The organism is Erwinia sp. S38, assembly GCF_016624545.1.
Classification (GTDB): Bacteria; Pseudomonadota; Gammaproteobacteria; order Enterobacterales; family Enterobacteriaceae; genus Erwinia; species Erwinia coffeiphila.
In genome coordinates, this window is sequence record NZ_JACVTS010000010.1 from 115,343 (window position 1) to 171,995 (window position 56,653).

Below are 56,653 nucleotides of genomic sequence, written 5' to 3' on the forward strand. Positions count from 1 at the left end.
CGCTGGGTGCTGAGCGGGCGGAAGATCGCTTTACCGACTGCAAGGCGATGATCGATGCGGTCAAAGTGCAGTACCAGACGCCGAAAGCCAGCTAGTGCGCTAATTCTCTGATTATTCATATTTTCTTGCAATTTAATTACACTTTGCCACGCGATATCTCGTACAACATCCGCAGTTTTTGTTGGTTAATTCGAGGATTTAGCGGTGAAGAAGCGTCAGCTTGGAAGTGTATGCCTGGTTTTATTACTGAGTACGGTTGCCCGTGCTGAAGATCTCCCCGCAGAGAACGCTCTGGCGTTCCCGCTTACCCCTCCGGCTATTGATGCCGCTTCCTGGGTACTGATGGATGCCACCACCGGGCAAATTCTCACGGCCGGTAATCCGGATGAACGCCGCAACCCGGCCAGCCTGACCAAGCTGATGACCGGTTACGTGGTGGATCGCGCCATCGATAAAAAGCGCATCAGCCGCGATGATATTGTTACCGTCGGTAAAGATGCCTGGGCTGCTGGCAACCCGGTATTTAAGGGCTCCTCGCTGATGTTCCTCAAACCTGGCGATAAAGTCACCGTGCGCGATCTCAGCCGGGGAGTGATTATCGACTCCGGCAATGATGCCTGTGTGGCACTCGCAGACTACGTGGCGGGCAGTCAGTCCAGTTTTGTCGATCTGATGAATCAGTACGTGGGCAAATTAGGCATGGCTAACAGTCATTTCGAAACCGTTCACGGGCTGGATGCCCCGGGCCAGTACACCACCGCTCGCGATCTGGCGATCCTTTCCCGGGCGATTATCAGCGGTGAGCCGGACTTCTATCAGATGTACAGTGAAAAATCGCTGACCTGGAACGGTATTACCCAGCAGAACCGTAACGGCCTGCTGTGGGACAAGACTCTGCACGTGGACGGCCTGAAAACCGGGCATACCGAAAGCGCAGGGTTTAACCTGATTGCCTCCAGCGTGGATGGTCAGCGCCGTCTGATCGCGGTGGTAATGGGCGGGAAAAGTCCGAAAGGGCGTGAGGAGCAGGCTCGCAAGCTGCTGACCTGGGGGCAGAGCAACTTTGATACCGTGCAGCTGTTCCATGCTGGAAAAGAGATCGGCCATGAAAAAGTGTGGTACGGCAGCCCGCGCAGCGTTCCTCTGGGCAGCGACAAAGATATTTACCTCTCCCTGCCGCGTGATGAAGTTCAGAAAATCAAAGCGCGCTATGTGGTTGAAAATAAAAATCTGGAAGCGCCGCTGAAGCTGCACGAGCAGGTTGGCACCATTCAGCTGGTGGACGGCGATAAGCTGCTGACCAGCTATCCGCTGGTAACTCTCCAGTCGGTAGAACAGGCCGGCATTTTTACCCGCATCAGCGATTACATTCAGCGTAAGCTGTAAAAAGTGGTGTCGCCGATCCGCCCGCTTACAGCGCTAAACGCAGCTGCGGCTCTTCATATCGCCATTTGCAATCTGTCCTGGTTTTAGCGGGCAGATAACTGTATTTATCAACGCAGTATGCAAGAATGGAAATGAATTGTTTCCATAAAATTGAGAATGGTGATGTTAAAAGATCTGCGTGATGTGGCATTGTTCAATGCAATAGCCAGTGGCGGAACATTATCGGCGGCCGGGCGTCAGCTTGGGATTTCGCTGGCCGTCGTCAGCAAACGGCTGACGCAAATGGAACAGCAGCTTGGCGTAAGGCTGTTTCACCGTACCACGCGGCATGTTTCGCTGACCGATGAAGGGCTGGTTTTTGCTGAACATGCCGCGCGATTACAGCAAGAGCTGGAGGCGATTGACAGCGCGCTGGCCAATCGCCTGGGTCGTGCCAGCGGGACCCTGCGGATCACCGCATCACACAGTATGGGGCAGCGCTGGCTTGCGCCGATCCTTAATGAATTTATGATTGAGCACCCCGGAGTTAAGCTCCAGCTGCATCTTAGCGACCGGGTTATCGATCTGGCAGCCAGCGGCTATGACCTGGCAATCCGCTATGGTGCGCTGGCGGATTCCCGGCTGGTGGCGCGGGAGCTGGTTGGCAATCGGCGGGTGCTGTGTGCCTCGCCGGGCTATGCGGCAAGGCATGGCCTGCCGCAAACGCTGGAAGAGTTGAGCGCCCACTGCTGCATCGTTACCGGAGATGCACCGATGACCGAGTGGCGTTTTGGCAGCGATGAAGAGCAGCGGAGCGTGCCGATAAATTCACGGCTGCAGGTCAATACCGGAGAAGCGGCACATGCACTGGCGCTGAATGACGCGGGGATTGCGATGAAATCAATCTGGGACGTCGCAGGGGACCTGCGTGATGGGCGTCTTCTGACGGTTCTGGGGGATTATCCGCTACCTGCGGCACCGCTGCATGCCATCTGGCTGAGCGGTCTTCACCAGCCGCCGCGAGTCAGGTTGTTTGTTGAGAAACTCAGACTGCAACTGGCGCAGCACTGGAATGATTTTTAACCCGAGACATGTGAGGTCCCGGGTCTGGGCTGGCGCGGCGGTCATGTTCCGCTGCGCCGGACATCGTAACACCACAACGCGAAAAGGAATGAAATGTGATGAGAGTAGAAATACAGGAGTTACCGGCCAGTCAAATGGCGGGATATCGACTTGAAGGTGCGTGGGAAATGACCGTTCCGCAGGGTTTTTCCCGACTGAGCGAGTGGGTAAACCGTAATCGACTGAAGGGCGAATGGCTGGCGGTTTACCACGGTAATCCACAGCAGATGTCGGCAGATCAGCTCAAAGTGGACACCGGTATCAGCGTGTCGACAGAGTTTATTTTACCGCTCGACAGTGAAGGTGTGCAGCTGCGACCGATTCCGGCCGCGCGTTATGCCGTAGCTCATGTACAGGTCAGTGATGGTGATTTTAGCAAACCGTGGAGTCAGTTTTTTAATGACTGGCTACCGGGCAGCGGTTATCAGCAGGCGGAAGGCCCCTGCTACGATCGTTATCTGAACGATGGATCAGAAACCGGTATCTGGGAATTCCTGATTTGCGTGCCGATTGAAAAGCGCCAGGCATGATGTGAATTTCTTATTGGGATTTTGTAATTAAATTGCACTCAAAAAAATCAGTGCGTTAAAGTTTTGCTACCGTGCGGTAATCACAGTGGTTAATGCTGTTTACCGCACGGAAATGGCCTGAAAAACTGTCTAAAATCAGCCATGTCCGTCTGTCCATCTTCCGCGCTTCAGGTATTATTAGCCGCTATTTCTGATCTTTTTCGGAGCCTGTTTTGCGACCCGACACGCCGCTTTCGGCCCTGCATTTTAGCGTTTATCGCAACTACCGTATTGTTCACGGCATTCGCATTGCCGTGGCCTTTGTGCTCACCTTTCTGCTGGTGCGTCTGCTGGATATTCCGGAAGGCAGCTGGCCGCTGATCACCCTGGTTGTCGTGATGGGGCCAATCTCATCCTGGGGCAACGTGTTTCCTCGCGCGGTGCAGCGTATAGGCGGCACGATATTTGGCTCCATCTCCGGATTGATAGCGTTGAAGCTGGAACTGTTCAGCCTGCCGGTGATGCTGGTGTGGTGCGCCGTCGTGATGTTTATCTGCGGCTTCCTTACGCTGGGTAAGCATCCTTATATGGCGCTGCTGATCGGCATTACTCTCGCCGTGATCTGCGGCGGTACGCCGGGAGATATCCATTCCGCGCTCTGGCGCGGCGGGGATGTCATTCTCGGCTCACTGCTGGCGTTACTGTTTACCAGTATCTGGCCGCAGAAAGCCTATACCCACTGGCGCATTCAGCTGTCTGATTCCCTGTTGGAAACGGCAAAAATCTATCATGCCGGCTTTTCGCCAAATCTCGTCGAACAGCCGCGCCTGACGCGCCCGCTACAAAGACTGTTGGGCAAGGTGGTGAAAATGCGCTCGCTGATCGATCCGGCCAGTAAGGAAACGCGCACGCCCCGCTCGGTATTCGAAGCCATTCAGACCCTTAACCGCAATATCGTTTGTACCCTGGAATTGCAGTTAAACGCCTGGTGGGCCTCGCGGCAAAGTCATCTTATTCTGCTTAATGCGCCAACCTTGCGGCGCACGCAGCAGATGACGGAAGATATGCTGCGCACGCTATCGAAAGCCATCGTTGACGGCAACACTGAGCAAATGGCGGCCAACAGTGCAGAACTGGCATCAATCAGTCGCGAACTGCGCCAGCTGATCGCCGAAGCCGGCGGTGATGAACAGGTGGAAACGCCCATTCACGGTTATGTCTGGCTGAGCCTTGAAATGGCGCGTCAGCTGGAGCGACTGTCCGAGCTTTTGCGCCTCGCGCTGCGAAAATAAAACGATTCAGCAACTACTTACTGCGGGATGCTCAGCGCCAGGGTAAGATAGTGTTATTCGGTTGAGCAGATTTAACATTGCCATCGGCAGCGGTGTGCCGCTAAGCTGATAGCCACGACAGTGATGCCTGTGCAACAGGCCCAAAAGAAAGGTGTCTTCATGGAAAATGCAAAGCAATCATTTCAGGACGTACTGGAGTTCGTGCGTATGTTCCGTCGCAAAAACAAACTGCAGCGTGAAATCGTCGATAACGAAAAGAAAATCCGCGACAACCAGAAACGCGTGCTGCTGCTTGATAACCTGTCCGAGTACATTAAGCCGGGCATGAGCGTGGAAGCCATCCAGGAAATCATCGCCAGCATGCGTAGTGATTATGAAGACCGCGTTGATGACTACATCATCAAGAATGCTGACCTGTCGAAAGAACGTCGCGACCTGTCGAAAAAACTGAAAGCGATGGGCGAGCCGAAGTAACGCCCGGCGAAAGGTGGAACCGTTTTGCGGCCTTCACCGAGACTGTTTCAGAGGCCACTATGCATATAGTGGCTTTTTTTTGCCTGGGGGAAGGGCTACGGCTCCGAACCCTGTGCCAGAACGCGCGCCAGGCGGCGAAGTTCTGCGGCGACTTTAGCACTCCCGTTTTTACCATGGAACACCGGCGCAGTGCTGTTGCGCACCACCAGCTCCGTAGTAAAGATTTCACCCGCCCTGGGGTTTTGTGGCTGCTCCACGCGACTGATTAACCAATCAACGCTGCGCGCTCCCAGCAGACGCATGTCCTGGCGAACCGTAGTCAGCGGTGGCTGATACCAGGCACTGTCGGCGGTATCGTCATAGCCCACCACTGAAATCTCTGTCGGAACCACGATGCCGCGTTGATGCAGCGCCTGCATGGCACCCAGCGCCATCTGATCGTTGGCGACCAGCAGTGCCGAGGGTAAATCCTGGTCGGCCAGCTGCATGACCGCCTGAAAGCCCGAGCTGGCGCTCCAGTCTCCAAACAGTTCGGCCTGCGCAACCAGCTGATGCTGTTGCAGTACCTGCCGCCAGGCATCTGCCCGCGCGCGCGCAGCAACCGATGACGATGGTCCGTTGAGCAAGACAATGCGGCGATGTCCCAGCGCCAGCAGGTGCTCTGCGCCCTGGCGCGCTCCGGCTCGTGCGCTAAAACCGCAGCTGGACACCGGCGCTTCTTCCGCCACGTCAAGGAACAGGCAGGGCAGGGAACCGGCCATCGTTTCAATCTGCTGCGCCGCATCGGTTTCCAGCGGCAGATTAATAAGCAACGCATCCACCCGCTGGGCCAGCAGATCGCTGACCGCCGCCTGCGCGCCGTCCGCACCCGCCATTGCCATGACCAGGTGCCATCCCAGCTGACTGGCACGCTGCTGCATCGCCGAGGCAATCTGCGCCGGAGCCAGCAGCGCCAGATCGCTGGTCGCCAGCCCGAGTGTGCGGGTGTTCTTTCCAGCCAGCTGCTGGGCAACGCGATTTGGCACATAGTTAAGTGCAACCATCGCAGCCTCAACCCGACTGCGGGTCGATTCGGCCACCTGGCTGGAGTGATTCAGCACCCGGGAAACGGTCTGATAGGAGACGCCGGCTGCCTGAGCAACATCATCCAGCGTCACGGAACGGGATTTCATGATTAGCTCCTTTAAAGATGGCGCAGTGTAACAGTAAACACCGTGGCTCTGTTGACCTCCGGTTTAATTAATTCTGGCTCTGCGCCATATAATCAGCCGTCAGAAGCTGACTATTTATCCCGCAGTCATTTACGTTATTACACTTTATTTAGACAACGGCGGCGTGCTGGAAGCCGGTTCTCGCTGCAAGGAAATAAGGATATCAAATGTCTGAACGCCCACTCTCACACGATATGGTGATTCGCTCGCTGGGGATGCGCCACTGGAACGAAACCGTCGATGATGCTCGCGCCGTTGATGCGCTGGAACAGGGGAAAGTGTTATTTCTCCCCTCGCTGGCTTTTCCTCTCAGTACGGAAGAACTGGCGCTGTTAACCCCGGACCTGGTCGATCCTAAACGCAAAAATATCAGTTTTAATGCGCAAAACGGCAAGCTGAACGGCGTTGCTCAGGCGGAGAAAAAAGCACAGGTGCACGCACTGCTGCAGCGTCACCATGATTATGCCTGCCAGCTGGTCAGCAGCCTGCTGCCGGAATACAAATCAGCGCTGCATTCGCCGGTTAACTCACTGCGCCTGCATCCGATCGCCGTCTGGCGCGACGCCACATCATGGCGAAAGGATGATACCCGCCTGCATGTCGATGCGTTCCCATCACGTCCCAATCACGGTGAGCGTATTCTGCGTATCTTCACCAATATTAATCCACACGGTGAAAGCCGCTGCTGGCGCGTAGGGGAACCTTTCCCCGTGCTGGCCAAACGCTTTATCCCACGCCTGAAGCGTTTTTCACCGTTCAGCAGCTGGTTGCAGAATCGCCTTGGTATCACCAAAAGTTATCGCAGCCATTATGATCATCTGATGCTGCAACTGCACGACACCATGAAAGGTGACGAGAACTACCAGCAGCAGGGACCGCAGGTCACGCTGGAACTGCCCGCGGGCAGCAGCTGGATTTGTTTTGCCGATCAAACGCCCCATGCGGCGATGAGCGGGCAGTTTATGCTGGAGCAAACCTTCCTGCTGCCGGTGGCGGCGATGAAAACCCCCGAGAATGCACCGCTTAACATTTTGCAGAAACTCACTCAGCGAACCCTGATCTAACCTTGATGGTGCAGGCGCAGGCCTGCACCGCCCCTTTAAGTACTTTGAAACATAAAAAGACTTTGCATAACGCGCGAGCTTTAACCATCATAAATTAAGTCCTCTCTCTCCCTGATAAAAAAGCTGGAATGACCTTGCAAAACCTCAGAGTTTCTCTGCAGCAGGCTATTCAACGTACCGCGTGGTATCCCAAAAGACGCGCCTGGCGAGTGTTGTTCTGGCGTGAAGTCACACCGCTGGCCGTCCCGATTTTTTTTGAGAACCTTTGCGTTCTGCTGATGGGGGTGCTCAGCACCTTCCTGGTGAGCTGGCTGGGTAGTGAAGCGATGGCCGGTGTTGGCCTTGCGGACAGCTTTAATATCGTGATTATCTCCTTTTTTGCCGCCATCGATCTCGGCACCACGGTGGTGGTGGCTTTCAGTCTCGGCAAGCTGAATCGGGAAAGAGCGGTAGCGGCCGCCCGCCAGTCGCTGGTTATCATGACGATTTTTGCGGTACTGCTGGCGATCGCCATCGAGTTTATCGGGCCGCAGATTATCGACCTTATTGCCGGTAAAGCGGAGCCGGAAGTTAAAGCGCTGGCGCTCTCCTATCTGCAAACCACCGCGTGGAGCTATCCGGCGGCAGCGATTGCGCTGATCGGCTGCGGCGCACTGCGCGGAGCGGGTAATACCAAAATTCCGATGCTGATTAACGGCGGGATGAATATCCTCAATATTGCCATCAGCAGCGTGCTGATTTACGGCTGCTTCTCCTGGCACGGACTGGGGTTTATCGGTGCCGGGCTGGGGCTGACCATTTCCCGCTACATCGGCGCGGCGGCGGTGATTTATGTGTTGGTGATTGGCTTTGTCCCGGCGCTGAAAATATCACTTAAAAGCTATTTTACCCGGTTGAACCTCGGCATCGTGCGTGAGGTGTTGGGTATCGGCGTTCCCGCCAGCATTGAGTCGGTATTATTCAACGGCGGCAAGCTGCTCACTCAGATTTTTGTTGCCGGCATGGGGACAGACGTGATTGCCGGCAACTTTATCGCCTTCTCTATCGTGTCGTTGATTAACCTGCCGGGTAACGCACTGGGTTCCGCCTCGACGATTATTGTCGGTACCCGGCTTGGGCGCGGTCAGCTGGGCCAGCCGGAACGGCTGCTGCGTTACATCTTCTGGCTGTCGAATATTGGCCTGTGTACGCTGGCTCTGCTGACGGTGCCGTTTGCCGGTGTGCTGGCGGCGTTTTACACCCAGGACCCGCAGGTGATCCACGTGGTGAAAATGCTGGTATGGCTGAATGCCGCCTTTATGCCGTTTTGGGCTGCCTCGTGGGTGTTGCCGGCCGGGCTGAAAGGCGCGCGCGATGCGCGTTACACCATGTGGGTGTCGCTACTCAGCATGTGGGGTGGGCGCATCGTTGCCGGGTATTTGCTCGGGATTGTACTCGGCATGGGTGTGGCCGGGATCTGGCTGGGCATGGCGCTGGACTGGATCATTCGCGGGGTCTGCTTCCGCCGCCGCTTTAACAGCGGTCGTTGGCTGTGGAAGTATCGCCCGGTCGCGAAGTAACGTTCCGACCCGGGTAAACCCGGCAGTTTTCGACCCAAAACGCACAGATTGTTACTTTTTACCGCTCGTCTTAGCAGATTGCTGCTTGCGATGAAGATATATCATAGATATATTTTTATGCGTTAATACGAATCATTACCAGTTTGGCCATTGCCAAAAATGTGGAGAACGTTATGACAGTCACATCGGTAACAGAAACAGCACAGGCAGCATCACGAGCCCAGCTGACCATCACCCTTACGGGCGCGCGCAATGCTATCGCTGCCGCACAGCAGAAAGCGCTGGAAAACGGCTGGCATATCAGCGTGGCGGTGGTTGACCATGCCGGGCAACTGGTGGCACTGGAGCGTAGCGACAGCGCGATCGGCATCAGTCCGGATGTGGCGATCGGTAAGGCGCGGACGGCTGCGCTGCTGCAGGCTCCTTCACAGGAGTTTGAGCAGTTCATCAACAGCGGCCGGCCAAGTTTTCTGGCCACACCCGGCGTCACGCCGCTGGAGGGCGGGGTCCCCATCTGGCTGAACGGCATGGTGATTGGAGCCGTTGGCGTTAGCGGGGCGCACGGTGCCAATGATTCGCTGGTAGCGGAAACCGCCGTGCTGGCGGTTAGCGTCTGACGCATACCCCGATTACACATCATCTGTTGCTCCCGGCGGGCGTTGCCTGCCGGTGTTACGTTGCCGGATCTCAACCGGTAGCCCAAGGAGAATAATCTTGTCCGAGAATAAAAACCGCGCGCCGAAGCGCGTACGTAATGAACTGCGCTTCCGTCAGATTACGGTGGCAGCAAAAACGCTCGTTGCTGAAAATTTCTGGCGTATTGATTTTATCGGTGACGACCTGGTCGGGTTCGTTTCGCCGGGTTTCGATGACCATATCAAAGTGTTCTTCCCGGATGCCGCCACCGGCGAACTGCATCTGCCGGAAGTGACTTCCGACGGCGTGGTGTGGAAAGAGGGCATCCGCCCGGTTTCCCGCGACTATACGCCGCTGTGGTTTGACGGCGTGAAAAAAACGCTCACTCTGGACTTCTATATCCACGACGGCGGCGTCGCCAGCAGTTGGGCGGCACAGGCGCAGGTCGGCGACCCGCTGGCAATTGGCGGCCCGCGCGGCTCGATGATCGTGCCGGAGGATTATGCCTTCCAGCTTTACGTCTGTGACGAAAGCGGCCTGCCGGCGTTCAAGCGCCGTAAAGAAACCGTTCAGGGCGGGGGGCGTAAACTGTTCGCCTTTGCTGATGAAGCCAGCGGCAGCCTCTATCTGGACGGACTGAACGGCTTCGATGTCAGCTGGCTGGGCAGCGGCAATATGCATGGCGATCGTCTGCGGGCGCTGATAAGCGAACTCGACAGCATTCAGCTGCCGCACGATGATTACTTTATCTGGCTGACCGGTGAAGGCGAAGCGGTGAAGCAGCTTAATGACTACTTTGTCCTCCAGCGCGGCTGCGACGACAACTTTGTGCGTGCCGTAGCCTACTGGCACCAGAAGTAACCCAGTGGGCCGCCGCGCCGGTTGTGTTTCACCGGGTGGCGGTCTACTATCATCCCCCTTATTTTTCCGCACGGGCAGGCGATGAAACGACCGCAATTTCCCTTTACCTCCTCAGACAGCGAACCTCGTACCGCCTGCGTCAGCCAGCGCAAAAAGCGCCGGGAAAAAATGCTCGACGGCAGCGATATTCGCCTGCTGGTACTGCATTTTCTCAGCCAGGGCGATGCCCATGGCTACGAGCTGATTAAAGCCATTGAGGATTTGTCGAAAGGGGAGTACACGCCCAGCCCGGGAATAATCTATCCCAGCCTGACGCTGCTGGAAGAAACGGCGATGATTGCCGCCATCGATCCGCAGGCGGCGCGTAAAGCCTATCGACTGGAGCCGCAGGGCCGCGACTGGCTACAGCGGAATCAGCCCGATCTGGTGATTATCATGCAGCGGCTTTCCTCACTGGCGGTGCTGGTGCATAACCGCAGCGTGCCGGAAGTCGAGCGGGCAATCCACAATATGAAAACCGCGCTCAACTCGCGGCTGTCACAGCAGGATATCTCGCAGGAAACCCTCTACGCGATCGTTGATGCGCTGGACGAGGCGGCGAAAAAGATCGAACGCAGCTAGCTTAGTTGCCAGAGCCAGAGCCAGAACCACAGTCAGAGCCTGCATATCAGGCACCGCTGGCTTTGCCCGTAAATGCATGCTACATCCCCCATCGGCAGTTCCGCCCAGCTATCTACCCAGTGTATGCAGATTGCCGTTGCCGCCGGTTGCCCCCTGTTGATGATGTCTGCCTGTTACCTGTTACCTGTTACCTGTTACCTGTTACCTGTTACCTGTTACCTGTTGTTACCCCTGCCGGAGTGCCGATTCTTATCACTCATCGTTGCCCGCATCTGTACGCAAAGCACGACGCTTGCCCGAAGGACGGACATCGCTTGCTACCGATCCATCACAGCACTGGCCCTTCGCGATCTATTATTTAAATTCGTTTTCTAATCTATTTTTCCGCGCGCTGATTTTTTCATTGAAATAATTGTGAGGAAATTGTGTAGAGAGTGAAAGTTTTTCGAAAGCAGGTATCTGGTTTATTTAACGGTCTTAACGCTATTCTGCGAAATTAATTATTCTTAATAATAAAGTGAACTTTCTGCTCGGTGCTCTATTGATAAAGATAATCATTCCTATTAATATCCCGCCGCCTTAAAAATATAATAATATTAGTGAAACTTAACTACGTTCGTATTCTTTTTATCGAAGCAATTCGTGAGCCAATACTAATAACAAGCTAAGGGTAATTAAATGCTCACCACGTCAAAATTACAGGGAATCAGTGCGCCGGTAATGAAATGGGCGGTGCTGGCCGCAGCGATTCACTGTGCCTGCGGCTATGCGCAGGCTGAAACTTCTGCCACAGCGAACAGCGCCGCAGAAAGCAGCAACGAACCGGGTACGATGACCGTTACCGCCCAGGCTCCGCTTCAGGGCGGCAGCAAAACCACCATTACCGCCGAGCAGATGCAGAAGAACGGCACTACCGATTTCGGTTCGGTAATGCGTTATCAGCCGCTGATTAGCGCAACGGGCGTGAGCGGCGGTTCCACCGCAGGGAAAAGCGGCTTCGACCGCAGCGGCTACACCGGATTTAATATTCGAGGGTTGGAAAGCAACCGCGTTGGTTTAGACGTGGATGGTATTCCGTTGCCGGATGCGACCGGGCGCAGCTACGTCAGCCGTGCGGGATTAAATACATTTGGTATTGGCCGGGATTATATCGATCCTTATATGTACGGCAGCGTGGATATTGATGCCGGTGCCACTTCCGTCGATCAGCCAAATACCTCTATTGGCGGTAACGTCTCGTTCCGCAGTAAATCAGCGGATGATTATCTTTCTCCGGAACGCTCCACCTGGTTTGGGTACCAGAGTGATTACGACTCTGCCACTCGCGGCTGGCATAACGGTATCACCGCCGCAGCGGGCGACAGCACTCTGCGTGGCGTTTTCGTGCTTAGCCGCCGCGATGGTCAGCAGACCAGCAATAACAGCGATGAAGTCAGCGCTTATCCGGCTAACTGGCATTCAACCGCGCTGATGACCTCCGGGATCTGGCAGCCGAACGACGAACACAAATTCAGCGCCACGCTGGACTACTACCACAAGGTCAACCATACCCATTACGATACCTGGAACACCGCAGGGACCAGCACTATTGGCGACAGCCAGCAGCAGAGCGATACCCGCCGCTGGGGCGTGAGCCTGGCGGATGAGTACACGCCGGACAATGGTTTTGTCGACAGCCTGTCCAGCCGCGTTTACTACCAGCACACCGAGGCGCATGACAACACCTACATGCCAACAGACAGCAGCGGCACCATGCAGCATGTTTACTCGGATTACAACGTTGATACCTGGGGCTTTGATACCCACGGTAATAAAACGCTTGGCCGTCACGATCTGAGCGCCGGAATCAACGGCCGCATCACCGACACCGAACGCCCATTCCGTCAGGACCCGGCACCGAGCGTCTACAGCGTGATCATGCAGCCACAGGCCGACAGCCGCAGCTACACCGTCGGTGGTTTCGTGCAGGATAAGATCAACTTCGATCTGAACGGCAGCCGTTTCGCGGTGATCCCGGGCGTACGTGCGGTATATCAGAATACCAAGCCGCAGAACCTGTCCAGCCTGACCACCGGCAGCACCGTACTGACCGCATCTGAGCTGGAAACGCTGTATGGTTCGGCGAACAGCGACAGCCAGATCCTGCCGTCGCTGATGCTGCAATACGATCTGACCCCGCAGATGATCACTTATCTGCAGTACAAGCGCGGCGCGCAGTTTGCTAACGCCAGCCAGCTTTACGGTTCATGGAACCTGGGTTCATCCTATGCCGGTACCGCGCAGTACGCGCTGATTGGTAATCCGGATCTGGAAACCGAAACCAGTAATAACCTGGAGTGGGGCGTGAAGGGCAACGTAACCGACGGCGTAACGCTGAACGGTTCTCTGTTCTACAACACCTACAAGAACTTTATCGCCTACAGCCGTTACACGCGTTCCGGCAGCCCGGATAAGTTCACCAACGTACCGTCGAACATTTACACCATTTATCAGGCTGAAAACCGCGATAAGGCCTACATTTGGGGCGGAGAGCTGAGCAGCAAGGTGAACTTCGGTACCTGGTTCGAAGAGGTTAACGGCCTGAGCGCCACCTTTGCCCTGGGCTACAGTGAAGGTAAATCCAAGTCCAGCTACGACGGCGACAAATATGTTGATATCGACAGCGTAGCGCCGATGAAAGCGGTGGTCGGCATGGCGTGGGACGATCCGGCGAAGCGCTACGGTGCGGCGGTGGTGGCGACCTTCGTGAAGGGTAAACAGGCCAGCGCGACCAACCGCGAAAGCTACACCAACAGCGGCACGGCGCTGACCGATTCCAGCACCGAGTACAATCGTATTCCTGGCTACGGCATGGTGGATATGACAGCGTACTGGCAGGTGGCGAAGAACGTGAAGCTGAGCGGCGGTATTTATAACCTGACCGATCGTAAATATTGGGATTACCTCAGCAGCCGCGATCTGACCGGCAGCACGGCGCAGGATGCCTACGAGAAGGCATTGGCAGTGATGCCTGGCCGTACGTTCCAGGCGGGGATTAACGTCGATTTCTGATGAGGTCGATCGTTTAACGGGTTAGATGGTTGCTCGTTTAGTGAAGTTTGAAGCCGCTGTCTCTTTTGGGGATAGCGGTTTTTTTTGCGTGCGATAACGGCGGTGCCGGTACTGTGTTGCTGTGTTGCTGTGTTGCTGTGTTGCTGTGTTGCTTTGTGCTCTGGTGATTTAGGCCCGGCCGCTGCGGTTTCCGGGCGGTCCTCGCGCCGCTTTGCGGTGCCTTCGGTTGCGGCTTCGTGCCTTCCGGACCGGCCTGGAGCGGGCGTCCTGCCCGCGCCATGCCTGACGCCAACGTCCTGTTGGCGTCTCCTGGCACGTCGCCTCCACCTCAGCGCTGTGGATTGCCCGGTAACCGCAGCGGCCGGGCCTTTAATACATTGTGCTGGCTGCTTAAGTCTCGATTATGCTTCCAGAGTGGCGGCCTTCTGCGCATAGAGGTGATTGGATATGTTGTGGGTTACCCCGCAGTAGTAGAGGCTGGAGGTTGGATCCACTTTTATGGATGTCAAAAAGTGCAGCTCTGAATTGACCGCTTCAATGGTCGTTCGCCTTTTTCTGCCAGACAACACTTATGCAAAAAGCAGACGGGGTGTGCCCCCGAACGGGTAATCCGCAGCGCTGAACTGAGCGAGGAAGCCAGGATTCGCCTGCATGGACGCAGGCGAAAGGCACAGCCGCGCAGGACGCGCGTCTGTGGCGGTCCGTCAGGCTGACGAACGAAGTGAAGGCACCGCGAAGCGGCGCGAGGACCGCCCGGGCGGGGGCACACCCCGTCGGCTTTGCCACTACAGTCACCGGCGAAACGTGTTTGTGCCCCAGCAGTCACGAGCAATCTAATGCCCCAACTCGTTACTCAGCTAAACGATAACGCGCCAGCCAGTGCGCATACGGCGCAGGCAACACCCATGACGGATCTTCAACGTTCAGCTTCTTCGCCAGAGAATACGGATAATGCGGATTCGCCAGATGCGCACGGCCAATCATCACTAGATCCATCTGCTGCTCGGCAATCACCCGCTCCGCCACTTCCGCTTGCTCCACGCCCCAGGACGACGCCACCGGCAGACCCGCCTCACGACGTACCCGCTCGGCAATCGGTGCCAGGAAGCCCGGACCCCACGGAATGTTGGTTTCCGCAATAGTAAAGCCCACGCTCACGTTCAGCAGATCCAGCCCGCCCTGATGCATCAGGCGCGTCAGCTCAATCGACTCGCTCAGCGTCTGCTCGTCCTGGCCGTCATACTCCAGCACGCCGAAACGCGCGGTCAGCGGCAGATTCTCCGGCCACACCTCACGAACGGCGGCCAGGGTTTCCAGCAGGAAGCGGCTGCGGCCAGCAAAATCGCCGCCGTAAGCGTCGGTGCGCTGGTTGGAATGCGCGGAGAAGAAGCTCTGCGCCAGATAACCGTGGGCAAAATGCAGCTCCAGCCACTCAAAACCGGCATCGCGCGCGCGGCGGGCGGCGGCAACGAAGTCACTTTTCACCCGGTTAATATCATCCAGCGTCATTGCCTGCGGCACCTTTGGCAGATGATGGCCGAACGCAATCGCGGAAGGGGCAATGGTCTGCCAGCCGCGGCTGTCGCTCTCGGCAATATGATCGTCGCCTTCCCACGGACGGTTAGCGCTGGCCTTGCGACCGGCGTGACCAATCTGAATGCCCGGGACGGAACCCGCAGCCTTAATCGACGCCGCTATACGCGCCATGCCCTGTGCCTGCTCATCGTTCCACAGCCCGGTACAGGCCGGAGTAATGCGGCCCTCCGGTGAAACGGCGGTGGCTTCCACAATCACCAGACCCGCGCCGCCACGGGCGATCGCCGGATAGTGAACCTGATGCCAGTCGTTAGTCAGGCCGTCAACGGCGCTGTACTGGCACATTGGCGGCACCGCAATGCGGTTACGCAGCGTAACGTCTTTCAGTTTAAATGGGGTAAAAAGCGCGGACATAGATAACCTCAGTCATAGACGATCGAAGAACACGTGGCCTGTCGATAAGTGGCGATCACGGTAAGCGATGGCCAGCGATAATCACTAAGCCGTATGTGCGATACGCGCTGGCCGATCACAGCATGCTGGCGTCCAGCCCCAGAGTGGTAAACAGCAGTGCACGCAGCCAGCGGTGGCCGGGATCGCGATGGCTGCGCTCGTGCCAGACCAGCTTTTTGCTGAAGCCCGCCACCGCGACCGGCGGTGTTATCCACACCAGCCCGTCGGCGGATTCGGCCAGCCTGCGCGGCACCACGGCAATCAGATCGCTGCTGCGCAGGATCTGCGGCAGCACCAGAAAACTGTTCACCGCCAGCGTCACCCGTCGCTGGCGACCGATTGCGGCCAGCGCCTGGTCGGTCACGCCGCGAAACTCGCGACCGCTGTGCGAAACCAACGCGTGGTCCAGTGCACAGAAGCTATCCAGCGACAGCGCACCGTGCCGCAGGGCAGGGTGGTCCGGGCGCAGCAGGCAGACGTACTGCTCGTCAAACAGATGGCGAGCGTGCAGATCGGCAGGCGTGGTGTCCGGGGTGAGCAACGCCATATCAATTTCGCCGCGCTCCATCTGCACCGCCAGCCGATCGTTTTCCACCGGCTGCACGCTCACCTGCACGCCGGGAGCCTGCTGGCGCAGCGCGGCAATAAACGGCACCGCCACCGCGCTCAGCGCATAATCGGTCGCGGCAATGCTCAAAGACATCTGCGAACTGGCCGCATCAAAGACCTGCGGCTGCAACAGCTGGTCAATATCACCGAGGATCTGTTTGACCTGTGCGGCCAGCGCCAGCGCCCGCAGCGTCGGGTTAATGCCGTGCTGGCCACGAGTAAACAGCGGATCGTCAAAATGCTCGCGCAGGCGATTGAGCATCGCGCTTACCGCCGGTTGAGTGAGCGACAGGCGCTGGGCGGCCCGCGTCACGCTGCGTTCATCCAGCAGCGCATCCAGCGTTTTTAACAGGTTCAAATCCAGCGTGCGAAGGTTGCTGCTCATCGGTTCCCCGGCGGTGAATGGGTCAGATATCAGAAATTATAATATCTGAAATAAAAAATGCTGATTGGTTTTATATCACCGTGCCGCGCATCATGCAGTGGTTTCGGCAGGCGCATCCTGCGCTGTGGCCGACCAGACTCACTGAGAGGCAGCATCATGAACGCAATTCACTGGCCGCAGGGCTACATTCCTGGCTTCAGCGACAACTTCGCCAGCAACGAAATGATTATTACCGGCGTCAGCGTCGCGGCGCTGTGGGACAAACTGATCAATACCGCCGCCTGGCCGGTTTATTACAGCAACGCCAGCGACATTCAGTTCCACGACGGCAGCGGCCCGTATTTGACCGAGGGGGCACGTTTCCGCTTCACCACGTTCGGCTTTGTGGTGGAAAGCGAAGTTAACGAGTTCGTCGCACCGGAAACCGGCGGCGCGGCGCGCATTGCGTGGCACGGCGGGTGCGGCGAGGGCGACAGTCGGCTTGACGTGCATCACGCCTGGCTGATTGAGGCATTGCCGGGTGGCCGCGTGCGCCTGCTGACCCAGGAAACCCAGAACGGCAAACCGGCGGTTGAGCTGGCTAACGCCCGACCTAACCCGATGATCAACGGCCATCAGCAGTGGCTGGACGGAATGATCGCCGCGGCGCGGGCGTAATAAGCGAATCCTATCTGACGATAAGCGTAACCTTGCGGGTGCCGCGGCGGAATTCCGCTAGTTTATTAACGTTCTGAACCCTACGTTAATAAGGATGCCCGCAATGAAACAACAGATACTGATTATTCAGCCGCTGATGCCCGCGCTGAGCGAAATGCTGCACCGCGACTATCTTTGCCATCGTCTTTACGAGCAGCCCGATGCGGCGGCCTGGCTACAGCAGCACGGCCAGACTATCCGCGCGGTCGCCACCCGGGGCGACGTCGGGCTGGCGGCTGACGTGATGGCCGCGTTACCGGCGCTGGAAGTGATTGCCGTGTTCGGCGTGGGCACCGACGCCATCGATCTGGCTGCCGCCCGCGATCGTGGGATTACCGTGACCGTCACCGCCGATATTCTGACCGACGACGTTGCCGACCTGGCGCTGGCGCTGATGCTCAGCGTCTCGCGGCAGATCGTGGCGCAGGATGCCTTCCTGCGTGCGGGCGAGTGGGCAAACCGGCCGCCGGTGCTGGGCAGCAAACTCAGCGGCAAGCGCGTCGGCATCCTCGGGCTGGGGCGCATCGGCTCGGCCATTGCCCGACGCTGTGCCGCCTTCGATATGCACATCGGCTACTGCAACAGCCGCCAGAGTGATGAACCCGGCTGGCAGCGCTTTGGCGATCTGCATCAGCTGGCGATGTTCAGTGATGTGCTGGTGCTGGCGGTGCCGGGCGATGCGCGTAACTATAAGGTGGTCGATCGCGAAGTGCTGAACGCGCTGGGATCGCAGGGCGTGCTGATTAACGTCGCGCGCGGGGCGGTAGTGAATGAAGACGATCTGATCGCCGCGCTGGAAAATCACACCATCGCCGGAGCGGGGCTGGATGTGTTCGAAGGTGAACCGGCGATTGACCCGCGCTTTTTCGCGCTGGAAAATACGGTGCTGACCCCGCATATTGCCAGCGCCACGGCTGAAACGCGCCAGGCGATGGCGCAAAACGTGGCGGATAATCTCGCCTCGTGGTTCGCTCACGGCAAAGCCATTACGCCGGTTGCATAACGAAAAAGGCACCCGTTAAGGGTGCCAGTTATCAACACAGGATAGTGTTCTTTTACCGCCTAGAATTGCCCGTCAATAATCTCCACCTGCTTGTTCTTCAGCGTTTCATCAATCCAGCCGCGCTCCAGCTCGCCGCGCTTCGCCAGCTCGAAGTTGCGCTCGTCGACGATCAGATAGGCTTGCGCGGCTTCCAGAATCTGTGCCGCATCGCCGTGAGGGATGACGATCACCCCGTCGTGATCGCCGAGAATGATGTCGCCCGGCGACACATGGATATTGCCGCAGGCGATCGGCACGTTGATTTCACCGGGGCCATCTTTATACGGGCCGCCGGGGGTGATAGCGGCGGCGTAAAGGTGGTAATCCATCTTGCCGATGCCTTCGATGTCGCGGATCGGGCCGTCCAGCACCAGCCCCTCAATACCGCGCTGGCGGGCCCAGGTGGTCATCACTTCGCCCATCAGCGCCTGGCTGCGATCGCCCTCGTTGGAGACCACAATCACGTCGCCTTTACCGGCCATATCCATCGCCTTGTGCAGCATCAGATTGTCGCCGGAGCGGGCCTTAACGGTGACCGCCAGGCCGCACATCACCGCGTTGCGCGGTGCGCTCATCAGGCGAATTTCGCCGGACAGCGCGGGCAGGCGGCTCATGCAGTCGGCCACCACGGCGGCGGGCAGCGTGCGGAACGCTTCGACGTAGCCGGCGGCTTCAAGATTACGTTGTAAGAAAATACGGTTTCCTGCGGGCATAGCGATTCTCCTGATCGATTATTTCAGCTGGCTGACGGCGGCGGCAATCTGGGCTGCCCCGGCCTGAAGCGTGGCAAGGTCTGTGGCAATAGAAAGTCGGAAGTAGGGCGAAAGTCCGTAGGCGGCACCGGCGACGACCGCTACGCCCGCGCTCTCCAGCAGCCACAGCACCACCTCGCTGTCGTTTTTCAGCACCTGGCCCTGCGCGGTGGTTTTACCCAGCAGCCCGCCGCAGTTGACGTAAAGGTAGAATGCCCCTTCCGGCACGCGGCAGCTCAGGCCCGGCACGGCATTCAGGCGCGCGGCGATGTCGTCACGGCGCTGGCGATACACTTCGCGGCTGTGGGTGATAAAGCCGGTGCCGCTGTTCAGTGCGGCTAAGGCGGCGGCCTGGCTGACCGAGCTGGCATTGCTGGTGGACTGCGATTGCAGCGTGCCCATCGCGGTAATCAGCACTTTTGGCCCGGTGGCGTAGCCGATGCGCCAGCCGGTCATCGCATAAGTCTTCGACACGCCGTTCACCACCAGCGTACGGTCGGCCAGGCGCGGCTCCACCTCCAGCAGATGCACGTTCGGGCTGTCGTCGTAGCGCAGATGCTCGTAAATATCGTCAGTCATAATCGCCAGATGCGGATAATCCAGCAGCACATCCGCCAGCGCGCGCAGCTCGTCGCGGCTGTAGCTGGCACCGCTTGGATTGGACGGCGAATTGAGGATCAGCCAGCGGCAGCGGCTGGTAATCGACGCCCGCAGCTGCTCGGCGGTCAGGCGGAAACCGGCTTCTTCCTGGCAGGTAATCACCACCGGACGGCCGTCGCAGGCCAGCACCATATCCGGGTAGGAAACCCAGTACGGCGCGGGGATCAGCACCTCGTCGCCGACTTCCAGCGTGGCGGCCAGCGCGTTGAAGATCGCGCTCTTCGCGCCGTTGGTGACGATAATGTCTTCCGGCTTCACCGTCAGATGATTCTCGCGCAGGAACTTGGCGGCAATGGCCTCGCGCAGCGCGGGGGTGCCGTTATTCTGTGTGTAGCGGGTTTCGCCGTTGCGGATCGCGGCGCAGGCCGCCTCGCAGATTTCCGGCGGGGTGGCGAAATCAGGTTCACCGACCACCAGGTTAATGATGGCTTTACCTTCACGCTTCAGGGCGTTGGCGCGATCGGACGCGCTGCTGCTGGGAGAAGGTTTAATACGCGTAACGCGGGCGGCAATGCGGATAGCACTCATGATCACTCCAGTCTGTTCCGGGATGTCTCTACGTTACGAATAAGCGGCGGGCGACGGTTAAGAGGAGTTTGTTCTGATTCAAGAGCAAAAGCTTATGGATGGGGCCCAACGATAAGTAAAACTCCCCGCAATGGTGCAGAACGCTGCTGAAAGCAAACGCTTGATAAATGGATGGATAGCGAAATAACACGATCTATCTCACTGTTTTACATATTAACTTTTTGGCTGTCCGGCTTTGCGGGGCAGTTAACACTCAGGCTGGTCCGGATCTTGCTACACTTCCGTTCACTTTTTCTTAACATTCTGTCCGGTGACGAGAGGTATGACTATGAATCTCAGACGGCTTCGCTACTTCATCAAAATTGTCGACGTCGGCAGTTTGACCCAGGCGGCCGATATTCTGCATATCGCCCAGCCCGCCCTCAGCCAGCAGCTGGCTTCGCTGGAAAGCGAGGTCAAACAGCAGCTGCTGATCCGCACCAAGCGCGGCGTTACGCCGACCGAAGCGGGCAGCATTCTTTATGCCCACGCCCAGGCGATACTGCGCCAGTGCGAGCAGGCACAAAGTGCCATCGACGGCGCGGGCCTGGCGCTGAGCGGCCAGGTGTCCGTCGGGCTGGCACCGGGTACCGCCGCCTCGCTGCTGGCGCTGCCGCTGATGGAGGAGGTGCGTAAACAGCATCCCGGCATCCTGCTCTACTTCAACGAGAGCTTTGGCACCACCCTCAGCGAGCTGATTATGAGCGGGCGCATGGATATGGCGGTGCTGTACGGCAACCGTCAGATCCACGGACTGGCCTTTATTCCGCTGATGAAAGAGGATCTCTATCTGGTGACGCCGCAGAGCGAAATCAGCTTCGGTAAAACCGTCACCCTGGAGCAGATCGCCCATCTTGAGCTGTTCCTGCCGCGCCCGTACAACATCATGCGCAAACTGGTGGACGAAGCCTTCGTGCAGAAAAACCTCTCTTATAAGGTGAAGTGCGAAATCGAATCGGCCAGCACCCTGGCGCAGGCGCTGGAGGGCAACCTTGGCGCGACCATTCTGCCGGAGTCCATTGCACGCAATATGGTGAAACAGTCCCGCGTGCGGATGTCGAAAATCGTCGAGCCGGGCATTCAGGCTCCGCTGTCGTTCTGCACCTCCGATCATTTGCCGCTGTCCCAGCCTGCCGAAGCGGTGAAGAAAATCCTGCTGTCGCTGATGGCCGAACGCACCCACGACAACCGGCCGCTGACCCTGGTCAGCTGACATCACATCGCGGCCACCAGCCCGTTTCGACGGATGGCCGCAGTCATCACGCTCCGTTTCAACGGCCGTCGAAGTCACCATGACGCTGTTTCAAAGGCGGCCGCCGTCACCACGCTGCTGCCCCTTTCCCGGGCGGGTCATTACCGTTTCTGTCCACCTGTCTCCGTCACAGAACGCGCAATAACGCGTGCCAGCGTGCCTGACAGCAGCGGCTAATTGCCGCCGTTTTTCGGTAATAAGTCTGCCTTATCCCCCTAAAGCGAAACCCTCTTACAGACCGCCTGAAACGGCGGGATACAGTGTGGCTATCGCATTTTTCCGTTAGCGGATATGAAGTTGAGGATGAGGAATGGACCCAGCACGTCAGTTACAGGCTCCGCAAATCAGCTGGCTCGGCACCCACGCGGTGCTGTTTGAAGCCCCCGGAGAGATCACCCTGGAAAACCAGCAGCGCATCTGGGCGCTGGCCGATTACGCCAGCGGGCTGGCCGCCATTCGCGGTGTGGTGCCGGGCATGAACAACCTGATGATGGTGTTTGGCCCGCAGATGAGCGGTGGCGAACAGCTGTTCGATCGTCTGCGCCAGCAGTGGCAGCGTGGCGAAAGTAAAACCTTCTCCGGCCGGGTGATTGAGCTGGATGTGACCTACGGCGGCGAGCCGGGGCCGCATATCTGCGACGTGGCCGAACACACCGGCATGACCATTCAGGAGATCGTCCAGCGCCACACCGAACCGCTCTACCCGGTGTATGCCCTCGGCAGCCATCCGGGCTACTGCTACCTCGGTAATATGGACCCGCAGCTGGCGACGCCGCGCCGTGCCAGCCCGGTGCAGAGCATTCCCGGCGGTTCGGTCTCCATCGGCGGCGTACAGACCGGCGTTTCTGCTTCTCCCGGCCCCAGCGGCTGGAACACCATCGGCCGCACCGATTTCGTTTTCTTTGATGCCCACGCCACACCGCCGGTGCGGCTCCAGCCCGGCGACAGCATTCGCTTCCGGGTAAGCAGGGTACTGGCATGATCGTGATTGAACGCACGACCGCGCTGTCCAGCGTGCAGGACGAAGGCCGCTTCGGCGCGCTGCACTACGGTGTGGGAACCGCAGGCGTGATGGACCCGCTGGCGCTGCGGCTGGGTAACGCGCTGCTCGGCAACCAGCCGGACGATGCGGTGATTGAGATCCCGCTGTTCCCGTTCCGCCTGCGTTTTACCCGCGACTGCGCCTTTGCCATCAGCGGCGGCGACAGCCCGGCGATGCTCGGCGATCGGCGCATTCCGGCCTGGTGGGTGGCGCAGGCGAGAGAGGGCGAAGTGCTGACCCTGCACGCGTCGCGCTTCTCGGCGCGCAGCTATCTGCATCTGCCCGGCGGCGTTGACGTGCCGCAGGTGCTGGGATCGCGCAGCACCCAGCTCAGGGGTGAGTTTGGCGGCTTCCACGGTCGTGGATTACAGCAGGGCGACAGCCTGAGCGCCGCCCGCGATGCGTATCGGGGCGCGGTAGACTTCGGCATTGCCTCGCCGCGCCTGAGCCTGTGCGACAGCCCCGACGGCGTGCCGCAGATCCGCGTGCTGCCCGCGGCGGAGTACGGCGCGTTTACCGCCGAGTCGGTGGCGCGCTTCTGGCAGCAGCAGTGGCGCGTTTCACCGCAGAGCAACCGCTACGGCTACCGGCTGGACGGCGAAGGGCTGGTGGCGAAAGCGCCGCTGGAGATGCGCTCGCACGGCATTATTCCCGGGGTGATCCAGGTAACCCACAGCGGCCAGCCGATTATCCAGATGCGCGACGCCCAGCCGAGCGGCGGCTACCCGAAGCTCGGCACGGTGATCGACGCCGATATGTGGCTGCTGGGCCAGGTGCCGGTGGGCAGTAAAGTCCAGTTTGTTGAGGTGAACTGGGCGCAGGCCGACGAGGCGGAACGTGACCAGCAGCGGTGGCTGGCAGGGATCTGCCAGCGTATTGACGACTACCGCCGCTGCCCGCTTTAACCGCAAGGAGAGAAGATGCCGACCATTCGTGAACTACAGGCCATTACCCGCCGTCTGCGGCGCAGTGGCATAGACAGCATTGAGATTAAAGGCGACGGCTACAGCGTGCGTATCCGCTGCGGCGCTGAAGAAGCATCGTGTCGCGGTGCGTATTCCGGCAGCGGGGCGATCCCCGAGGGGCTGGCGGCCTGTCCCGCACCAGCCGGATATGCCGCATCCGTCGGCGATCCCGCTTCTCCCGCCCCGGCTGATGCCGCACTCGCATTCCATACAGCACCGTCAGCTGTGGCTGCTTATCCGGCATCTCCACCGCCCAATATCATTGAGCTGGGCGCGCCGATGCCGGGGCGCATCTGGCTGCAGGACCCGCTGACCGGTAAGAACATTGCCGCCGACGGGCGCACGGTGAAAACCGGCGATCTGCTGGCGCTGGTTCAGGCCGGGCCGATTTGCCTGCCGCTGCGGGCCGCAGCCGACGGGCAGCTGGATGAGTATACGGTCGCGCAGGGCGATCGGGTGGAGTACGGCCAGCCGGTGGCCCGCATGGTTAAAACGGAGGCAGCGCAATGAGAAGCATCGATTTAAACGCCGACCTTGGCGAAGGCTTTGGCGACTGGCGCATCGGCGATGACGCCGGGCTGATGGCGCTGATCAGTTCCGCCAACGTTGCCTGCGGCTTTCACGCCGGGGACGCGTCGATTATGGCCAGCAGCGTGGCGCTGGCAAAACGGTACGGCGTGGATCTCGGGGCGCACGTCGGCTTCCCCGATTTAGCGGGGTTTGGCCGACGACGCATGCAGATCGACACGCAAACCCTGGCGCACTACGTCACCTATCAGCTCGGTGCGCTGGCCGCTTTTGCCCGCGTGGCGGACTACCCGCTGAGCCACATGAGCTTCCACGGTGCGCTGGGCAATATGGCCGCCGAAGACGAGTCGCTGGCGAGGCCGCTGCTGGCGGCGGTGAAGGCGTTTGATCCGAATCTGATTATCAGCACCACCGCCGCCAACGCGGTGGAGCGCTGCGCCCGCGAGCTGGGGCTGCGCGTGGCCTGCACGTTTCTGGCCGACCGCGCCTATCAGGCCAACGGTCTGCTGGTGCCGCGCGGCACGCCGGGCGCGGTGATCCACGACCCGCAGCAGGTCAGCCAGCGGGTGATCGATCTGCTGAAATCCGGCTGCGTCACGGCGATTGACGGCACGCGGCTGCCGATGGCGGTGTCCTCGATTTTAATGCACGGCGACACGCCAGGCGCGCTGGCGCTGATTGAACAACTGCGGGCTGATATTACGGCTCAGGGCGGAGAAATTCGCCCGATATCGAAGCATTTCATTGAATAAACAGAGAGATAACTTAGATTATCTGGCTCTATAAGATCGGCTTATTGCCACAAAGACTTTACCTCTTACCCCTCGGCGCGGTGAGGGGATACAGTCAAAGACAGAGCAAAAATAACAACAGGAGAAGTCAATGCCATTTTCAGATTATAAAACCGCACTGGTGACCGGCGCTTCCGCCGGAATGGGTGAAGCCATCGTTGAGCGTCTGTGCCAGGAGGGTATCGTGGTTCACGCGGTGGCCCGCCGTCATAACGAACTGGAACAGCTGGCGGCGAGAACCGGCTGTATTCCTCACGCCATCGACGTTTCCGACGTGCAGGCGCTGAATGACCTGTGCCGCGACCTGCAGATCGACATTCTGGTGAACAACGCCGGGGTGTCCCATCCGGGCTCGATTCTGCAATCGCAGGAGTCGCAGATTGAAACCCAGGTCGACGTTAACCTGCGTGCGGTACTGCACCTCTGTCGCCTGCTGGTGCCGGGTATGGTCGAGCGCGATCGCGGCCACGTGATTAACATCACCTCCATCGCCGCCATCTACAACTTCGGCGGCAACTCGATTTATCACGCCACCAAAGCGGGGGTGCACGCTCTCTCACGCCAGCTGCGCGTGGACTGCTATGGCAAACGTGTGCGTATCACCGAGATCTGTCCGGGCCGTGTCGCCACCGATATCTTCGGCAATGTGACCGGGGATAAAGAGGCCGCGCGCCGCGAGTTTATTGACGGCTTCGAGCTACCGACGGCGAAAGATATCGCCGATACCGTGGCGTTCGCCATCTCTGCGCCAGTGGCGGTGAATATCGGCAACATCGAAATCACCCCGACGCTACAGGTTCCGGGCGGTCTGTCCACCATGCGCCCCGGTGATGTTGCGCGTTAATCTGAACTGAGTGAAGGCGATCGACGATGAACGGTTCACTTGATTTTAGCGTCATTCTGCACGGCCAGTACGGACAGATGATCGTCGATGGCGTCGCGTTAACGCTGAAGCTGGCGGTGGGTTCCTGGCTGCTGGCGATGATCCTGGCGATGGTGCTGGTGGTGATCCGGCTGACTCCGCTGAAGCCGCTGCAGTGGCTGGTGGCGGCTTACGTCTCCTGGCATCGCAATGTGCCCACGCTGATCCAGCTGATGATTTGGTACTTCGCGGTGCCGACGCTGCTGCCGGAGTCCGCGCAGATCTGGCTGAACGACTACAACGCGGAGTTTCTGTTCTCGATGGTGGCGCTGGGGCTGTGCCAGGCCGCTTACTTCTCGGAGGATATTCGCAGCGGCCTGCGCGCCACGCCGGACGGCCAGCGCGAGGCGGCACGGGCGCTCGGCATGGGCTACGTGCAGTCGATGCGGCTGATTATCCTGCCGCAGGGCATCCGTAATGCGCTCCCTGCGTTGATTAACCACACGGTGTTGCTGTTTAAAAATACCAGCCTGGCGATGGTGATCGGCGTGGCGGATCTCACCTACGTCACCCGCGAGATCGAAAACTACACCTTCCGCACTTTTGAAGCTTATCTGGTGTCGACGCTCTGTTACCTGTTCTTCTCCCTGCTGTTGATGGCCGCCGGTGCGCTGCTGGCACAGCGTTTCCACCGCGTCTACACGAGGTAAGCTGAATGAGTGAAATGCTGACGATTTTACAGCAGAACGGCATGCTGTTCCTGATGGGCCAGTATCCCAACGGCCCGCTGGGCGGGGTGCTCTGCACGCTGCTGGTGTCACTGATGGCGATTGTGCTGGCGCTGCCGCTGGGCGTGCTGCTGGGCGTGGCGCGTATCTCGCCGTATCGCATTCTGCGCTGGCCTGCCACCGCCTGGGTCTATGTGCTGCGCGGCGTGCCGCTGCTGATGGTGATCTTCTGGACCTACTTCTGCGTGCCGCTGCTGTTGGGCCACACGCTGAGCGGCTTCGGCACCATGCTGGTCACGCTGGTTATCTATGAAAGCGCCTATATTGCCGAAATTGTCCGCGCCGGAATTCAGGCGCTGCCGCAGGGGCAGTACGAAGCCTCCCGCGCGCTGGGGATGAGCTACACCCGCACCTTCCGGCTGGTGATCCTGCCGCAGGCGCTCTACAACATGCTGCCGAGCCTGGTCAGCCAGCTGGTATCGATTATTAAAGACAGCACCCTCGGCTACGTGATCAACGTACCGGAGCTGACTTTTGCCGCCAATCAGGTCAACAACCAGCTGCTGACCAAGCCGTTTCAGGTGTTCGCGATTGTGGCCATCAGCTACTACATCATCTGCTTCAGCCTGACGTGGCTGGCCGGTTATCTGGAGCGGCGCATCGCTGCCAAAAGACGCGGCCCCGCCGTCAGCACGGCACCACAGCGCGCCGCGCTGCTGGTCAACAAACCCGCTATCGAGGAGTAAGGCATGAATCCGATTATTCGCTTTAACCAGGTTAATAAATGGTACGGCGCCTATCACGCGCTCGCCGACCTCAATGCGGAAGTGAACAGCGGCGAGGTGGTGGTGGTCTGCGGACCGTCCGGCTCCGGCAAGTCCACGCTGATCCGCACCGTTAACCGGCTGGAGCCGATCCAGCAGGGGCAGATCGTCTTCGACGGCCTGGATATTCACGGGGCCAGCACCCAGCAAAACCGGCTGCGCGCGCGTATCGGCTTCGTCTTTCAGAGCTTTAATCTGTTTCCGCACCTGTCGGTGATCGACAACGTGATGCTCTCTCCGGTGAAGGTACTGGGCGAGCGGCGCAGCGAGGCGAAGCAGCATGCGCTGGCGCTGCTGGAGCGTGTGGGGCTGGCGCACAAGGCGAACGCCTGGCCCGCGCAGCTCTCGGGCGGTCAGCAGCAGCGCGTGGCGATTGCCCGGGCGCTGGCGATGAAGCCGCCGGTGATGCTGTTTGATGAACCGACTTCGGCGCTGGACCCGGAAATGGTTGGCGAGGTGCTCAACGTGATGCGCAGCCTGGCGAACGAGGGGATGACCATGATGTGTGTGACTCACGAAATGAACTTTGCCCGCGAGGTGGCAGACACCATCTGGTTTATGGATGAAGGAAAAATCCTGGAGAAAGCCGCGCCGGAAACCTTCTTTAACCGCCCGCAGCATCCACGCGCGCAGCGTTTCCTCACCGACCTGCGTCAGCACTGAAATCGAAACGGAGCCTGAAACCATGAGAAAAATCACTACACCGCTGCTGTCACTCTGTCTGCCGTTAATGCTCAGTGCCGCACTGCCCGCCAGTGCCGATACCCTTTCCGATATCAGCAGCCGCGGCCAGCTGAACTGCGGCGTGTATGCCGACGTACCGCCGTTCTCCTCGCCGGATGTCAAAACCCGCCAGCTGGCCGGGATGGATGTTGACCTGTGCAACGCGCTGGCGCAGCAGTTGGGGGTAAAAGTCAACCTGATGCCGGTATCGGTGGAAGCACGCATTGCGGTGCTGACCACCGGTCGGGTTGACGTGCTGATTGCCAACCTCGCCTACACCAAAAGCCGCGCCGCGCAGATCCAATTCAGCGATCCGTATTACATAGCCAAAGAAGTGCTGGTGGTGAAGGAAGCCAACGCGGCGAAAACCCGCGCCGATTTCAAAGGCAAACGCCTCAGCTCCACCAAAGGCTCCACCTCCGAGCAGTCGATCCGCCTGGCGCAGGCGAAGCCGGTCACTTTCCAGGATACCGCTTCGGCGTATCTGGCTTTGCAGCAGAATAAATCGGTAGGCTTTGTCACTAACGGCATGACCGCCACCCAGCTGGTTAACCGCGCCAAAGCCGACGGCGTTAATCTGGCGATCCTGAAAGAGCCGATGGCGCTGGAGCCGGTGGCGGTAGGGATGCAGAAGGGCGACGAGGCGCTGCTGGCTAAAGTGAACGACAGCCTGGCGAAGATGGAGCAGAGCGGCGAAATCGATACCATCTGGAACCGCTGGCTGGGGCCGGACACCGAATACAAAATGGTGCGTGAGGATAAGGTGCAGCCGCTCAGCCAGCTGAAGTTTGAGGCGTTGGAGTAAAGTATGGGGGGCTGATGAACTGAACTCAGCCCCGTTAGCGTTAGCGGGTTAACCTCAGAACCAGGTTTCCAGCTGGGTGCCGAACATCAGCGAACCGCCGCTGTGATAGCCCGCGTTGCCGAAGGTATCGGTTGAAGAGTAGTTATCCAGATTTTTGTCCCAGTTCATCCAGGTGACGAAGAAACGGATCTCCGGCCGCTCGAAGAAGTCGGTGACGTTCTGCATTTTAAAGGTCGGCGCGAAGGTCAGCTTGGAGTAGCTGCCGGACACCGGCTTATTGCCGTTAAAGCCCTTCGGATCGATGTCCATATACTGATAGCTGGCCTCGTACTGTAGCGCAAAGTTCTGATTGATCTCCTGAATCAGCCGCGAGTTGAGCGTAACCCAGTCATAGTGGTCGGATTCGATGTAGCGGCTGTTGCTGCTCTGCGCCACCAGCAGCGGGGCGATGCTCAGCCTGTCGCTCAGCCGGGTCATGCCGTAGGTGGCGAACTTCACCGTCCAGGCATCGTCGATCAGATAGCCATCCGATCCCGGCCCGCGCACCTCGGCCCCCAGCCCCTTACCGTACAGCAGCACGGTTTTGGTCGAACCTTCGTTAAGGCCGTAGAAGCTGTCGCCGTGCCACGCCAGCATGGTGTTGAAGCCGTGCGAGGCGGCATTATCCTGCGCCAGACCGTCGTTGATCCGCTTGTCGTTCTCCTTCGAGTACAGGCCGTTCAGCATCCACTGCCAGCCGCCGACGCGGTTGTTCAGCGAGAAGGTGTAGTTCTGGATAAAGGTATTATCGGCCCCGGTCATGTTGTTGTATTCAACGTTTTCCATCGCGTCGATGTCGTTGAAGTTACGCCCGTAAACCGACAGGTTGGTTTTCACGTCGCCGAAGAAATTCACGTCGTAAATCCCCGCACCGGTGCCGATCAGGTTCATCATGTCCGAGTCCAGCCAGTGGATATCGAAGTTGTCCCGGTCCTCGCGCTTGCCCGCCCACAGCGTGGAGCCGCTGAACGCGCCGGTGAAGGTGGGCAGATCGCTCATCTCCACAAACGCCTGGCGCAGGTTCATCTGGCCGTTAAACGCGCTGTCGGTGTTATAGGTTTTGTCCCACTCGGCAATTTTCATGTAGTAGCGGAAGCTCGAATCGTTAGCGTAGTGGCGCTTATAGTCGAAGTCGGCGGTGACGTAGGTGTCGGCTTCGTTACCCAGGCGGCCCACGCTGCCGCCAGTGCTGCCCGCGGGCGTCAGTGATGGCCCGACGGTGGTGGTGGTGCCCTGTTTGCCGCTCAGAATACCGGTGCGGGCGTAGCCGCCGAATTTAATTTCGGTATCGGCATTAATAATATCGCTCTTGCTGTTTTTATTTTTTAATTCCGCGTCGCTGGCTCGTTTCTCCGCCACGGCTATTTTATTTTCAGCCTGGGTTAATTTATTTTGTGAAAGTTTGAGCTCCGCCTCGACTTTTTCCAGTCGGGCGTTAATTTCCGCCAGGGTTAATTCCGCTGCGTGCGCAGGTAAAGTACAGGCCAGGGTACAGAAAGTAAGAAATGCTATTTTCATCATTTATACCTGTGAGTCACCCTGCTCTGAATATCAGTATTCAGGGCATAGGGGTTGCCATTAATAAGGTTTACAGCAAAGGATTACGGCAAAGGGTTTATGGCATCGGTCTGTGATGTATTATCGTTTTTTGTTATCCACCCTGACCAACAGCTGCGTGCAGATAAAGGCGAAGACGGCCACGGCCACGCCAACGGTGATATAGGTAATAAACTGATAGCGGTCATACAGGTACATCAGCGGCGACAGCAGTACCGCCAGCCCGTAGGAGTTCGCTTTAATCGACAGCAGGGAGAGCACCATGCCGCCCAGTGCCGAACTGCACAGCATCACCGCAATTGCCCGCATACCGGACTGCATGACGATACCGAACAGCGCAGGCTCGGAAACGCCCAGCAGCTGGGTCACGGTCGCCGAGATCCCGGCGGTCTTAAACGCCACGTTTTTCGACTTGAGGGAGATCGCCAGGCATACGGCGGCATTGGCGAAACCGTACATCGCGCAGACGGTAATCAGCGGGTTGAAGCCCGTACCGGCGATCAGCGAGGTCTCAATCATAATGAACATATGGTGCATGCCGGTCATCACCGCAATCGGATAGATAAAGCCAATCAGCAGGCCGCCGATACCGGCAGGCAGCGCGAGAAACTGCTGGATAGCCATCACCGCATAGTGCTCAAAGCCGTGCACCAGCGGGCCAAGCACCAGCAGCGCAATCGCCACGGCGCAGAGGATCACCAGGAACGGGGTGAAGATCAGATCCATCGAGTCAGGCATAATCCGGCGGAAAACCTTTTCCAGCTTCGCACCGATAATGCCGGTGATCAGCGCGGTCAGTATCGATCCCTGATAGCCAACCAGCGGAATAAAACCGAAGAGATAAATCGGCTGCGCGTTGCCGTAAGCCACCGAATAGGCATTGGGCAGGGCGGGGGAAACCAGCATCAGCCCGATCAGAAAACCGATAATCGGCGTGCCGCCAAACTTCTTAAACGCCGACCAGCAGATAAACGCCGCCAGGAAAGCAAAGGCCGTATCGCACAGCACGGTCATCAGGGTGGTCACCGAAGCGGGCAGAGCGAGGGTGCTGGCACCAAACCACGCCAGCACCGTATCGTTAAACAGCACGCCCTTCAGCCCGAGGAACAGGCCCGTTGCGCCCAGCACCGGTACGATCGGCACAAACACATCCGAGAGATGGCGGATTCCCGCCTGTAGTGAGCTGCTGCCCTGGCGGCTCATTTCATCCTTGCTGACTTCGCTGATATTAAACGCCTGCATAAACTCGGCGTAAACCTTATTCACAATCCCGGTGCCGAGAATAACCTGATATTGCCCCGAGTTGAAAAATACGCCTTTGACTTCATCGACGTTTCTTATTTTCTCATCGTCTATCAGGCCGCGATCTTTTATCTGTAATCGCAGGCGGGTGGCACAGTGGGTGGCGGAAATAATATTTTCCCGGCCAATGATATTCACCAGCTCAACGGCAATGTTTTTATATTTATTCATGTTGGGTTGTTCCCTTGATAAGAATACTTTGATAAGGCTTTAATGATGAACTGAGCTGCGGATAGTTATTAACGATAATATCGCCCTCCGGTATTTTATAATCAACTGCGTGGTGACTGAGGTTAGTGACAGAAGTAAAGCATTCACTCGCCGTGCGGCGCTGATAGCTGATGATTTCCGGCGAGGCGGTTTCCAGCGGGATAAAATCGCCCCAGATCAGCGCATCGGGATGCTCTTTGCGCAGACGAATCAGCCGCTGGTAAAAGGCAAACACCGAATCCGCATCCTGCTGCTGTGTGGCGGCATTAATCAACGCGTCCTCTGCCGACAGCGCCAGCCAGGGTTTCGCCCCCTGATTAAATCCGCTGTTCACCGTGTTGTCCCACGGGAACGGCGTACGCGAGTTGTCCCGCGAGCGGTGATTGACGAACGCCAGCGACTGCCGCTCGGAGAAGCCTTCCGCCAGCGCGCGATGATAGTTATCAATGCTGGAGATATCGTCGAATTCGCTGATATCGCTGCGGCAGAAGTTGGTCATGCCCAGCTCCTGGCCCTGATAGATGTACGGCGTGCCGCGCAGGAAGAAGTACATCGCCGCCAGACATTTCGCCCCGATATCGTTCTGGTAATCCGGGTGAACCAGTTTCGACAGCGCTCGAGGCTGGTCGTGATTCTCAATAAAGCTGGTGCCCCAGCCGCACTGCGCAAAGGCGTTCTGGCTGTCGAACAGCGCCTCGCGAAATTCGGCCACCGTCCAGTCGCGGCGGCGGAACCACTCCGAGCCGTTTTCCACATCGATATCCGCCGCGTGGAAGTCAAAAATCATATCGAAGTAGCCGTTCTCGCCGATAAACTGGCCGTACTCCGCATAGGGAATGCCCGGCGCTTCGCCGACGGTAACGCAGGCATAGTTATCAAAGGTGTTTTCCTTCAGCTCGTTCAGAAACACGTCGATGCCGGGGCGGTTGCGCGCCTTGCTTTTGATCGACCCCAGCCCGTCAACGCCGTCGACCGGCACGGAGGCGTAGTCGGCATCTTTCTTGATAAAGGTAATTGCATCCACGCGGAATCCGGCCACGCCTTTCTCCAGCCACCAGTTAATCATCCGGTAAATTGCCTCGCGCATCTGCGGGTTTTCCCAGTTCAGATCGGGCTGCTTCTTGTGGAACACGTGCAGGTAATACGTCTCTTCCCCCGGCACTTTTTCCCACGCGCTGCCGCCGAAAATCGAGCGCCAGTTATTCGGCGGCAGGCCGTTGACCGCAGGGCGGAACAGATAATAATCGCGATAGGGGGAATCCGCATCGGCCAGCGCCTGCCGGAACCACTGATGCTCATCGCTGGTGTGATTCACCACCAGGTCGATCATGATTTTGATCCCCAGCGCGGCGGCATTGTCGATCAGCGTATCCACATCGCGCATCTCGCCGAACTCCGGGTTCACCGCGTAGTAATCGGCGATGTCATAGCCGTTATCGGCCATCGGCGACAGATAAAACGGCGAAATCCACAGCATCGTCACGCCCAGCGACTGCAAATAGGGCAGCTTTTCGATAATCCCCGGCAGATCGCCAATCCCGTCGTTATTACTGTCCTTAAAGCTCCTCGGATAGATTTGGTAAATCACGGATTCTTTCCACCAGGCGTTATCCTGGCCTACTTGCTGCTTTAACATGTTCACCTCTGTGATGTGGTATCGATACCACATTGTGATAAAAAAAATTTACGCCGACTTTCTGAGCACCAGTTCCGCTTTCAGATCGTCACTGTTGTAGCGGTAGGGTTTACCGGCGATAAGGGCAATCAAATATTCCACCGAGAACTGACCCAGCTTGTCCACCGGCTGGTTCACTGTGGTAATCGGCACGCTGACCATTTCGGAAACCGGCAGGTTATCGAAACCGACCACCGCGATATCCTGCGGCACCCGAATGTCATGGTTGGTCAGCCAGGTGACCAGGCCGCAGGCCACATCGTCACTGCCGGTAAACACCACGTCGGGCCGTGCGGAAGGGGGCAGCGCCGCCAGCTGTTCCGCCAGGCGAATGCCGTCTTTGTAGGTGTGCAGCCTGCGGAAAATCAGCGCGTCATCAACGTTTTTGCCCGCCGCTGCCATCGCTTTCAGGAAGCCGCGGTTACGGCGCTCGCCGTGGCCTTTTTGCAGGAAATCACCGCCGGTGCAGTAGGCGATTTTCTGGTAACCCTGTTCCAGCAGATAGCCGATGGCGCTAAACGTTGCCTCTTCATCATCCACCCGCACCACCGGCAGATCCGAACCGTCCACGCGGGTGTTGCACAGCAGAATAGGGCCGTGCTGCTGATATTTTTCCAGCACCGCTTTATCGCTCTCCACCGAGCAGAGGATCAGGCCATCAATAATCTTTTTCTTCAGCAGGTCGAGGCAGTTGGCTTCTTCCCCCACGCTGTCGTGGTTCTGCACGATCAGCACCGAATAGCCGTTTTTGCGCGCTGTTACCTCCAGTGCATCCACCAGATTGGCGAAAAAGGGGTTGGTGATCCGCGACACCAGAATGCCGATGCGGTGCGACTTCACCCCGCGCATCTGCTGGGCGGCGGTGCTTGGCTCATAGTCCAGCGCCTTCATCGCCGCGAGGATACGCACTTTCTTATCTTCGGAGATGTAAGGGTGATTGTTCAGAAAGCGCGAGACGGTAGTGACCGACAGTCCGGCGTGCTCTGCCACATCTTTAATGGTTGCAGTCATAATGTATGAAATCGATATCAGAATGCCGCTACGCTATTTTTTAGCGGCAGCATTGTCAATCGCAACCTTCCAGAATTTGATCGCAATCACATGAAAGCGGTCAGAAATTTCCAGAAGGCGGCAAAGGAGGCGGCGGTGTGAAGTGAAAGTTGCGAGCCAGATCGCATTACTGCATTCCGGAGATTGCCAGTCTGCACCGGCTCTGTTGATAATCGCCACGCAACGAGCTTTACAGGTTGCCGTGATTTTTATTAAGGCGTGTCACTGGTAAAGCAGGCAAGACCAAAATAAAAATGTTCCTCCACCGCGAGGCGCATTTTTTATTTTGGTCTTTTTTTTTGGTTTTTTTCCGGGGAAAACAGTGGATTATAAACAGCTCGCCCATCAAATCCTGTCGCTCGGCGGCGGCAAAAACAATATCAGCAGGCTCACCCACTGCGCGACGCGGCTGCGCATGGAATTCAACGATCGCGCCAAAGTTGATGCGCAGGCGATTGAAAAACTGCCGGGGGTGATCGGCGTGGTGGAAAGCGGCGGCCAGTTTCAGATTGTGGTCGGCAATCAGGTACAGCAGACTTATCGCACGCTGATGTCGGAAATCGGCACGCTGAACGCGCAGCCTGCCAGCGGAAACACGGCGGCGAAAAAAAGCGGCATCTTCAGCCAGATTATCAGCGTGATCTCCACCACCTTCACTCCGGTGATCCCGGCAATTACCGGCGCGGGGATGATCAAGGCGCTGCTGGCTATTCTCAAGCTTTGCGGGTTAATCAGTGCCAGCAGCACCACCTATCAGCTGCTGGATACCATTGCCGACGCCGCGTTCTTTTTCCTGCCGGTGCTGCTGGCCTACGGCGCGGCGATTAAATTTGCCTGTAGCCCGATTCTGGCGATGACCATCGCCGGGGCGCTGCTGCACCCGAACCTGGCGCAGATGCTGGCAAAAGGCGGCGACATTACCTTTATCGGCATTGACGTGCGGCTGGCGGACTATGCCGGTTCGGTGCTGCCGATTATTTTCACCGTCTGGCTGATGTCGTGGGTGGAGCGCTTCGCGGAGAAAGTCTCGCCGTCGATGCTGGTGTTCTTTATCAAACCAATGATTGTTCTGCTGGTGACGGCACCGCTGGCGCTGGTGGTGGTAGGGCCGTTTGGCATCCTGCTTAACGATCTGGTCGCTGCGGGCGCGGCGGTGATTAACGGTAAGGCCAGCTGGCTGATCCCGATGCTGATGGGCGGTCTGCAACCTTTCCTGGTGATCACCGGCACCGCGTGGGCGATGACGCCGATTGCCACCGCCCAGCTGACCCGCCAGGGCTTTGAAACCATTAACGGTCCCGGCATGCTGGCTTCCAACATTGCGCAGGGTGCGGCGACGCTGTGCGTAGCGCTGAAAACTAAAAATAAAGATCTGAAGCAGCTGGCGTCTTCCGCCGGTTTCACCGCGCTGCTGGGGATCACCGAACCGTCGCTGTACGGCGTGACGCTGAAGCTGAAGCGCCCGCTGATTGCCGCGATGATCGGCGGCGGCTGCGCCGGAATTTATGCCGGGCTGAGCGGCGTGGTGCGCTATGCGTTTGTTTCACCGGGCCTGGCCGCACTGCCCGCGTTTATCGGCGACAATCCGATGAATATCGTCCATGCGCTGATCACCTGCGCCATCGCCATCGTGGTGACCTTTGCGCTGACCTGGTTCCTCGGCTTTGACGATCCGCAGCCGGAAGGGGGAGATGATTTATCACCTTCTGATGGTTCCCCTTCAGCCATCGCCACGCCGGTGACAAACACTGACACGCCAGCGGCTCACCCGCAGAAGTCGGAAACACTGCGCAGCCCGCTCAGCGGCCGTATTGTGCCGCTCTCCTCGGTGCCGGACGACGTCTTCTCCCTCGGCCTGCTGGGCCAGGGCGTGGCGATTATCCCGGATCGCGGCGTGCTGCTCTCCCCGGTAGCGGGAGAAGTGGTGACCTTCCTGCCGTCTAAGCACGCGGTGGGCATCAAATCAGACGAAGGGGCAGAAATTCTCATCCATATCGGTATTGATACGGTCAATCTGGCCGGTCAGTACTTCACCTCTTCGTTACAGGTTGGCGACCGCGTCAGCCCGGGTGACGAACTGGTGAGCTTCGATCTGGCGGCGATTATTGCCGCCGGTTATGACCCGATCACCCCGGTACTGGTGGTCAACAGCGAGGAGTATCGGGCGGTTGAAGCCCTTGCTGACGGCCAGATCGCCACGGGGGCCGATCTGCTGGCCCTGAACAGTCAACACGGAGAGACCACAGCATGATTTATCGTCAGACAGCACCGTTTCCAGCCGATTTTTTATGGGGCGCTTCGACCTCGGCCTATCAGGTTGAGGGCGCGTGGAACGAAGACGGCAAAAGCCCGTCGGTGATTGATATGTGTCAGCACGCGGCGGAAACGGCGGATTTTACCGTAGCCAGCGATCACTATCGTCGCGTGATGGAGGACGTTGCGCTGTTCGCCGAGCTGGGGCTGAAGGCCTACCGCTTCTCGATTGCGTGGACGCGCATCCTCCCCGGTGGCGTCGGGGAAGTGAATCCGGCCGGGCTGGCGTTCTATGAACGGCTGATCGATGAGCTGAACCGCCACGGCATTGAACCGATCGTCACCCTGTACCATTTCGATCTGCCGTGGTGCCTTGAGCAGCAGGGCGGCTGGAATAACCGGGCAACCATCGACGCTTTTGTGGAGTACGCGCGCACGCTGTTTACCCACTTTGGCGAAAAGGTCCGCTACTGGCTGACCATCAACGAACAGAACACTATGATCCTGCATCCGGGGGCGATTGGCCTGCCGGAGGGCGGCGTAATGCCCACGGCAAAATCGCTGTGGCAGCAGAACCACCATATGATGCTGGCCCAGGCGCGGGTGATGGCGCTCTGTCACCACCTGCTGTCAGCGGCGAAAATCGGCCCGGCGATCAACACCACGTCAATGTATGCGGAAACCTGCAAACCGGAAGACGCCATTGCGGCGCACAACTGGGAAACCCTGCGCGGCTGGAATTTCCTCGATGTGGCGGTGCACGGCCGCTACAACTCGCTGGCCTGGCGCTACCTGCTGGACCGCGATATTGCGCCGGACGTTGCGGAAGGGGATGCGGCGATCCTGCTGCAGGGCAGGCCGGACTACGTGGCGATCAACTACTACTCCACGGCCACCATCGCCGCCAGCCGGGGCGACGCCTCGGATATCAGCGCCAGAGCCGGGGATCAGCAGATTATGCTGGGCGAACCCGGCGTGTATCGCGCGGCGGAAAATCCGTTCGTTGGCAAAACCCAATACGGCTGGGTGGTCGACCCGGTGGGGCTGCGCCTGACGCTGCGTAAAACCTGGGAGCGCTACAACCTGCCGATCCTGATCACCGAAAACGGTATCGGCGCGCCGGACGAGCTGGAAGCGGGCGAGGTGATTAACGACGACTACCGCATTGACTTTTTACGCCAGCATATTGCGCAGCTTCAGCTGGCGCTGGCGGATGGCGTTGAGGTGATCGGCTACTGTCCGTGGTCGGCGATTGATGTGGTCAGTACCCATCAGGGCTACGGCAAACGTTACGGGTTTATCTACGTTAATCGCGGCGAGCACGATCTGAAAGATCTGAAGCGCATTCGCAAGCAGAGCTTCGGCTGGTATCAGCAGGTGATTGCCAGCAACGGGCAGAGCCTGTAAAACAACACGCAGCAGACAATGGCCGGGTGGCAACAATGGAAAAAATGACGGTAGTGAAGGTACTGAATAACAGTCTGGTGTTAGCCAGTACCCCCGGCCAAGAAGATGTGATTGTGATGGGAAAAGGGCTGGGCTTTAGCAGCCGGCCCGGCGACGATCTCGATCCGCAGAAAATTGAGAAAATCTATGCGGTACAGAACAGCCAGGCCGCGCGCGATTATCTGCGGGTGATTGAGAACTCGCCGGAATACCTGCCGCCGCTGGTGCAGTCGCTGATCGACCAGGCCAACGTCGGGCTGAACGGTCGCCTCAGCGAGCAGCTGTTCTTTACCCTGATGGATCACCTCAGCTTTGCCATTGAGCGTTTTCATAAGGGCATCGCCATCCAGAATCGCCTGCTGTTTGAGGTTAAACGCTTTTATCCGCGTGAATTCGCGCTGGCGCAGCAGGCGGTCAACACGCTGAATCAGCGGTTGTCCATCACTCTGCCGGAAGAGGAGGCGGGCAATATCGCCTTCCATCTGGTGAACGGGCAAACCGACGTGCTGAATATGGAATCCACGCTGCTGTCGGTGAAGATGCTGAAAGATATCTTCAATATCATCAAATATCACTTCCGCGTGGAGATCGATCGCGACTCGCTGAACTATCAGCGCTTTCTCACCCATTTGCAGTTTTTCATCCAGCGGATGATCGAACGGCGGCAGATCGCGACGAAAGACGACTTCATCTTCGAACAGGTGCGCGGCGAGTACCCCGACCACTATCGCGCTAGTCAGCTGATCGCCGAATATGTGCTGAATCTGCTGCAGGTGACTCTGACCAGCGACGAACTGCTGTACCTGATGATCCATCTGGTGCGGGTAGTGCCACCGGCAGGTGAGCTGGCCGACGACTGACATGGTTCAACCGCATAGCCGGTTTACGATGTTTTGCCGATGCGCGATACTCAGAACTCCTTCTTTTTCAGTCCGACAGGACCGGCAGACACGAACAGGGCCGCAACGTGTACTTCGAAAAACGGAACAGGATCTATCATCTCTTTATCACGGGAATGTGCCTCTGGCTGGTCTGGATGATGGCCTGCCTGTGGCTGACGCGCCGGGTCTGGCTGCGCGAAGGGGAGTATAACGGGCTGATAACCGTCTCCGTGGCCTGCATTATCGGGCTTTTTGCTGCCTGGCGGCATTTTCTCCGTGGCCCGGAGGTGGATGAAGGCAATGTGGCGCTGCTGAAAACCTTTGCCGGTGTGGCCGTCTTTGCCTTCATTACCCTGTTTAATGTGCCGGAGATGTGGGTATATCTGACCGCCAGCCGCCCGGTGCAGAGCGAAGTGGCATTTACGGTGGAGCATCCCGGCCCCGCCAGTTCGCGATTCAGCCGCTGCCCGGCGGGGATTCGTTACTTTGATGTAGACCTGCGGCGTCATATCGAATTCTGCGCCAACGACAGTGACATTCCACCCGCGGCCCGCGCGCTGCGGGTGGAGAAGCGGCTCGGTAACCTCGGTGGGTATATTGTCAGCTACCGGTTTATCTGACTCGTCGGTTACGGGAGGCGGCTAAACGCTGTCGCTCAGAAAACGCTCCTCCAGCGTTGCCTCCAGCGCCAGCATTGATGCCTCGGCGTGCTGCATATGTGCCTGCATAATCGCTTCCACCTCTCCGGCGTCCTTGCGGCGCATCGCATCGATCAGGCGGCGCTGAAAATCAATCCCGACCCGGCGCTCCACAGGCTCCGGGCGCTGATAAATATCTTTGCATACCGCCAGGTCTTTCAGCAGCCGCTGCAAGAAGTGGCAGAGAAACGCCAGCAGCACGTTATCGGCATAGCTGGCGACAACGCCGTGAAAATCCAGCTCCGCCATGCGCTGCGCCCAGCGCTCATCGTCGTCGGCCGGAGGATGGTCGTAAACGGCAATCAGCTGATTTAATCGAGCAAAACCGGCTTCGTCGATAGCGTGGATCGCGCTGACGGCAGCAATCGGCTCCAGCGCTTTGCGCAGGGCATAGATATTGCCGATGGACAGCTCGCGGGTGAACAGATAATTGGACAGCAGGCTCATGGCGCGGGTTTCGGTCATCGACTCGATAAACGCGCCGCCGCCCGGTCCGGTTTTGGTGCGGATCAGGCCCTGCACCTCCAGCGATTTCAGCGCTTCACGCACCGTGCCTTTACCTGCGGCGTAGTGCTGAGCCAGATCTTTTTCCTGCGGCAGCCGGTCGCCCGGCACCAGGTTTTCGCGAATAATGGTTTCTTTAATCGCATCGACAATTTCGTCGGTGCGTTTGCGGCGCGGAGCGTCCTGGGTGTCCTGGGTCATCAATTATTCCTTCACAGACGGGGGGCGCTGGCCAGCAGACTCTGCGTGTAGCGGTGCTGAGGTGAACGGAACAGCGTGGCGTTATCGGCACATTCTACCAAATCTCCGTGATACATCACCGCTACCCGGTCGGCAATCGATTCGACCACCGCCAGATCGTGGCTGATAAACAGGTAGGAGAGGCCAAACTGTTCTTTTAACTGCTCCAGCAGCAGCAGAACCTGCGCCTGCACCGACACATCCAGCGCGCTGACCGGTTCATCCAGCACCAGAATACGTGCTTCGGCGGCCAGGGCCCGCGCCAGCGCCAGACGCTGGGCCTGCCCGCCGGAAAACTCGTGCGGATAGCCAATCAGCGCATCGGCGGGCATTTTCACCGCCTCCATCAGCTCCAGCATCCGCGCTTTCCTTTTGGCGCTGCCGTAGCCGCACAGCGCTTTCAGCGGCACGTCCAGCGTCTCGGCGATGGTTTTTCGCGGGTTCAGCGAGGCGACCGGGTCCTGAAAGACATACTGGATCAGCCGCCCGTTCTCTTTGGCGCTGCGCCCCGGGCCTGTCTCGTTACCCATCAGACGGATGGTGCCCGATGTCGGCGTCTCCAGCCCGACCAGCATGCGCGCCAGGGTACTTTTTCCCGAGCCGCTTTCGCCCACTATCGCCAGCGTTTCCCCGGCGGCAAGATGCAGTGAGATCCCTTTCACCGCCTGCACCTGATGAGCCGCCGGGCTGAACCAGCGCGCGGCGTGGCCGAAGGTTTTCGTCAGGTTTTCCACCTCAATCACGTTGCTCATACGCGCTCCTGTTGGGGCTGGCTGCCGGGATAAAGTGCCGCGACCTGGCGCAGGAAATCACGGCCCTGGCCAGCTTTCGGCACGCTGGCGATCAGCCGCCGGGTGTAATCATGCTGCGGATTTGCCAGGACGGTGGCGGTATCGCCGCTTTCTACGATCTCGCCGTGGCGCATCACCGCCACACGGTCGCAGATTTGCGCAATCACGCCGAAGTCGTGGGTGATAAACAGCAGCGTCAGCCCGCGCTGGCGGCGCAGGTTTTGCAGCAGCTCAAGAATGCGCGCCTGCACGGTAACGTCCAGCGCGGTGGTCGGTTCATCGGCGATGATGATCTCCGGGTCGTTCGCCAGCGCCATCGCAATGCCCACACGCTGGCGCTGACCGCCGGAAAGCTGATGCGGCCAGGCGTTAAAGCGCGCGGCGGCATCGGGAATACCGACGTCCTCCAGCAGGGCCACGGCTTTTTGCCGCGCCTCGCTGCGCGACAGCGGTCTGTGCGCCTGAATCGCCTCAACGATCTGGTCACCGATACGCAGCTGAGGATGTAGCGTGCTCAGCGGGTCCTGGAAAATATAGGCCACGCGCGCGCCGCGCCGCTGGCGCAGGGCGTCAGGGGAAAGCGACAGCATCTCTTCGCCGCCGACGTACACCGCGCCGCCGCTGATTTCCCCCGGCGGCGAGGCCAGCAGGCCCATGATTGACAGTGCGGTAACGCTTTTGCCCGAACCGCTTTCGCCAATCAGCCCCAGGCATTCCCCGCGTTGCAGATGGAAGCTGATGCCCTTTACCGCCTGCTGAGTCTGTTTTCCGGCGCGGAAGCTGACTTTCAGATCCACCACCTCCAGCAGGGCGTCTTTGGTTTTTGCCGCCGGTACGGCAGGGCGGGTGACGGTGGTGACCGCCTGCGCACGTTGCAGCACGCCGGAGCGCAGGCGCGGATCGAGCAGATCGCGGATGCCGTCGCCCAGCAGGTTAAAGCTCATCACCAGCAGGAAAATCATAATTCCCGGCACCAGCGATACGTGCGGGGCGCTGAACATCTGCGCGCGACCCTGGCCGAGCATCGAACCGAGGTCGGCATCCGGCGGCTGGGTGCCGAGGCCGAGGAACGATAGCCCGGCGGTTTCCAGAATCATCCAGCCGATGGTGGTGGACATGGTCACCACGATAACCGGCATCACGTTGGGCAGTACTTCGGTGAACAGCACCGACGCGTGGTTTTTGCCGGAGAGCCGCGCCGCCTGCACGAAGTCGCGCTGGCGCAGGCCGACGGTCAGGCCGCGAATATTACGGGCGAAGAAGGGAATATTGACCACGGCGATGGCGTACAGCGCGTTCAGCAGTCCCGGGCCCAGCACTGCGACAATCGCCAGCGCCAGTAGAATATAGGGGAAGGCCATCAGCATATCGATCAGCCTCATCAGCAGACTGTCGGTGCGGCCGCCCGCGTAGCCCGCCAGCAGGCCGATCAGCGTGCCAAACAGCGCGGCTAGCAGCGTGGCGCTGATGCCCACCGCCAGCGACACCCGCGTTCCCCAGATCAGGCGTGAGAGCACATCGCGCCCCAGCGGATCGGTGCCCAGCAGATGCCCCTGCGACAGCGGCGGCAGCAGGCGCTGCAGCAGGTTGGTGGCATCCGGGTCGGCCAGCGGCAGCAGCGGCGCGCAGAGGGCAACGATCGCCGTCAGCAGCAGAATAATCAGCCCCAGCGTTGCCAGGCGATTCGCCAGCAGCAGCGACCAGAGCGACGGGCGGTGGCGCGCAGAGGGCGCAGTCAGAATCTGGCTCATGATTTTAACCTCGGGTCGAGAAGCGCCTGCAGGATGTCGGCGCACAGGTTGATTAGCACATAGACCGCGGCGGCCACCAGTACGCCGCCCTGCACCAGCAGCAGATCGCGGGTGGCAACGGCTTTCACCAGCATCGCGCCCAGCCCCGGCCACTGGAAGACGGTTTCAATGTACACCGCGCCGCCCAGCACGAAACCGGCCTGAATGCCGATGACCGGGATCACCGACACCAGCGCCATGCGGAAGGCGTGGCGGTAAATCACCTTCGACTCGCTCAGGCCGTTGGCGCGGGCGGTGCGGATGAAGTCCTGGCGCAGCACTTCCAGCATTGCGGTGCGGGTCAGGCGGGCGATCACCCCGGTGGCAACAATCGCCAGAGTAATGGCGGGCAGCGCCAGATGATGCAGCAGATCCAGCCAGTCACCGCCGCCCCAGATGGCGAACATCCCCGAGGCCGGGAACCACTGTAGCTGTACGGCGAACAGCATAATCATCAGCAGGCCGATCCAGAACGAGGGCATGGAAATCCCCACCAGCACGCACAGGGTGATCAGCCGGTCGCCCCAGCCGAACTGGCGCAGCGCGGAGGCAATCCCCGCCAGCAGTCCGAGCACGGTACTGAGCAGCAGCGCGCTGCCGCCGAGGATCAGCGTGGCCGACAGCCTTTGCAAGACCTCGTCAATCACCGGGCGGTTCAGCACGTAGGAGCGGCCAAAGTCGCCGTGCAGGATGTTGCCGATCCAGATCAGATACTGCTGCCACAGCGGCTTATCCAGACCGAGATCGCGGGTGATGCGTTCCACGTTTTCCGGCGTGGCCCAGGCACCCAGCAGCGCCTGGGCCGGATTGCCGGGGATCATCGCCATAATCAGAAAGACGATCAGCGAAAGCCCGATAAAGATGGGAACGATCGCCAGGACGCGTTTTAGCGTGTAGTGCCACATAGTCAGGCTCCTGCGTCGGCGTTACTGTTTGGTCACCCGGTTGAGTAACAGGTTAAAGTTCGGTTGCAGGGAAAAATGGTTAATGCGCGTGGAGGTCACGGCATTCTGCTTCCAGTTGGCGACAAACAGCCACGGCGCATCGTTATGCACGATCTGCTGCACCTGGCGGTAAAGCTGTCCGCGCTCGGCGTTATCGGTGGTCAGACGGGCTTTTTCCAGCAGCGCATCTACCTGAGGATTGCTGTAGTAGCCCGAGTTAAAGCCGCCTTTTTTCGGCCATGCTTCCGTGCGCAGGGTTAAAAACGGCAGGGTATCCGGGTCGTTGGTCATCCACGCCATTTCCGCCATATGGGTCTGCGGCGTCAGTCCGGCGTTGACCTTCGACAAATAGGTGTTCCATTCATAAGTTTCAATTTTCACGTTCAGCCCGACCGCTTTCAGATCGGCCTGAATGGCGGTGGCCATCGGCACCGGGTCGAGCATTCCCGATCCTCCTTCGGTGACGTAGAAGGTCAGGGTTGCACCTTCCGCTCCCGCCGCTTTCAGCAGCTCGCGCGCCTTCTGCGGATCGTAGGGATACGCCTTCACGTCGGGATTCGCCGCCCAGCTGAACGCCGCCGGGATCGGGCCGTCGGCCACGTCCGCCGAACCCTGGAGAATATTGTCGACCAGCGACTGTTTGTTCACCGCGTAGTTCACCGCCTGGCGCACGCGGACGTCGTTAAACGGCGGCACCTGGGCATTCAGCATCACGTACCACACGTGCGGCCCGGTGGTTTCATACAGACGGAAGCGTTTGCGCTTTTCAGCAAACAGCTTCACCGTATCCGGCGGCACTTCCACCATCGCGTCGATCCCGCCCGAAAGCATTTCCGCCACGCGGGTATTGCCGTCGGTAATCGGCCGGAATACCACGGTGTTGACCGCCGGTTTACCGTCCCAGTAAGACGCATTGGCGGTCACCACCACGCGCTGGTTGGCCCGCCATTCGCCAAACTGAAACGCCCCGGTCCCCACCGGATGGCGACCAAAATCCTTACCGTATTTTTTCACCGCGCTGGGTGACACGATCAGTCCGGTCGGGGTGGCCAGATTGGAGAGGAACGGCGCGAAGGGCTCTTTCAGGTGAAACACCAGCGTCTGCTCATCCGGGGTGTCAATGGACTGGATGCTGGAGAAGAAAAACGACAGCGGGAACGGTCCGGTATCGTGCCACGGGTTCTTCTCATCGATCATACGATCGAAGGTGAACTTCGCGGCCTCGGCGTTAAACGGCGTGCCGTCGTGGAAGCGCACGTTGTCGCGCAGGTGAAAACGGTAAGTCAGTCCGTCCGGACTGATTTCCCAGCGGGTGGCCAGCGCCGGTTCGATATCCAGTTTACCTTCGCCGTTGCGCACCAGTCCGTCATACATATTGACCAGAATGCGCGAGTCGTTAGCGGCGGTGGCTACCTGCGGATCGAGCGACTGCGGTTCGGCCACCTGACCTATCAGCAGCGCATCGGCGGGCGTGGCGGCCTGCGCCTGCGGTAAGCCGAGCAGCGGGCACAGCAGCAGGGCACTTCTGATTAAAACCTTGATTCGTCGCGTACTCAGCATGGTGGCCTCTTCTGCTTCGGGGAGTGAATTCCGGTTGTCCTGATTATTATTTATGCGTATAAATAGAGTTTATTGCAATAATTTATCCATATAAATTTAGTCTGACCCTGCGACTGGAGCTGACATGACTTTCTCAATCGTCGCGCGCGATCCGCGTACCGGTGCATTCGGTGCGGCCACGGCCACGGCAGGCCCGGCGGTCGGCTCGCTGGTGATCCACGGTGCCGCGCGGGTAGGAGCGATTGCCACCCAGGCGATGACCAATCCGCTGTATGGCATTCAGGGCATTGCGCGCTTACGTGAAGGATTTTCTGCCACCGAAACGCTGGCGATGCTGCTGCGGGAAGACCCGGAAGCGGCGCGCAGGCAGGTGATGATCGTCGATCGCAGCGGCAGCGTGGCGCACTGGAGCGGCCCGCTGTGCGGCGTATATGCCGACAGTCTCTCGGTGAACGACGGCGCGGTTGGAGGGAATTTACTGCTTAATGCGGAAACGCTGGCGGAGATGCGCCGGGAATACCAGCTGCGCAGCGAGCTGCCGTTTGCCGATCGTTTGCTGGCGGCAATGCGCGCCGGAGCGATGGCGGGCGGCGACAGGCGCGGCATGCATTCGGCCGCATTGAAAATCTGGTATGACCGTGAATACCCCGACGTCGACGCCCGCGCCGACTGGTCCGCCGCACCGCTGGATACTCTGCAGGAAGTGCTGCACCAGCTGCGTCAGCCGCTGTTTGCCGGGTTCTTTGCCGAGATCCCGAAAGGGGACCCGCAGTAGCGGGGGAAAGACTTAGACGGTTGGGGGTTATCCGAACAGGTACTTCGCCACGGCAAGGCTGACGCCAGCCACCGCGATGATGGTGGTTGCTAACCATTTAGTCTGGCTGGCGATTTCTTTTTGCATATCGGTTCTGATTAACTGTACATCTTCTTTTGTGGCGAAGCTCTTCGATCGCTCAGAGAGCGTTGCCACATCAACACGAATCTGATGGGTATCTTTTTCTAATAACTCAACGCGTTTTATCAGATTATCCATATCGCCTCCGTTACCTCCACCCTGAAAATTTCCCGGTCTGCGTGGCGTTCCACCGTTCAGTTGATAGATATTATCGCTCATTCGCATCATCCTTGCTTTCTTCTTTTAACTGCTCAAGCTGTAACCAGTTAAATATTACCGGTGCGGTGAAGGTGGTGATAAAACCACATTTTTCACAGTGCAACTTGTAATAAAAATTCTGGGGATGAATCGTATTTATAGCCGTTTCATGCTTATAAAGAGTGGCAAAGGCTGTTTCTACAGAATTATCTGATGCTGCGATTTTCATCGTTTCTGCTACGATGGCGACCTCGTGCGTACAGACTGCACATGTGGTGGTAACGTTATTTCTATCGAGAAATCTAATAAAATCATCAGTTTTTAACGAGTTAAACATCTTGAAGTAACTCATGTCCTTGTCATCCACGTCCTGTTCTCCCTTACATTGCTTCACAGCCTGGTAAATTAATCACGCCCACACTTATAAATGATTATTCTTTAACCGATTCTGCTGCTGTCAGGCGATTTTTGCAAGACGATGATTTTCCAGATTGAAGGAGTGCAGCAATGCCTCACCGGTATCCCTTTCAAAGATCGATAACAATCTCCCCGGAGTGGCTGCGCGAACAGCACAGCGCGATATGCTGCGTAGGGGCGGTTTTTTCCTGTTCGGACTGCACGGTATCGCGGTGATCGATAATGCCGTCGATCACCGGCGTCAGGCAGGCTCCGCACAGTCCCATCTCGCAGGAGAGCGGCACGGCCACGCCGTTTTCCAGCAGCACCTGGGCGATGCTCTTGTTTCCCGGAACCGGCCAGCGTTCCCCGGTCGACCCCAGCTTGACGGTAAACGTGCCGTCCTGCGATCCGCCAGCCGTCGGGGCAAAGGGCTGGAAGGCTTCGCTGTGGATCTGATCTGCCACCCAGCCTTTCGCCCGTGCGGTTTCCGCCACTGCAGTCATAAACCCCTGCGGCCCACAGGCGTAAAGATGCTGTTCACCCTGTGGAGCCGTGATGGCCTGCGCCAGCCGGTGGCGCGGGCTGCCGCCTTCGTCGGAGCAGTGAACGGTACACAGCGCCTCACTGCCGCTTTCCAGCAGTTCAGCGATAAACGCGGCGCTGCGGCGGCTTTTGACAAAGTAGTGCAGTTCAAAAGGCGTGCCTGCCGCCTTCAGCCGCAGCGCCATGGCATACAGCGGGGTGATGCCGATCCCCGCCGCCAGCAGCAGCACCCGCCCGGCAGGATGCAGGGGAAACAGGTTGCGCGGGGGTGAGATCATCAGCCGCTGGCCGGGGCGCAGCGTGTCGTGAATATAGCGCGATCCCCCGCGTGATGCGGCTTCACGCGCCACGCAGATCAGATAGCGGTTCGCCTCACCGGGGCCGGTCAGCGAATACTGACGGATCAGTCCGCAGGGCAGGTGGAGGTCGATATGCGCACCGGGCTGCCACGCCGGCAGCGGCGCAGCACCGGTGCCGACCAGGCTGACGGCCAGACTTTTGTCGCCCTGGCACCACAGGCCATCGACCCTCGCTTCCAGCATCTCATTCATCGCAGCCTCCGGTCAGACGAGGAAAAATTCGCCGAAGCCCATTTTTTTCAGGCCGCGACGGTAGGCAATCGAACTGCGATCGGCGGGAATATGCGCCTCCAGGGTCAGATCCAGCGGCAGTCTTTCCGGGCGCTGAGTCTCCACCATCAGCCGGTCTTCCTCAAACACCCGCAGGTTGAAGGCATGCACGTCCTCCACCGGTACGTGCAGATCGACATTGCGGGCGATCGGCGCAAACATACGGGTGACCCTGGCCGACACCGGCGACGCGGCGTTCATAATCACCATCCGCTCATCGCCCGGAAAATGAATGGTCAGCGTGGCGGTAAACGGCAGGTGCATTTCAAAATGCCGCAGCCACTGGAAGCCTTCCGGCGCACGGTATTCCGAGTGCGGCGCGTAGTTGCTGACCGAACTCCAGTAGTCGGCGACGAAGCCGAACGGCGTGTCCTGCGGTTTGTAATCCGGCACCAGCTGGTTGTCGGCGTCGGCAAAGGTATCGGTGTGTACCCAGGCAAAGTGGGCAACGTCCAGGAAACCTTCTACCTGGCGACCGGCGAAGCCGTTGACCTCAAAGCCCGGGCAGTTGATCTGCTGGTAGCCCTCTGCATCCCAGAGCGGCATGGTCGGCAGCGGCGGCGGGTTTTCAGCATCAAAGTCCAGGCAGGTCCAGATCAGCCCGTAGCGCTCTTCCACCGCATAGCTCATCAGGTTCAGCTTGGCCGGCACCGGCTGGTCCGGGCTGGACGGAATGCGGTTACAGCGGCCGTCTTCGCCGAAGCGCAGGCCGTGGTACGGGCAGATAATCCCTTCCTCATCGTGAAAACCCAGCGTCAGCGGTACGCCGCGATGCGGGCAGACGTCGCGTGCGACGACCACTTTGCCCTTGATGCGATAGATCACCAGCTGTTCGTCCAGCAGCGTGGCCTTCACCGGCGCGGCGTCGATGTCGCAGGCGCGGGCTACCGGGTGCCAGCATTTCGCCAGCTTCAGCCAGTCGTCCGGCTCGAAGGTGCAATGCGCGGGGGGAGTGGGTTTGTGCGTGTTCATCGTTGGCCTTCCTGCTCACAAAAAGTAGTTGTTTAATTGTTGTGGGTTTATTGTTGTCATATTAGGGTGTACGCATCCATCAGCATTAATTCACTATGGTGTTGCAAAAATGAGTACAGGTGCCACATGAGTCCGTTTTCACGTTTTGCGCTCTACTTTGCCGAAGTGGCACGCTGCGGCAGCCTGCGCCGGGCGGCGGAAAAGCTGCATATTTCCGCCTCGGCGATTAATCGCCAGATCCTGCAGGCGGAAGAAGAATTGGGTACGCCGCTGTTTGAACGCCTGCCGGAAGGGCTGCGGATGACCACGGCGGGGGAGCTGCTGTATGACAATATTCTGCGCTGGCAGAAGGAGTTTCGCCTGACCCGGCAGAAGTTTGATGAGCTACAGGGGCTGCGGCGCGGCACGGTCAACGTCGGGCTGGTACAGGCGCTGGCCGAAGGCAGTTTTGCCACCGCGCTGTCCGATATCATCGCCGACTGTCCGTGGCTGGAACTGGTGTTACAGGTGGCCGACAGCCATACGGTCAGCCAGCGAATACGCCAGGCCGATCTCGATTTCGGGCTGATCCTCGATCCTGAAGGGCAGGCGGGGCTGAGCGTGCTGGCGTTTGTCGAGCTGGAGATGGGGATGGTGATGCGCGCGGATCATCCGCTGGCATCCTCCGGGCGCATTTCGCTGGGCGAGCTGAGCGGCGAGCGCCATATCCTTCCCGGCGCGCCGCTGATCGTTCACGAGCGGGTGGCGATGCTCTACCGCCACCACGATTTTTCACCGGCAAACACCGTCAGCTGTAATGATATTCGGCTGATCAAATCGCTGCTGCTGAAGGGCAGCGGCGTAACGGTGCTGAGCCTGCTGGACGTTCACGATGAAGTGAAGCGCGGCCAGCTGGCGTTTGTGCCTTTGCGCGGCACGCTGCTGCGGCCGCTGACGCTGGCGCTCTGTACCGCCCCTTCGCGCCAGCTTTCGCGCCCGGCGCAGATGGCGATTCAGAAGCTGACGGCGGTGCTGGAGGCGATGCAGCCCACAGCCGTAACCTGAGTGGCGTCAGCCCAGCGGCCCGCCCTGAATGGTTTCGCACATGCCGTTGATGATGCGTTCCCCGGTTTCCTCCTTCAGTTCCTGATACCAGGCCTGGGTGAGCGCCATATCCTTGCCGTGGGTGACGTCGCAGCGCTTGCGCGCCTTGAGCACCAGGTCACGCACGCGGTCGCAGCGCTGCGCTTCATATTCGCGCAGCGCCGATTCGATATCGCGGTGCTCGCGGAAAACGGCACCGAGCACCACCGCATCCTCCATCGCCGCGCAGCCGCCCTGGCCGATATCCGGCGTGGTGCTGTGCCCGGCGTCGCCCAGCAGCGCCACTTTCCCGCGCACCAGCCGGTCAAACGGCTCGATATCGTGGATCTCAATGCGGTTGGTGGTTTCCGGGTTGAGCGCCGCGATAAGCGTCTGTACCGGTGCGGCCCAGCCGCTGAAATAGCGGCTCAGATCGGCGCGCAGCGTCGTGCGATCCTCCGGCAGCCCTGCCGGGAGCGGCACGTCAAAGAAGAAGTAGAAGCGCCCGTCGGATACCGGCATCAGCGACACGCGCTTGCCTTCGCCCACGAAGGAGGTCCACTGTTCGGCAGGGGCAATGGCTTCATCGATCTGCACCAGGCCGTTCCAGTTGACGTAGCCCGCGTAGCGGCGCTCCGGCGTGTAGCCCAGGACATAAGGCCGCAGCGCCGAGTGGCTGCCGTCGGCGGCAATCAGGAAATCGCCGTGGGCCGAGGTGCCGTCGGTAAACCAGACGGTCACTCTGTCGCTGTTTTCTTCGGTGTGGGTCACCCGCTTGCCGAACTGCACCCGATCGCGCCCCCAGAAATCCAGCATTTCGCGCTGAAGCTCGGCGCGGGAAACCGGGCAGGGGCGGCCGCCGGTACGGGAGATCAGCGGGGCCAGGCTGAACTGGGTGAGCACCTCACCGCGCAGATGATCCTGATAGGCCATGGAACGCAGCGGTCCGCCAAAGGTTTCAATAATCTCGCCCATGCCGAGGTGGTGCATGCACTTTACGCCGTTAGGCCAGATGGAAATCGCTGCCCCCACCGGTTTGATCTCTTTTACCGCTTCGTAAACGTCGCAGTCGATCCCTGCGTTCTCCAGCGCAACCGCTGCGCTCAGGCCGCCAATGCCGCCACCGATAACTAATGCTTTCATTTTTCTCTCCTGTTCAGGCTTCGTTATGGGGTTCAGCAATTTGCGTACCAGGTCGGCAAAGGCGCTGGCGGCGGCGTTTCTATCGTAAGCAGGCGGCGTTGTGCCTCTTTTTAGTGCGATACATCGCAGTCTCTGCTTTATCGTGAATCAATAATTTCTTACCTAGTCATCAGGAATCTAACGTTTCATTAAGATGCGGTGATTTACAGGCGGACAAAACGACGTTATTGGTGAATTTATCTTATTGAAATTGCGTTGGTAATTGGCCGGAAAACAAATTATCCGCGCCGTTTTAGCGACTCTGGTCTGGTTTATGCAATGTGCTGATATCGCTTATTCGCAACGGGATGCAACAACCATGGCTGATGAAAAGAACGACACGCTGATTTACGGACTTGAGCAGAAGATCCCACCGCTTCCGGCGTTTTTCAGCGCGCTACAGCACGTGCTGGCCGGGCTGGTGGGGATTATCACTCCGCCGCTGATTATTGGTGCCACGCTCGGGCTGGGCGACTGGATGCCGTATCTGATCAGCATGTCGCTGCTGGCCTCCGGCATTGGTACGTTTCTTCAGTCCAACCGCGTTTGGGGCATCGGGGCGGGGATGATCTGCATGCAGGGCACCAGCTTTGCCTTTCTCGGCGTGGCGATTGCCGGTGGCATCTGGGTCAAAGGCCAGGGCGGCGGACCGCAGGATATTATGGCCATGCTGTTTGGCGTGAACTTCGTTGCCGCGCTGGTGCCGGTGATTGTCAGCCGCTTTATCGAACCGCTGAAAAAAATCTTCACTCCGATTATTACCGGCAGCGTGATTGCGCTGATCGGCATCAGCCTGATTAAAGTCAGCGTGATCAACTGGTGCGGCGGCGAGCAGTCGCAGGCGTTCGGCAGCATGAGCAATATCGCCCTCGGGGCCGTTACGCTGGGCGCGATCGTGCTGCTGAGCTGCGCGAAGAACCGCTGGCTGCGCCTCTCTTCGGTCGTGGTGGGTATCGCCGTCGGCTGCGTTGCCGCCGTGCTGAGCGGGAATTTTCACCTGACCGGCATCGGCGACACCTGGTTCCGTCTGCCGTCGCTGTTCCCGTTTGGCTTCCAGTTTAACAGCGCCATTTTCCTGCCGATCGCCTTAGTTTCGCTGGTGTGTATTCTTGAAGCGGTGGGCGATCTGACGGCTAACTGCCTGATCTCGAAACAGTCGATTGACGACGGCGCGTTCCGCTCTCGCCTGAAGGGCGGCATTCTGGCCGACGGCATCAGCTGCATGATTGCCGCGATGCTGTGTGCGTTTCCCAACACCACCTTTGCGCAGAACAACGGTGTGATTCAGATGACCGGCGTCGCCAGCCGCTACGTTGGCCGCTATATTGGGGTGATTCTGATCTTGCTGGGGCTGTTCCCGCCGTTTGGTGAGATCCTGCGGCAGATCCCCACGCCGGTGCTGGGCGGCGCGACGATGGTGATGTTTGGCTGCGTGGTGGCGGCAGGTATCCGCATTATTACCCAGGTGCCGTTAAACCGCCGCGATATGCTGATCGTCGGTCTGGCATTTGGCTTTGGCCTGGGCGTGGAGGCGGTTCCGGCGTTTCTCGCCCACTTCCCGCCGATTATCGGCAACCTGTTTGGCTCGGCGGCGACCAGCGGCGGGCTGGTGGCGATTGTGCTTAACCTGATTATCCCCGAAGAGAAAACCGCCGCGCCGGTCGCGGCAGCAAGGAGCAGTAATGACAGCGCTGAGTCACTTTAATCATCTTTCACCGCCGCAGGCACTGGCCCTGATTGCGCCTTGCGTGGCAATCCCGGCATGGGGCGAAGCCGTGGTAGCGGCACGCCCGTACGCCAGCCGCGAATCGCTGCTTGGCGCTGCACAGCAGGCGTCGCAGGGCTGGGGGGAAGCGGAGCTGAATCAGGCGCTGAGCGCCCATCCGCGCATCGGCGAAAAGCCCACCGGCAGCCAGGCGCACGCCGCGCTATCGCGGCAGGAGCAGGGAGCCGTTAACGACCAGGACTCGCAGCTGGCGCTGGCGCTGAAGGCGGGTAATGCCCGCTATGAGGCACGATTTGGCCGGGTGTTCCTGATCCGCGCCAAAGGCCGCAGCGGCGAGGAGATCCTGGCCGCGCTGGCGCAGCGTTTGAACAACAGTGATGTAGAAGAAGTACAGGCGGCGCTGGAGGCGCTGCGCGAAATTACCCTGTTACGACTGGAAGGAGCAATAAGCGAATGACCACCCTCAGCACCCATATTCTGGATATTTCCACCGGTAAACCTGCCGGGGGCGTGGCGCTGCGGCTTGAGCAGGGCGATCAGGTTATCGCCAGCGGGCTGACCAACGCCAACGGACGACTGGGCGACTTCGCCCCCGCGCCGTTGCCGCCCGGGCGCTACCGGCTGGTGGCGGAAACCGGCGACTGGTTTGCAGCAAAGGGGCTGGAGACGCCTTTCCCCTGTGCGCAGATTGATTTCATTATTCCGGCTGCGGCGGACGATCACTATCATCTGCCGTTTCTGATTGCTCCCGGCGGCTGGTCCACCTATCGCGGGAGCTGATCGGATAATCGTTCAGCTCGCAGCAACTGACTTCCGCGCTTCAACGGCTGCAGCGACGTAGAACATCGCTGCCACCGATCGAATAAACCTCAGCGACGAACAGGGCAGACAGGGTTTTGGCCCGTTGGCATAAAGGCGAAGTGGGCGATACCCTGCAACGCCTGCTCCCGGCTCAGGCTGTTATTCGCGATATCCCCTGATTGAATCGGCGATCTACCGTAAAAATTTTTTTGCCGGGTTAAAATATTGCGCTCAATGAAAAACATAATAAATTTCATTGGGTTAATGTTTTTCTTCAATGAAAGCAACGTGTTGGAAAAGGGGGGCCGGTCAGGTTATTATCGCTTTCGGCAAACCGATACCAACGCCTTTCATAACGCCTGTCTCTGGAAAGCGAAAAGTTTACGCGTTTCATTTTTGGTTATTAAAAACTAAAAAAGTAATTAAATTTTTAACAGATGAGGTTTCATTTTTCACTAGTCTGTGGGGGATGTATGACTGTTTTTATCAAAGAACTTTTGTCGGCATGCGATCGCGAATATTCCAAATTCCGCTCGGGAACGCTGAAAGAATATGATGCTGCTGTTTATAAACGCGTTGGCGACTACTGGAAAGCCATCAATATAGATAATATAGATGGCAAAACGCTGTCAAAAGATAAACACGGGAAGTTTTATAATCCGGCATGGTCATCAGCCTTTGTTTCTTTCGTTGTTAAAAATGCCGGTGCGGGCGATCTGTTTAACTACTCCTCGGCGCATTGCCATTATATCGAATCGGCAAGGAAGGCCCGGCAAAACGGGACTAAAAGCGCTTACTATGCCGTTTCACCTGATTCGGATATTCCCGCGCCGGGTGATATTATTTGCTCGGGCCGCGAATATGCGAGCGAATACAGTTTTGAAAATGCCGAACTGGCGTATAAAACGGACAGTTTCTACCCTTCACACGGTGACGTGGTTATTTATGTTAATCGGGAACAGGGATACCTAATTACCATCGGTGGAAATGTCGGTAATTCCGTAAAACAGAAGAAAATACTTATCGATGAAAAAGGGTTTTTAGTAGACAGAGTGGATGGTAATAATCTTTTACCGTGGCTGGCTCTGTTGAAATGTCAGCTGTGAAGGATAACGGAAGATAAGCGATTATACTTATTCCGAGCCTGTAGCAATCGGTGAACCGTGATTAAGCTGTGCCTTCCCCCTCGGCAGCATCCCGGTGGGGAAGGGCCTCGCGATATCCGTATCAGCAAACCCCGTCCGGGCTTCAGTTCATGATTATCGTCACAGTTCCTGGCGAGGGCGCTTGAGACTGGCGGGATGATTCGTTATAACAGCCCCCTGGACGTTATCAGATAACTCTGAGCGAAACCTGATCGCATTGAAACCGTAATGGCTTCAATGCAATCAGGTTTTTTTTTGTCTTTTTTATGAAAAAGGTCACGTGAAAGATGGCTGCAATGATAGTCGATAAGATTCTGAGCAATAACGCGGTCCTGCTGATCAACGCCAGGCATGAAGAGGTGGTGGCGATCGGGCGCGGTATTGGTTTTGGTAAAAAGCCCGGGGATACGGTGGACGCCAGCGAGATTGAAAGCCAGTTCGTGAAAAAGTCCGAGGGACTGGCGGATGTATTTGCGCAGCTGCTGGCGGAGATCCCGCCTGCGAACCTGGCCGTGACCCAGCGGATTATCAACCTGGCGCAGCAGCGGCTGGCGATCACCGTGCAGGACACGCTGTTCCTGGCGCTCAGCGACCATATTAATTTCGCCATTCAGCGCCACAGCAACGGCCTGGCGATTAAGAACTTCCTGCTGTGGGATATCAAACGTTTTTACGCCGAGGAGTTTGCCGTCGGGCTTGAATCGCTGGGGCTGATCGAGCAGGCGCTCGGTATTACGCTGCCGCAGGATGAGGCGGGATTTATCGCCCTGCATCTGGCCAATGCCAAAAATAACAGCGATATGCAGAGCACCATGGACAGTGCGACCATTATCAGGGACGTACTGAGCATTTTGCAGTACGATTTCAAGCTGACCTGGGATGAAGAGTCGCTGGACTACCAGCGCTTTGTTACCCATTTGAAATTCTTCGCTCTGCGGCTGTTAAATCGTAAAACCGTGGCGCACGGCGACGACAGTATCTATCAGGGCATTACCGAAATGATGCCGAAGGCCTGGGCCTGCGCAAAGAAAATCTGTCACTACGTTGATAAAAACTATGGCTGCCAGCTCACCACCGATGAGGTGATGTTTCTGACCATCCATATCAATCGCCTCAGCGGCGGTTAAACTGATTTACAGGTCTTACTTCAGGGCGTAACTGAACCAATCAGGCGAA

55 protein-coding genes (1 of these 55 only partly in view) are annotated in these 56,653 nt (G+C 58.5%); 35 read left to right on the forward strand and 20 right to left on the reverse strand.

Annotated features, from left to right (window positions below; translation table 11 throughout):
- The 6 genes from IBT46_RS13055 to tmaR form a co-directional block, all read left to right on the forward strand.
- Positions 1-95, forward strand: partial view of a D-alanyl-D-alanine carboxypeptidase family protein gene (locus IBT46_RS13055; RefSeq protein WP_200546020.1) — the end only. 751 nt of this gene lie to the left of the window's left edge; the window shows 95 of its 846 coding nt (coding positions 752-846); its start codon lies off the left edge, out of view; its stop codon occupies positions 93-95.
- A 151-nt stretch (positions 96-246) separates the two neighbouring features.
- On the forward strand, positions 247-1,386 hold the full coding sequence (dacD, locus tag IBT46_RS13060; RefSeq protein ID WP_234480116.1) for a serine-type D-Ala-D-Ala carboxypeptidase DacD: 1,140 nt from the start codon (positions 247-249) through the stop codon (positions 1,384-1,386).
- Positions 1,387-1,548: 162 nt separating this feature from the next.
- The gene (locus IBT46_RS13065) at positions 1,549-2,448 is read left to right on the forward strand and encodes a LysR family transcriptional regulator (RefSeq protein WP_105591624.1); all 900 of its coding nucleotides are present in this window, start codon (positions 1,549-1,551) and stop codon (positions 2,446-2,448) included.
- A gap of 98 nt (positions 2,449-2,546) precedes the next feature.
- Complete coding sequence (locus IBT46_RS13070) at positions 2,547-3,017, forward strand: GyrI-like domain-containing protein (RefSeq protein WP_200546022.1); 471 nt, start codon at positions 2,547-2,549, stop codon at positions 3,015-3,017.
- A 212-nt stretch (positions 3,018-3,229) separates the two neighbouring features.
- Positions 3,230-4,288, forward strand: coding sequence for an FUSC family protein (locus IBT46_RS13075; RefSeq protein WP_200546023.1), 1,059 nt, complete (start codon positions 3,230-3,232; stop codon positions 4,286-4,288).
- 159 nt (positions 4,289-4,447) lie between these two features.
- Positions 4,448-4,762, forward strand: a complete 315-nt coding sequence (gene tmaR / locus IBT46_RS13080) for a PTS system regulator TmaR (RefSeq protein ID WP_105591443.1) — start codon at positions 4,448-4,450, stop codon at positions 4,760-4,762.
- A gap of 95 nt (positions 4,763-4,857) precedes the next feature.
- Here tmaR and IBT46_RS13085 read toward each other — a convergent pair whose 3' ends face one another.
- Complete coding sequence (locus IBT46_RS13085) at positions 4,858-5,934, reverse strand: LacI family DNA-binding transcriptional regulator (RefSeq protein WP_200546024.1); 1,077 nt, start codon at positions 5,932-5,934, stop codon at positions 4,858-4,860.
- Positions 5,935-6,140: 206 nt separating this feature from the next.
- Here IBT46_RS13085 and IBT46_RS13090 point away from each other — a divergent pair, with 206 nt between their 5' ends.
- The 6 genes from IBT46_RS13090 to IBT46_RS13115 all read left to right on the forward strand — a co-directional run bounded on the left by IBT46_RS13090 (position 6,141) and on the right by IBT46_RS13115 (position 13,765).
- Entirely contained in the window at positions 6,141-7,037 is an 897-nt protein-coding gene (locus IBT46_RS13090; RefSeq protein WP_200546025.1) for a Kdo hydroxylase family protein, read from the forward strand.
- Between the two features lie 128 nt (positions 7,038-7,165).
- Positions 7,166-8,596 carry an EmmdR/YeeO family multidrug/toxin efflux MATE transporter gene (locus IBT46_RS13095; RefSeq protein WP_200546026.1) on the forward strand — a complete coding sequence of 477 codons (1,431 nt, stop codon included), beginning with the start codon at positions 7,166-7,168 and terminating at the stop codon, positions 8,594-8,596.
- 173 nt (positions 8,597-8,769) lie between these two features.
- On the forward strand, positions 8,770-9,213 hold the full coding sequence (locus IBT46_RS13100) for a heme-binding protein (protein WP_200546027.1): 444 nt from the start codon (positions 8,770-8,772) through the stop codon (positions 9,211-9,213).
- A gap of 94 nt (positions 9,214-9,307) precedes the next feature.
- The gene (locus IBT46_RS13105) at positions 9,308-10,093 is read left to right on the forward strand and encodes a siderophore-interacting protein (protein WP_370569452.1); all 786 of its coding nucleotides are present in this window, start codon (positions 9,308-9,310) and stop codon (positions 10,091-10,093) included.
- Between the two features lie 81 nt (positions 10,094-10,174).
- Entirely contained in the window at positions 10,175-10,714 is a 540-nt protein-coding gene (locus IBT46_RS13110; RefSeq protein WP_200546029.1) for a PadR family transcriptional regulator, read from the forward strand.
- A 678-nt stretch (positions 10,715-11,392) separates the two neighbouring features.
- Entirely contained in the window at positions 11,393-13,765 is a 2,373-nt protein-coding gene (locus IBT46_RS13115; protein WP_370569449.1) for a TonB-dependent receptor domain-containing protein, read from the forward strand.
- An 849-nt stretch (positions 13,766-14,614) separates the two neighbouring features.
- On the opposite strand, the gene IBT46_RS13120 is transcribed toward IBT46_RS13115, so the two are convergent.
- Both IBT46_RS13120 and IBT46_RS13125 read right to left on the reverse strand, forming a co-directional pair.
- Complete coding sequence (locus tag IBT46_RS13120) at positions 14,615-15,715, reverse strand: NADH:flavin oxidoreductase/NADH oxidase (RefSeq protein ID WP_200546030.1); 1,101 nt, start codon at positions 15,713-15,715, stop codon at positions 14,615-14,617.
- 115 nt (positions 15,716-15,830) lie between these two features.
- Positions 15,831-16,748, reverse strand: coding sequence for a LysR family transcriptional regulator (locus IBT46_RS13125; protein WP_200546031.1), 918 nt, complete (start codon positions 16,746-16,748; stop codon positions 15,831-15,833).
- Positions 16,749-16,904: 156 nt separating this feature from the next.
- Between IBT46_RS13125 and IBT46_RS13130 the strand changes: the two genes are divergently transcribed.
- Both IBT46_RS13130 and IBT46_RS13135 read left to right on the forward strand, forming a co-directional pair.
- Positions 16,905-17,405, forward strand: a complete 501-nt coding sequence (locus tag IBT46_RS13130) for an SRPBCC domain-containing protein (RefSeq protein WP_200546032.1) — start codon at positions 16,905-16,907, stop codon at positions 17,403-17,405.
- 103 nt (positions 17,406-17,508) lie between these two features.
- Positions 17,509-18,447, forward strand: a complete 939-nt coding sequence (locus tag IBT46_RS13135; protein ID WP_234480109.1) for a 2-hydroxyacid dehydrogenase — start codon at positions 17,509-17,511, stop codon at positions 18,445-18,447.
- Between the two features lie 59 nt (positions 18,448-18,506).
- On the opposite strand, the gene IBT46_RS13140 is transcribed toward IBT46_RS13135, so the two are convergent.
- Together IBT46_RS13140 and IBT46_RS13145 are read right to left on the reverse strand one after the other, a co-directional pair.
- Positions 18,507-19,199, reverse strand: a complete 693-nt coding sequence (locus IBT46_RS13140) for an RraA family protein (protein ID WP_200546034.1) — start codon at positions 19,197-19,199, stop codon at positions 18,507-18,509.
- Between the two features lie 18 nt (positions 19,200-19,217).
- A complete protein-coding gene (locus IBT46_RS13145; protein WP_200546035.1) occupies positions 19,218-20,426 on the reverse strand; it encodes an aspartate transaminase in 1,209 nt (402 codons plus the stop codon).
- 328 nt (positions 20,427-20,754) lie between these two features.
- Here IBT46_RS13145 and nac point away from each other — a divergent pair, with 328 nt between their 5' ends.
- The 10 genes from nac to IBT46_RS13195 all read left to right on the forward strand — a co-directional run bounded on the left by nac (position 20,755) and on the right by IBT46_RS13195 (position 28,985).
- Positions 20,755-21,678: a nitrogen assimilation transcriptional regulator NAC gene (gene nac / locus IBT46_RS13150; protein ID WP_200546036.1), complete on the forward strand. Its 924-nt coding sequence runs from the start codon at positions 20,755-20,757 to the stop codon at positions 21,676-21,678.
- A 349-nt stretch (positions 21,679-22,027) separates the two neighbouring features.
- On the forward strand, positions 22,028-22,699 hold the full coding sequence (pxpB, locus tag IBT46_RS13155; protein ID WP_105591460.1) for a 5-oxoprolinase subunit PxpB: 672 nt from the start codon (positions 22,028-22,030) through the stop codon (positions 22,697-22,699).
- Positions 22,696-23,664: a biotin-dependent carboxyltransferase family protein gene (locus IBT46_RS13160; RefSeq protein ID WP_200546037.1), complete on the forward strand. Its 969-nt coding sequence runs from the start codon at positions 22,696-22,698 to the stop codon at positions 23,662-23,664. Before pxpB ends, IBT46_RS13160 begins: the two co-directional genes overlap by 4 nt.
- A gap of 15 nt (positions 23,665-23,679) precedes the next feature.
- Complete coding sequence (locus IBT46_RS13165) at positions 23,680-24,234, forward strand: acetyl-CoA carboxylase biotin carboxyl carrier protein subunit (protein ID WP_200546038.1); 555 nt, start codon at positions 23,680-23,682, stop codon at positions 24,232-24,234.
- The gene (locus tag IBT46_RS13170; protein WP_200546039.1) at positions 24,231-25,004 is read left to right on the forward strand and encodes a LamB/YcsF family protein; all 774 of its coding nucleotides are present in this window, start codon (positions 24,231-24,233) and stop codon (positions 25,002-25,004) included. Before IBT46_RS13165 ends, IBT46_RS13170 begins: the two co-directional genes overlap by 4 nt.
- A gap of 130 nt (positions 25,005-25,134) precedes the next feature.
- Positions 25,135-25,887, forward strand: a complete 753-nt coding sequence (locus tag IBT46_RS13175; protein ID WP_105591464.1) for an SDR family oxidoreductase — start codon at positions 25,135-25,137, stop codon at positions 25,885-25,887.
- A gap of 26 nt (positions 25,888-25,913) precedes the next feature.
- The gene (locus tag IBT46_RS13180) at positions 25,914-26,615 is read left to right on the forward strand and encodes an amino acid ABC transporter permease (protein WP_200546040.1); all 702 of its coding nucleotides are present in this window, start codon (positions 25,914-25,916) and stop codon (positions 26,613-26,615) included.
- A 5-nt stretch (positions 26,616-26,620) separates the two neighbouring features.
- On the forward strand, positions 26,621-27,379 hold the full coding sequence (locus IBT46_RS13185; RefSeq protein ID WP_105591466.1) for an amino acid ABC transporter permease: 759 nt from the start codon (positions 26,621-26,623) through the stop codon (positions 27,377-27,379).
- Between the two features lie 3 nt (positions 27,380-27,382).
- On the forward strand, positions 27,383-28,120 hold the full coding sequence (locus IBT46_RS13190) for an amino acid ABC transporter ATP-binding protein (protein WP_105591467.1): 738 nt from the start codon (positions 27,383-27,385) through the stop codon (positions 28,118-28,120).
- 22 nt (positions 28,121-28,142) lie between these two features.
- The gene (locus IBT46_RS13195; protein WP_200546041.1) at positions 28,143-28,985 is read left to right on the forward strand and encodes a transporter substrate-binding domain-containing protein; all 843 of its coding nucleotides are present in this window, start codon (positions 28,143-28,145) and stop codon (positions 28,983-28,985) included.
- Positions 28,986-29,039: 54 nt separating this feature from the next.
- On the opposite strand, the gene IBT46_RS13200 is transcribed toward IBT46_RS13195, so the two are convergent.
- From IBT46_RS13200 to IBT46_RS13215, 4 genes are all read right to left on the reverse strand, one after another.
- Positions 29,040-30,545, reverse strand: coding sequence for a carbohydrate porin (locus tag IBT46_RS13200; RefSeq protein ID WP_200546042.1), 1,506 nt, complete (start codon positions 30,543-30,545; stop codon positions 29,040-29,042).
- 117 nt (positions 30,546-30,662) lie between these two features.
- Positions 30,663-32,054, reverse strand: coding sequence for a PTS transporter subunit EIIC (locus IBT46_RS13205; RefSeq protein WP_200546043.1), 1,392 nt, complete (start codon positions 32,052-32,054; stop codon positions 30,663-30,665).
- On the reverse strand, positions 32,047-33,729 hold the full coding sequence (locus tag IBT46_RS13210) for an alpha-glucosidase (protein WP_200546044.1): 1,683 nt from the start codon (positions 33,727-33,729) through the stop codon (positions 32,047-32,049). The genes IBT46_RS13205 and IBT46_RS13210 overlap by 8 nt, the downstream gene beginning before the upstream one ends.
- Positions 33,730-33,777: 48 nt before the next feature.
- Complete coding sequence (locus tag IBT46_RS13215) at positions 33,778-34,779, reverse strand: LacI family DNA-binding transcriptional regulator (protein ID WP_200546045.1); 1,002 nt, start codon at positions 34,777-34,779, stop codon at positions 33,778-33,780.
- A gap of 361 nt (positions 34,780-35,140) precedes the next feature.
- Between IBT46_RS13215 and IBT46_RS13220 the strand changes: the two genes are divergently transcribed.
- The 4 genes from IBT46_RS13220 (at position 35,141) to IBT46_RS13235 (ending at position 40,018) form a co-directional block, all read left to right on the forward strand.
- The gene (locus tag IBT46_RS13220; protein WP_200546046.1) at positions 35,141-37,069 is read left to right on the forward strand and encodes a beta-glucoside-specific PTS transporter subunit IIABC; all 1,929 of its coding nucleotides are present in this window, start codon (positions 35,141-35,143) and stop codon (positions 37,067-37,069) included.
- A complete protein-coding gene (locus IBT46_RS13225) occupies positions 37,066-38,478 on the forward strand; it encodes a glycoside hydrolase family 1 protein (protein ID WP_200546047.1) in 1,413 nt (470 codons plus the stop codon). The genes IBT46_RS13220 and IBT46_RS13225 overlap by 4 nt, the downstream gene beginning before the upstream one ends.
- A 44-nt stretch (positions 38,479-38,522) precedes the next feature.
- A complete protein-coding gene (gene licT, locus IBT46_RS13230) occupies positions 38,523-39,377 on the forward strand; it encodes a BglG family transcription antiterminator LicT (protein WP_200546089.1) in 855 nt (284 codons plus the stop codon).
- A 155-nt stretch (positions 39,378-39,532) separates the two neighbouring features.
- Positions 39,533-40,018: a hypothetical protein gene (locus IBT46_RS13235; protein WP_200546048.1), complete on the forward strand. Its 486-nt coding sequence runs from the start codon at positions 39,533-39,535 to the stop codon at positions 40,016-40,018.
- Positions 40,019-40,039: 21 nt separating this feature from the next.
- Here IBT46_RS13235 and IBT46_RS13240 read toward each other — a convergent pair whose 3' ends face one another.
- The 5 genes from IBT46_RS13240 to IBT46_RS13260 are packed head-to-tail and all read right to left on the reverse strand — an operon-like array spanning position 40,040 to position 45,925.
- Positions 40,040-40,801, reverse strand: coding sequence for a FadR/GntR family transcriptional regulator (locus tag IBT46_RS13240; protein WP_200546049.1), 762 nt, complete (start codon positions 40,799-40,801; stop codon positions 40,040-40,042).
- Positions 40,802-40,812: 11 nt separating this feature from the next.
- The gene (locus tag IBT46_RS13245) at positions 40,813-41,592 is read right to left on the reverse strand and encodes an ATP-binding cassette domain-containing protein (RefSeq protein WP_200546050.1); all 780 of its coding nucleotides are present in this window, start codon (positions 41,590-41,592) and stop codon (positions 40,813-40,815) included.
- On the reverse strand, positions 41,589-43,382 hold the full coding sequence (locus IBT46_RS13250; RefSeq protein WP_200546051.1) for a dipeptide/oligopeptide/nickel ABC transporter permease/ATP-binding protein: 1,794 nt from the start codon (positions 43,380-43,382) through the stop codon (positions 41,589-41,591). Before IBT46_RS13250 ends, IBT46_RS13245 begins: the two co-directional genes overlap by 4 nt.
- Positions 43,379-44,326: an ABC transporter permease gene (locus IBT46_RS13255; protein ID WP_105591484.1), complete on the reverse strand. Its 948-nt coding sequence runs from the start codon at positions 44,324-44,326 to the stop codon at positions 43,379-43,381. The genes IBT46_RS13250 and IBT46_RS13255 overlap by 4 nt, the downstream gene beginning before the upstream one ends.
- Before the next feature lie 21 nt (positions 44,327-44,347).
- The gene (locus tag IBT46_RS13260; RefSeq protein ID WP_200546052.1) at positions 44,348-45,925 is read right to left on the reverse strand and encodes an ABC transporter substrate-binding protein; all 1,578 of its coding nucleotides are present in this window, start codon (positions 45,923-45,925) and stop codon (positions 44,348-44,350) included.
- 124 nt (positions 45,926-46,049) lie between these two features.
- Here IBT46_RS13260 and IBT46_RS13265 point away from each other — a divergent pair, with 124 nt between their 5' ends.
- On the forward strand, positions 46,050-46,700 hold the full coding sequence (locus IBT46_RS13265) for a DUF1028 domain-containing protein (RefSeq protein WP_200546053.1): 651 nt from the start codon (positions 46,050-46,052) through the stop codon (positions 46,698-46,700).
- A gap of 27 nt (positions 46,701-46,727) precedes the next feature.
- Here IBT46_RS13265 and IBT46_RS13270 read toward each other — a convergent pair whose 3' ends face one another.
- From IBT46_RS13270 to hpxD, 4 genes are all read right to left on the reverse strand, one after another.
- Complete coding sequence (locus tag IBT46_RS13270; RefSeq protein ID WP_105591487.1) at positions 46,728-47,039, reverse strand: hypothetical protein; 312 nt, start codon at positions 47,037-47,039, stop codon at positions 46,728-46,730.
- Complete coding sequence (locus IBT46_RS13275; RefSeq protein WP_200546054.1) at positions 47,029-47,385, reverse strand: hypothetical protein; 357 nt, start codon at positions 47,383-47,385, stop codon at positions 47,029-47,031. Before IBT46_RS13275 ends, IBT46_RS13270 begins: the two co-directional genes overlap by 11 nt.
- A 160-nt stretch (positions 47,386-47,545) precedes the next feature.
- Positions 47,546-48,511, reverse strand: a complete 966-nt coding sequence (locus tag IBT46_RS13280) for a PDR/VanB family oxidoreductase (protein WP_200546055.1) — start codon at positions 48,509-48,511, stop codon at positions 47,546-47,548.
- A 12-nt stretch (positions 48,512-48,523) separates the two neighbouring features.
- Positions 48,524-49,561 carry a molybdenum cofactor-independent xanthine hydroxylase subunit HpxD gene (gene hpxD / locus IBT46_RS13285; RefSeq protein ID WP_200546056.1) on the reverse strand — a complete coding sequence of 346 codons (1,038 nt, stop codon included), beginning with the start codon at positions 49,559-49,561 and terminating at the stop codon, positions 48,524-48,526.
- Positions 49,562-49,687: 126 nt separating this feature from the next.
- On the opposite strand from hpxD, the gene hpxR reads away from it, so the two are divergent.
- Entirely contained in the window at positions 49,688-50,605 is a 918-nt protein-coding gene (gene hpxR / locus IBT46_RS13290) for a LysR family hpxDE operon transcriptional regulator HpxR (protein WP_200546057.1), read from the forward strand.
- Positions 50,606-50,611: 6 nt separating this feature from the next.
- Here the strand turns inward: hpxR and hpxO are convergent, their stop codons facing one another.
- A complete protein-coding gene (hpxO, locus tag IBT46_RS13295) occupies positions 50,612-51,766 on the reverse strand; it encodes an FAD-dependent urate hydroxylase HpxO (protein WP_200546058.1) in 1,155 nt (384 codons plus the stop codon).
- A gap of 358 nt (positions 51,767-52,124) precedes the next feature.
- Between hpxO and IBT46_RS13300 the strand changes: the two genes are divergently transcribed.
- Genes IBT46_RS13300 through uraH form a run of 3 tightly spaced genes read left to right on the forward strand, consistent with a single transcriptional unit; the run spans position 52,125 to position 54,311 of the window.
- Positions 52,125-53,510: a nucleobase:cation symporter-2 family protein gene (locus IBT46_RS13300; RefSeq protein WP_200546059.1), complete on the forward strand. Its 1,386-nt coding sequence runs from the start codon at positions 52,125-52,127 to the stop codon at positions 53,508-53,510.
- Positions 53,488-53,988, forward strand: coding sequence for a 2-oxo-4-hydroxy-4-carboxy-5-ureidoimidazoline decarboxylase (gene uraD / locus IBT46_RS13305; RefSeq protein WP_200546060.1), 501 nt, complete (start codon positions 53,488-53,490; stop codon positions 53,986-53,988). The genes IBT46_RS13300 and uraD overlap by 23 nt, the downstream gene beginning before the upstream one ends.
- Positions 53,985-54,311 carry a hydroxyisourate hydrolase gene (gene uraH / locus IBT46_RS13310; RefSeq protein ID WP_105591495.1) on the forward strand — a complete coding sequence of 109 codons (327 nt, stop codon included), beginning with the start codon at positions 53,985-53,987 and terminating at the stop codon, positions 54,309-54,311. Before uraD ends, uraH begins: the two co-directional genes overlap by 4 nt.
- Positions 54,312-54,400: 89 nt before the next feature.
- Here uraH and IBT46_RS13315 read toward each other — a convergent pair whose 3' ends face one another.
- A complete protein-coding gene (locus IBT46_RS13315; protein WP_200546061.1) occupies positions 54,401-54,589 on the reverse strand; it encodes a hypothetical protein in 189 nt (62 codons plus the stop codon).
- A gap of 216 nt (positions 54,590-54,805) precedes the next feature.
- On the opposite strand from IBT46_RS13315, the gene IBT46_RS13320 reads away from it, so the two are divergent.
- Together IBT46_RS13320 and licT (IBT46_RS13325) are read left to right on the forward strand one after the other, a co-directional pair.
- The gene (locus IBT46_RS13320) at positions 54,806-55,438 is read left to right on the forward strand and encodes a DUF2272 domain-containing protein (RefSeq protein ID WP_200546062.1); all 633 of its coding nucleotides are present in this window, start codon (positions 54,806-54,808) and stop codon (positions 55,436-55,438) included.
- 335 nt (positions 55,439-55,773) lie between these two features.
- On the forward strand, positions 55,774-56,604 hold the full coding sequence (gene licT, locus IBT46_RS13325; RefSeq protein ID WP_200546090.1) for a BglG family transcription antiterminator LicT: 831 nt from the start codon (positions 55,774-55,776) through the stop codon (positions 56,602-56,604).
- Positions 56,605-56,653 lie beyond the last annotated feature (49 nt).

Coding starts and splice junctions, on each gene's coding strand:
- IBT46_RS13065 (WP_105591624.1), top strand. CDS start 1,549: ATGTTAAAAGATCTGCGTGATGTGGCATTGTTCAATGCAATAGCCAGT.
- IBT46_RS13070 (WP_200546022.1), top strand. CDS start 2,547: ATGAGAGTAGAAATACAGGAGTTACCGGCCAGTCAAATGGCGGGATAT.
- tmaR (WP_105591443.1), top strand. CDS start 4,448: ATGGAAAATGCAAAGCAATCATTTCAGGACGTACTGGAGTTCGTGCGT.
- IBT46_RS13085 (WP_200546024.1), bottom strand. CDS start 5,934: ATGAAATCCCGTTCCGTGACGCTGGATGATGTTGCTCAGGCAGCCGGC.
- IBT46_RS13090 (WP_200546025.1), top strand. CDS start 6,141: ATGTCTGAACGCCCACTCTCACACGATATGGTGATTCGCTCGCTGGGG.
- IBT46_RS13095 (WP_200546026.1), top strand. CDS start 7,166: ATGACCTTGCAAAACCTCAGAGTTTCTCTGCAGCAGGCTATTCAACGT.
- IBT46_RS13100 (WP_200546027.1), top strand. CDS start 8,770: ATGACAGTCACATCGGTAACAGAAACAGCACAGGCAGCATCACGAGCC.
- IBT46_RS13110 (WP_200546029.1), top strand. CDS start 10,175: ATGAAACGACCGCAATTTCCCTTTACCTCCTCAGACAGCGAACCTCGT.
- IBT46_RS13115 (WP_370569449.1), top strand. CDS start 11,393: ATGCTCACCACGTCAAAATTACAGGGAATCAGTGCGCCGGTAATGAAA.
- IBT46_RS13120 (WP_200546030.1), bottom strand. CDS start 15,715: ATGTCCGCGCTTTTTACCCCATTTAAACTGAAAGACGTTACGCTGCGT.
- IBT46_RS13125 (WP_200546031.1), bottom strand. CDS start 16,748: ATGAGCAGCAACCTTCGCACGCTGGATTTGAACCTGTTAAAAACGCTG.
- IBT46_RS13130 (WP_200546032.1), top strand. CDS start 16,905: ATGAACGCAATTCACTGGCCGCAGGGCTACATTCCTGGCTTCAGCGAC.
- IBT46_RS13135 (WP_234480109.1), top strand. CDS start 17,509: ATGAAACAACAGATACTGATTATTCAGCCGCTGATGCCCGCGCTGAGC.
- IBT46_RS13140 (WP_200546034.1), bottom strand. CDS start 19,199: ATGCCCGCAGGAAACCGTATTTTCTTACAACGTAATCTTGAAGCCGCC.
- IBT46_RS13145 (WP_200546035.1), bottom strand. CDS start 20,426: ATGAGTGCTATCCGCATTGCCGCCCGCGTTACGCGTATTAAACCTTCT.
- nac (WP_200546036.1), top strand. CDS start 20,755: ATGAATCTCAGACGGCTTCGCTACTTCATCAAAATTGTCGACGTCGGC.
- pxpB (WP_105591460.1), top strand. CDS start 22,028: ATGGACCCAGCACGTCAGTTACAGGCTCCGCAAATCAGCTGGCTCGGC.
- IBT46_RS13160 (WP_200546037.1), top strand. CDS start 22,696: ATGATCGTGATTGAACGCACGACCGCGCTGTCCAGCGTGCAGGACGAA.
- IBT46_RS13165 (WP_200546038.1), top strand. CDS start 23,680: ATGCCGACCATTCGTGAACTACAGGCCATTACCCGCCGTCTGCGGCGC.
- IBT46_RS13170 (WP_200546039.1), top strand. CDS start 24,231: ATGAGAAGCATCGATTTAAACGCCGACCTTGGCGAAGGCTTTGGCGAC.
- IBT46_RS13175 (WP_105591464.1), top strand. CDS start 25,135: ATGCCATTTTCAGATTATAAAACCGCACTGGTGACCGGCGCTTCCGCC.
- IBT46_RS13180 (WP_200546040.1), top strand. CDS start 25,914: ATGAACGGTTCACTTGATTTTAGCGTCATTCTGCACGGCCAGTACGGA.
- IBT46_RS13185 (WP_105591466.1), top strand. CDS start 26,621: ATGAGTGAAATGCTGACGATTTTACAGCAGAACGGCATGCTGTTCCTG.
- IBT46_RS13190 (WP_105591467.1), top strand. CDS start 27,383: ATGAATCCGATTATTCGCTTTAACCAGGTTAATAAATGGTACGGCGCC.
- IBT46_RS13195 (WP_200546041.1), top strand. CDS start 28,143: ATGAGAAAAATCACTACACCGCTGCTGTCACTCTGTCTGCCGTTAATG.
- IBT46_RS13200 (WP_200546042.1), bottom strand. CDS start 30,545: ATGATGAAAATAGCATTTCTTACTTTCTGTACCCTGGCCTGTACTTTA.
- IBT46_RS13205 (WP_200546043.1), bottom strand. CDS start 32,054: ATGAATAAATATAAAAACATTGCCGTTGAGCTGGTGAATATCATTGGC.
- IBT46_RS13210 (WP_200546044.1), bottom strand. CDS start 33,729: ATGTTAAAGCAGCAAGTAGGCCAGGATAACGCCTGGTGGAAAGAATCC.
- IBT46_RS13215 (WP_200546045.1), bottom strand. CDS start 34,779: ATGACTGCAACCATTAAAGATGTGGCAGAGCACGCCGGACTGTCGGTC.
- IBT46_RS13225 (WP_200546047.1), top strand. CDS start 37,066: ATGATTTATCGTCAGACAGCACCGTTTCCAGCCGATTTTTTATGGGGC.
- licT (WP_200546089.1), top strand. CDS start 38,523: ATGACGGTAGTGAAGGTACTGAATAACAGTCTGGTGTTAGCCAGTACC.
- IBT46_RS13235 (WP_200546048.1), top strand. CDS start 39,533: ATGTGCCTCTGGCTGGTCTGGATGATGGCCTGCCTGTGGCTGACGCGC.
- IBT46_RS13240 (WP_200546049.1), bottom strand. CDS start 40,801: ATGACCCAGGACACCCAGGACGCTCCGCGCCGCAAACGCACCGACGAA.
- IBT46_RS13245 (WP_200546050.1), bottom strand. CDS start 41,592: ATGAGCAACGTGATTGAGGTGGAAAACCTGACGAAAACCTTCGGCCAC.
- IBT46_RS13250 (WP_200546051.1), bottom strand. CDS start 43,382: ATGAGCCAGATTCTGACTGCGCCCTCTGCGCGCCACCGCCCGTCGCTC.
- IBT46_RS13255 (WP_105591484.1), bottom strand. CDS start 44,326: ATGTGGCACTACACGCTAAAACGCGTCCTGGCGATCGTTCCCATCTTT.
- IBT46_RS13260 (WP_200546052.1), bottom strand. CDS start 45,925: ATGCTGAGTACGCGACGAATCAAGGTTTTAATCAGAAGTGCCCTGCTG.
- IBT46_RS13265 (WP_200546053.1), top strand. CDS start 46,050: ATGACTTTCTCAATCGTCGCGCGCGATCCGCGTACCGGTGCATTCGGT.
- IBT46_RS13270 (WP_105591487.1), bottom strand. CDS start 47,039: ATGAGCGATAATATCTATCAACTGAACGGTGGAACGCCACGCAGACCG.
- IBT46_RS13280 (WP_200546055.1), bottom strand. CDS start 48,511: ATGAATGAGATGCTGGAAGCGAGGGTCGATGGCCTGTGGTGCCAGGGC.
- hpxD (WP_200546056.1), bottom strand. CDS start 49,561: ATGAACACGCACAAACCCACTCCCCCCGCGCATTGCACCTTCGAGCCG.
- hpxR (WP_200546057.1), top strand. CDS start 49,688: ATGAGTCCGTTTTCACGTTTTGCGCTCTACTTTGCCGAAGTGGCACGC.
- hpxO (WP_200546058.1), bottom strand. CDS start 51,766: ATGAAAGCATTAGTTATCGGTGGCGGCATTGGCGGCCTGAGCGCAGCG.
- IBT46_RS13300 (WP_200546059.1), top strand. CDS start 52,125: ATGGCTGATGAAAAGAACGACACGCTGATTTACGGACTTGAGCAGAAG.
- uraD (WP_200546060.1), top strand. CDS start 53,488: ATGACAGCGCTGAGTCACTTTAATCATCTTTCACCGCCGCAGGCACTG.
- uraH (WP_105591495.1), top strand. CDS start 53,985: ATGACCACCCTCAGCACCCATATTCTGGATATTTCCACCGGTAAACCT.
- IBT46_RS13315 (WP_200546061.1), bottom strand. CDS start 54,589: ATGAAATTTATTATGTTTTTCATTGAGCGCAATATTTTAACCCGGCAA.
- IBT46_RS13320 (WP_200546062.1), top strand. CDS start 54,806: ATGACTGTTTTTATCAAAGAACTTTTGTCGGCATGCGATCGCGAATAT.
- licT (WP_200546090.1), top strand. CDS start 55,774: ATGATAGTCGATAAGATTCTGAGCAATAACGCGGTCCTGCTGATCAAC.